Raw genomic sequence first — 56,487 nt, 5'->3', positions numbered from 1 at the left:
AAGCGCGTTCGCAGCTTCGCTCAATCGGCCGGACGGCTCGCCAAGAATGACACGATCGATGCCGAGATGATTGCCTGGTTCGCCGAGACCTTCGACGAAGCTCCGGGCCAAGCCTATGACGCGAAGCGCGAAGAGCTTCATCAGATGGTGAATGCGCGCCAGGCACTGAAGGAGATGCAGACCAAGCTGGAAAGCCAGGGCGAGCATGCGCTGCCGGCCGCGGTGCAGCGGATTCACGCCCGGATCCTGAAGACGATCGGTGTCGAGCTGGTCAAGATCGAGGCCGCGATCTCGGCCAAGATCCAGGCGACGCCGCATTTTACCGAACTCGCCGAGATCATCGAAAGCGTTCCGGGCCTCGCCCGCACCACCTCTGCTGCGCTCATCGCCGCCATGCCGGAACTGGGGCAAGCCAACAACAGGATCGTTGCGGCCTTGTTGGGTGTCGCCCCTTACGATGACGACAGTGGCCGACGTCGAGGCGAGCGGCACATCAAGGGCGGGCGCCGTCGGATCCGCAACGTGTTCTATATGGCCTGCCTTGGGGCGGCGACACAGCACAATCCGGTCCTCAAGGCCTTTTACGATCGCCTGGTTGCCAAGGGAAAAGAAAAGAAGGTGGCGCTGACCGCCTGCATGCGCAAGCTGATCAGCATTCTCAACATCATGATCGAGCGGCGCCAAAAGTGGGATGCCAATCGGTACGCATTGAGCTGATCGAGCGCCTCCTCTGCGCTCGGTCTGCGACCGAGCGCCTGCCAAGCCAAAGGACCGGTGAGCGGACGGGCTCAAGGCCGAAGCCGCCGGAGGCGGTGGCGCTTGCCAGCCTTGAACCCGGCCGATCACTGGTCCAATTCATCACAGTTGCTCCCCGGTGAACGGCTTTCTTGCCACCGTCATCCGCAGAAGCTTGCTTCCGCGAACTTGACGCCAGCACCGCGGCGTCAGGACCACACGACTTCGCCGTACGCGATAGGCCACGCTCGTCAGTCGTAGCTCCCGCGTCCACCGCATCCCACCGCACGTTCGTGACGATCGCGACCCGCCCCTCTCTTGGGTGAGACGCGCGGAGTTATGCCCTTGATTTGCCCGTCGGGGTGAAGCGAAATATTTTTGCACGGGGGGCTGGACAAGGAATTTTGACAATCGACAAGTGATTTGCCCGTCGGGCAATCGCCGGGTTTTCAAGCGCTCAATCACGCACGCTGTAGGAATGCCCGCGTTGTCGGGCACCGTCCGCTGGCATAAGACACGAGATCATATGACCATCCGACCGATTGTCAGATATCCCGACCCTCGGCTTGCGCTCCCGGCGCAGCCCGTGACCGTGTTCGACGGCGCGCTGCGCGATCTGGCGAGAGACTTGCTCGAGACCATGCACGCCGCGCCAGGGATCGGAATCACCGCGCCGCACATCGGCATCTCCCTGCGGGTGGTGGTGCTCGATCTCGACCCCATCGTTGGTGCGCGGACCTATGTCAATCCCGAGATCATCTGGGCATCGCCCGAAACAATCATGCATCAGGAAGGCAGTGTTTCGATGCCCGGGGTCAACGACGACATCCAGCGTCATGCGCGCGTCCGGATCAGCTATCACGACGTCCACGGCAACCTACAAACCGAGGAGTCTGCGGGCCTGCGCGCTGTTTGCCACCAGCATGAGATCGATCAGCTGAACGGCCTGTTCTGGATTCAGCGACTGTCCCGCCTGAAGCGCGAGCGGCTGATCAAGCGATTTGAGAAGGTCTCGCGGGGGTGAGACGGATTTGACGGGATACGCTCCGCTATTCCGCCCGGCCCTTCTTCACTGGTTGAGGCCGCGACCGCTTGCAAAAAACCCGCTCATCGATTATGTATATCCCAATTGGATATACGCGAGATGACACCATGACCAGCTCCACCGTCTTCACCAGCAATCGCAGCCAGGCGGTCCGGCTGCCCAAGGCCGTCGCCTTTCCGGAAGACGTGCATCAGGTCGATATTTTGAAGATCGGCCGCAGCCGCGTGATCGTGCCGCAAGGCAAGCGGTGGGACGATCTGTTCCAGAACGGTCCGCGCGCAAGCGAGGACTTCATGGTCGAACGTGCGCAGCCGCCGGCCGAGGAGCGTGAGCCGCTCTGATGCTCACCTACATGCTCGACACCAATATCTGCATCTATGTCATAAAGAACTATCCGCAGGCTTTGCGCGCGAAGTTCAACTCGCTGGCCGAACAACTCTGCATTTCCAGCATCACGCTCGGCGAGTTGCACTACGGCGCAGAGAAGTCGGCGCGCCGCGCCGACAACCTACTGGCGATCGAAAATTTCGTGGCGCGTCTCGACGTGCTGCCGTTCGGGCCCAAGGCGGCGGCGCATTACGGTCAGGTCCGCTCCGAGCTGGAGCGGGCGGGAACGCCCTGCGGTCCGCATGACATGCAGATCGGCGGTCATGCCCGCAGCGAAGGATTGATCATAGTCACCAACAACATGCGCGAGTTCAGCCGCATGCAGGGGATCAGGGTCGAGAACTGGGTTTGAAACAATCTGAGGATCGTTGATGGGAGCCGAAATGCGGTTGAGCAGACTAAGATACGCGTCAAACCGCTTTGCGCAGGAAGCCCAAGAATCCGTAGCCATGGTTCAATTGCAACAATAATGCGCAGCAGTTCGCAAAGGAAATCCGTCGAAAGCTCCGACGGCTTTGTCATCTTTATGCCTTGGGTCACGCTTCCTAGGAGTGTACGGGTCGGTCGCTATCGTTTTTGTCCGTTGCGTTTGGACGATGTAAAGACACTCGTCGACCGCGACATGGTAGCGACAGTAGAGAGCGCCTTGAAATGTTATGTTCAAAAAAACGGAAAACCCATTGAGAGCTGCACGATTGTTCTTCGAGCTCGCCATCCCCAGGCTTGGAATATCCCTCGCGAGCATTGGAATCATGCGAGTAGTGCGGCCAAAACGCTCGCGTTAGCGTGCTTGTCCGAACAGCGTTTCTTAGAGGGACATTTTAGCCCGCATCTAAATGCAACAATGTTTCATCTGGTTGGGCAAGGCGTCATTGCCGGATCGGACCAGATCGCCCCCTATTTCCCAAGGCGCGGAGGCGGACTCCAAATTGGAGGGTTGCGCTTTAAGGACGTCATGTTTCAAAGGCCGCCTCAAATCGAAGGCACCGACTGTAATATAATCAACGACCAACTCATAGGAGCTCTGGAAAAAGCCAGGCGATCAAAAACCTTCACCGCTAGTGCGATCGATTCTTCGCTTGAAGCCTTTCTGCTTGCCAACGCCGAAACACCGGAGCTGGATTGGAGCAGTTGCATCATGCTCTCGGCGATTGCTTTCGAGCGGCTTCTCGAGCCTTCCAACGGTAGCGCACAAGCATTGGCGACAGCTTTCGCGAACTATTGGGCACCATTTTCAAGACTAACGATCGCCGACGCAAAGCGAATTAAGCCAGATCAAAGATTTGCAGCCGAACAGAAAGGATGGCCGGCACACCGAAAATGGATGAAAGAATTATATGAAGCCCGCAGCGCGGTGGCACATCGAGGTCGCCGCTCCGAGTTCAGTCAGAATTGGCTGGAGTGGCAGCACCTGGTCATAGCTGCTTTCGCATTCCCTCTGATTGTCAAGTTGCGGCTTGCGGAGGATGGACTTTACTCACCGAGTGATCGGGAACTTGGCGCCTACGAGGCATTCGATCAGCTCCTCGATAGCAATTGGGGAAAGGGTTGGAGCAAACCCGCGGAGTGGTCGAGCATCTTGTCGATGGCTGAATCGACCCGCGCGCTACGTAAGATAATAGTCCGAGCTATCGAAAAAACAGGAAAAACAAAGCCGGATGGAGCATAAGGCTTAACGTGCCTGTTTTGGAATCTGGCTATTGTCGCGCGTGATCTAAGACCTTTGCCCTCACTCCCACTCAATCGTCCCCGGCGGTTTTGACGTCACGTCATACACCACCCGGTTGACACCCTTGACCTCGTTGATGATCCGCGTCGCGGTCTCGCCCAAAAACTTCATGTCGAAGGGATAGAAATCCGCGGTCATGCCGTCGGTGGAGGTCACCGCGCGCAGGCCGACGACGAAATCATAGGTGCGGCCGTCGCCCATGACGCCGACGGTCTTCACCGGCAGCAGCACGGCAAAGGCCTGCCAGATGGTGTCGTAGAGGCCGGCCTTGCGGATCTGGTCGATATAGACAGCGTCGGCCTTGCGCAGGATGTCGAGTTTTTCCTTCGTGATCTCGCCGGGGCAGCGGATCGCGAGGCCGGGGCCGGGGAATGGATGGCGGCCGACGAAAATTTCGGGCAGGCCGAGTTCGCGGCCCAGCACGCGGACCTCGTCCTTGAACAATTCGCGCAAGGGTTCGACCAGCTTCATGTTCATGCGCGCCGGAAGGCCGCCGACATTGTGGTGCGACTTGATGGTCACCGAGGGGCCGCCGGTGAAGGAGACGCTTTCGATCACGTCGGGATAGAGCGTGCCCTGCGCCAAAAAGTCCGCGCCGCCGATCTTTTTTGCCTCGACATCGAACACGTCGATGAACAGGCGGCCGATGGTCTTGCGCTTCACTTCGGGGTCGGTGACGCCTTCCAGTTCGCCCAAAAATTGCTTCGACGCATCAACGTGGACCAGCGGGATGTTGTAGTGGTGCCGGAACAGGTCGACGACGGTCTTGGCCTCGTCGAGCCGCAGCATGCCGTGGTCGACGAACACGCAGGTGAGCTGGTCGCCGATCGCCTCGTGGATCAGCACCGCGGCCACGGCCGAATCGACGCCGCCGGAGAGGCCGCAGATCACCCTTCCCTTGCCGACTTGCGCGCGGATCTTTTCGATCGCTTCCTCGCGGAAGGCGCGCATGGTCCAGTCGCCCGTGAGGCCTGCGACCTTGCGGACGAAATTGCGCAGCAGCTTTGCGCCGTCGGGCGTGTGCACCACTTCGGGGTGGAACATCAGGCCGTAATATCGGCGCTTCTCGTCCTGGATCACCGCGAACGGAGCGTTCGGCGACACGCCGGCCACCGTAAAGCCCGGCGGCATCTTGGTGATGCGGTCGCCATGGCTCATCCAGACCTGATGGCGTTCGCCCATCGACCACGCGGATTCGAACAGCTTGCTTTGGGCTTTGACCTCGACATCGGCGCGGCCGAACTCGCGATGATGCCCGCCCTCGACCTCGCCGCCGAGCTGGGCGGCCATGGTCATCTGGCCGTAGCAGATGCCGAGCACGGGAACGCCGGAATCGAAGATGGCTTGCGGCGCGCGCGGCGAGCCTGCCTCGTGCACGGACTCAGGACCGCCGGAGAGGATCACCGCCTTCGGCTTCATCTCCTTGAAGGCCGCTTCGGCCTTCTGGAATGGCACGATTTCGGAATAGACGCCCTCCTCGCGCACCCGGCGCGCGATCAGTTGCGTCACCTGACTGCCGAAATCGACGATCAGAATCTTGTCATGCGCCGAGGCCACTGTTGGCGTCGACTCGCGGGCGGGCGTAGCTGCTGTCATAGCAAGCAGATACGCGACGGGGGGCTGGCTCGCAACCGCGGCAAAGCACTGGCCCACATGCTTCTGCGGGCATGGACATGGCGTATTTAGGTCAGTATCATTGACCTAATTTGTCCAACGGGAAACTCACCCGGAATTTTGGGAGGAAACCATGCCGACGGCTCACAACGCCACGCAGTTCGCCGCCCTCGGGCGCGAATGGATCGCCGCCTGGAATTCCCGCGACCTGGAGCGGGTGCTGGCACTCTATTCCGAGGGCGCCGAAATGACCTCGGACAAGATCCAGGCCCTCGGCTTCGATCCCACCGGAACATTAGCGGGCAAGGCCAAGATCCGGATCTATTGGGGAAAAGCGCTGACGCTGCTGCCCGATCTGCACTTCAGCTTGATCGATCTGTTCATCAGCCCCGACAGCATCGTCGTGTTCTACGCGAACGAGCGCGGCGCCAGGATTTGCGAATATCTGCGGCTGGATGCTGCGGGCAAGATCGTGCAGGGCTCGGCCAACCATCTGGCGCATTGAGGCCGTCATTGCGAGCGATAGCGAAGCAATCCATCTCGCGGCGCAAAGGAAGAATGGATTGCTTCGTCGCGTTGCTCCTCGCAATGACGTTGATGGAGTCGGATTCTCAAGAGGACGCCACACCGACACAAAACAGGACGCTCCCGCATGAAAATTCCCCCACTGCCGTTCACCGTCACGGACTGGAGCAAGGTTGCAGCCACGACGCACCCCGGCGAGACCGGTCAGGCGCACTGGCGCGAACTGAATATCGGCGATCTCCGAGTCCGGATGGTCGAGTACACGCCGGGCTATCTGGCCGATCACTGGTGCAACCGCGGCCACGTGCTGTACGTCGTCGAGGGCGAACTCGATACCGAATTGCGCGACGGCCGGACGTTCAGGCTGTTGCCGGGCATGAGCTACCAGGTGTCCGACCTCGGCGACGCCGCGCATCGCTCGTCGACCAAAACCGGCGCGAAGATTTTTATCGTGGATTAACTCGTCATTGCGAGCGATAGCGAAGCAATCCATCTCGCAGCGTAAAGGAAGAATGGATTGCTTCGTCGCTTCGCTCCTCGCAATGACGGGGATGGAATCGACGCCCGCGCTTTGTCGTCCGTCACCCTGAGGAGCACGCGTAAGCGTGCGTCTCGAAGGGCGACGGCCCGGCTGCTTCTATCCTTCGAGGCTCGCCGAAGACGGCGAGCACCTCGCGGGTGAACGCAATTGCGTTCATCCCGGGGATGACGAACGTTTCAGCACCGACACAAAAAACCCGTCCGTGCCAGTCCGCCGCGGGGTCATCAGCCAGCCTTCCGGCGATTGCAGCGCCGCGTTGGCAAAATCCTCGGCCTTGTCCCACAGCACTGCCGCGGTCTGCTCCGGCGGCACCACCGAAAACTCTGGATGGCGCGCGAGAAAGTTTTTGATCTGGTCGCCGTTCTCCGGCGGCAGCACCGAGCAGGTGATGTAGGCGATCCGCCCGCCCGGCTTGACCAGGGCGCTCGCGCGATCGAGCACCGCGACCTGGTCCTTCAGCCGCACTTCGAGCGCGCCCGGGCGCATCCGCCATTTGGCGTCGGGGTTGCGCCGCCAGGTGCCGGTCCCGGTGCAGGGCGCGTCGATCAGCACCAGGTCGGCCGAGGCGTGGATGTCAAGAAGCGTATCGTTCGGTCCCTTCGGCGTGCGGACATCGGCGTTGTGGACGCCGGCGCGCGACAGCCGTTCGTAGATCGGCGCCAGCTGCCGCTTGTCGTGGTCGGTCGCGATCAGCCGGCCCTTGCCCTGCATCATCGCCGCCAGCGCCAACGTCTTGCCGCCGGCGCCGGCGCAGAGATCGATCACCTGCTCGCCGGGCTTTGCCGCCGACAACAGTGCTGCGAGCTGCGAGCCCTCGTCCTGCACTTCGATGGCGCCCTTGATGAAATCCTCCTCGGCATGGACGCCGGGATTGCGCGCGTCGGCGCCGAGTTCGATGCGGAGCCCAATCGGCGACCACGGCGTCTCCCGGGCGCCGAGATGGGCCAGCGACGGCAGAATTTTTTCGCGTTTTGCCTTCAGCGTGTTGACGCGCAGATCGAGCGGCGCCCGGCTCGCCATCGCGGTCGCCTCGGCGACGCGGTCGTCGCCGAACACCTGCGCCAGATAAGGATCGAGCCATTCCGGGTAATCGCCGGCGATGTGGGCCGGTGCGCCCTCAAGCGATCGCAAGCTCAGCGCCGCGCGCTCGGCCTCGCTCAGCGGCTCCGGCGCAAAGCGTCCGCCGTCGCACAGCGCCGAGATGGCATCGACGTCCATGCCGCGCTCGAGCTTGAGCATGCCGAGCGCCCGGGCGCGCGGCGTGTCGGCGTCCATCAGCCACGCGCTCGAGGCGCGCCGGCGCAGCACGTCCCAGAGCAGGCCGGAGATCGCGGCGCGGTCGCCGGAGCCGGCATAGCGGTGCGCAGTGCCCCACTCCTTCAGCGCTTTCGCCGCGGGAACGCGCTGGGCGTCGATGGTTTCGATCAGTTCAATGGCTGCGGACAGCCGGGCAGCGGGAGTCATCTAGGGCTTTCGGTTGGAGAAAGGCGCGCTTTAGATCAGCAGCAAAATCTTCAGCGCGAAATAGATCCACATCGCCAGCAGCACCAGCACGCCGGCGAACCAGGCCAGCGAACGCGTGCGGACGTCGTTCGAGGTCACAAAGATACCGGCGTGGGCAAAGCGCGTCACCACGAACACCCACGACATCAGCACGATGAAGAGATCGGCGTGGCGCAGCGGCAGCGCCAGCGCGATCAGGGCATAGAACAGCAGCGGAACCTCGAACTGGTTCCTGAAGCTGATCAGGGCATAGAACAGCAGCGGAACCTCGAACTGGTTCCTGAAGCAATTGGCGATCTGGGTGGCGCGTTCCGGCCAGTTCGGCTGGCCGAGCGCAATGTCCTTGAGGCTGATTTCCCGGCCCGTGATCGCGCGGGAGCGCGCCGACGCCATCCAAAGCAGCAGGGCGAAGGTGAGCCCGACCAGCACGAAGACCGGCAGCAAAACCATTTGAACCGACATGAGAATCTCCCCCAGGGCAAGCGAGGTTTAAGCAATAGCGGCCGCGCACCCCCCTGACAATGAACCCGGTCCGGCCGGCTTGAACCACAACCGGCGCTCCGGTGACCAACTATCCAGAGTTCCAGTGATTTCAGCTTTGACGCGACCCCGCGAGATTGCGCGATGAACATCACCTCCCCGATCCTGGCCGGCGCGGCCCATATCGCCGAATTGCCCGGCGATTCCGTGACCGCGCAGGCCGAGGCCAACGACGCCTTTGCGATCCGCTATCGCGTGCTCTGAGCATCAACGCGCAGGCTGCGGCTTCTCGATTCTAACAATTTTTCAAACAACCCTTCAAACAACCTTCACTGCAATTCCGATCGCGCCAACAATGACGGCTGGAATTTCATCAATCCGTCGCCGACAAATATATAATCGGCGCCGGAAGGAATAACGCATGCCCGAATTCCGCCTGACACAGATTTCCGACACCCATCTCGCCCGCCGCCTGACAACCCTGACCGAGAATTTCCATCGCGTCAGCGAACATATCGACGCGACGCGCCCCGATCTCGTCGTCAATTCAGGCGATCTCGCGTTCGACGCCCCGACCCATCCCGACGATCTCGAATTCGCCAGGACGCTGCACGCAGCACTGCCCGTGCCCTGCCGCCATTTGCCGGGCAATCACGACATCGGCGACAACCCGACGGCGGTGGGGCCTGTTCCCACCCATCCGACGACGGAACAACGCCTGCAGACGTTTCGCTCGGTCATCGGCGAGGACCGCTGGCGCTTCGAGGAAGCCGGCTGGTGCTTTATCGGCCTCAATTCGCTGGTCATGAACACCGGGCTCGATAGCGAGGCCGAGCAGTTCGACTGGCTGGCCTCGCGGCTGGCGCACGTCAACGGCAAGCCGGTGGCGCTGTTCGTGCACAAGCCGCTTTTTCTCAACACGCCCGGCGATCCCGAACTTGCCGAGTCGGCGATACGCTACGTTCCCGAGCCCGCACGCCGCCGGCTGATCGACATGCTGGGCAAGGTCGATCTGCGGCTCGTCGCCTCGGGCCACGTCCATCAGCGCCGCGATTTCACTTTTCGCCATGTCCGCCATGTCTGGGCGCCGTCCGCCGGCTTTGTCATCTCCGATGCGCAGCAGGAACTGATCGGCATCAAGCAAACCGGGATGGTCGAATACCGCTTTGCGCCCGACAGCTTTGAGGTGCGTTACGTCAGAGCGCCGGGCCAGGTAGATATCGATCTCGACTCCTTGTTGAAGCGATAGCCCAGCGCCTCGCGTCATGCCTTGTCCGGCCCGGCGCACAGGTGCCGCCGGTTCGGCACTGGCACGGCCGGAGGGGCCGGCCTCATTTCTGGCCTTCGGTGACGTGATTGATTCATTCCGGCGGATGAGGTCGAATACGGTTGGCAATGCCGTATTGGCACGAAAATGCCTGGGCGCCGTTGCCGGTGATAAGGGGATAAAGATGGCAAAGTCGAACGCGGTTCGCTGGATCGTCGGACTGGTGGTCCTGGGAGCGTTCGGCGTCGCCGTCTGGCTGGCGACGCGCCCGCCGCCACTGACCATTCAGGGCGAAGTTTCGGCCGATCGCGTCGACATCAGCCCGCGCGTCGGGGGCCGCATCGGCAAGCTCGGGGCGAATGTCGGCGACATGGTCGAGCGCGGAACGACGATCGCGGAACTCGACAGCCCTCAACTTGTGGCCGCTCTGGTTGCCGCCCGCGCCGCGCTCAGCGTCGCCAATGCCGACCTCGCCCGCATCAACAGCACGCGGCCCGAAACGATCGCCGCCCGCCGTGCCGATTCCGCCGCCGCGCAAGCCGACGTAACGCTCGCCAAGGAAACCTTCGACCGGCAGAATCAGCTGGCAAGTACCGGCAATGCGCCGCAGGCGCGGGTCGACGAAGCCACCCGCAATCTCGAAATGGCGGCGCGGAAGAAAGACGCGGCCGACGCGGCGCTGCAGCTCGCGGTCGCCGGTGCCAGCCCCGAGGAGCGCGCGCTTGCCGCGGCTCAGGTCAAGCAGGCCGAGGCAGCCCTGAGCCAGCGCGAAGTCGACGTCGCAGAACTCGTCATTCGCTCCCCGATCGCGGGCCAGGTCACGACCCGGATTGCCGAACTCGGCGAAAATTTCAGCGCCGGCGCGCCGCTGTTTTCGATGGTCGACATCCGCAACGTCTGGTTCACGTTCAATCTGCGCGAGGATCTGCTTGGCGGCCTCAAGGTCGGCGACACCTTCGAGGTGACGGTTCCGGCGCTGCAGTCGGAGCGCATTCCGGTACGCGTCACCGTGATCAACGTGCAGGGACAGTATGCGACCTGGCGGGCGACGCGCGCCACCGGCGAATTCGACCTGCGCACCTTCGAGGTCCGCGCCGCGCCGGTCCAGCCAAGAGAGGGATTGCGGCCGGGCATGAGCGCGATTGCGTCCTGGGCCGAACGAGGACGCTGAAATGCGATCGCGCGCTGGCCTTCGGTTTGGCTTCCGCCTGGTGTTCTGGCGGGAGCTGCGCTGGCTTCGCCGGCGTTATTTCCTGCTCGCCCTGACGACGCTGGTGCCGCTCGGTCTGATGGCGTTGCTGATCGCGATTTTCAGCGCGGGACTGGCGACGCGGCTGCCAATCGGCGTCCTTGATCTGGATCATTCCGACCTGTCGCGCACCGTCGTCCGGATGGTCGACGCGACGCCGGATGCTGCCGTCGACGTCCATGTCGGCGAACTCGCAGCGGGGCGGCAGCTGATTCAGTCGGGCCAGATATACGGCCTGCTGATGCTGCCGAAAGACCTGCAGCGCGACGTCTTCGCCGGCCGCCGGCCGGAGGTGGTGTTCTTCTACAACACCCAGAAGATGACCTCCGGAAACATCGTTCTGCGCGGCGTCAGCAATGCGGTGCCGACGGCAGCCGCCGGCATTCGCCTGTCGCTGCGGACCGAACAGGGCCAGCCCGCCGATGTTGCGCAGGCCGACCTCACGCCGATTCCAGTGCAAACCAACGCGCTGTTCAATCCGACGCTGAACTACGTGCATTTTCTGCTCGCCGCGCTGCTGCCCAGCCTGCTGCAGATCGTGATCGTGACGACATCGTCGTATTCGGCCGGAATGGATATCGAGACCAATCACCGGCTGCGGATATTGCGGCGCCTGGGCGGCGGGCTGTGGCCCGCGGTCGCCGGTAAGCTGCTGCCCTACACCATCCTCTATCTGGTGATCCTGCTGGTTTCGGACAGCATTCTTTTTCACTTCTTCGATTTGCCGCTACGCGGCAGCGGAACGCTGCTGCTGTTCGCGGGCATTCTCTTCATCCTCGCCTGCCAGCTGATCGGCACCGTGCTGGCCCTCGTCCTCAAGCCGATGGCCAGCGCCGTCAGCATCGGATCGCTGCTGACGGCGCCCGCTTTCGGCTACATGGGCGTGAGTTTTCCGCGGCATGGCATGAACGCCTTCGCCTATGAGTGGGGCGAGATCCTGCCCGGCACCTGGTACCTGATGGCGCGGATCGACCAAACCATCCGGGGAACACCACTCGACCTGTCCTGGAAACCGGTGTTCGTTCTCTGCGCCATCGTGACCGGCCTTGCAGCTCTCCTCGGCCTGTTGCTCGAGACGCGGCGCAAGCAGACCGACTCCGGCAAGCGCCCTGCATTGGATACCGCCCGGGAGACCGTGCCATGAAAGCGACGCTGGCCGTGCTGCGAAACGAACTGCATCGGATCCTCGCGCTGCGGCCGGCCTTTTCCGTGCTCGTCGTTGCCACCATCCTCTATGCCGCGTTTTACCCTCAACCCTATGTCAACGAGGCGCTGCGCGACCTCCCGATCGCCATCGTCGACCGCGACAACACGCTCGGCAGCCGCGAACTGGCGCGCCGCGTCGATGCCACGCCCGATGTCGCGATCACCATGGCGCTGCCGGACCTCGCGACCGCCGAGCGCGAAGTCTATGCGCGGCGAATCTCCGGCATCCTGCTGATTCCCCAGTACTTCGAGCGCGACCTCTTGCACGGCCGGCCCTCGCCGGTCGCACTCTACGCCGACGCCAGTTACTTCCTCACCTATCAGCGCATATCGGGCGGCGTCAGCGCGGCTGCGCGAACGCTGGGGACCGAGGTCGAAACCGCGCGGCTGATCGCGGCCGGCGTCGAACCCGCGCTCGCGGGCGCCGCAGCCGATCCGATGCCGTTGACCGCTGTCGCGCTGTTCAACCCGCAAGCCGGCTATGCGACATATCTGCTGCCGGCCGCGTTCGTGTTGCTGCTGCAGCAGACGCTGCTGATCGGCGTGGGGCTGCTCGGCACGCTGCCCGGCGGCCGGTTCGGCTCGCGCGACGGCGCCGCAGCCAATGCCGGGCCGCTCGCGAGCGTCGCCGGAAAGCTTCTGGCCTACCTCGTGCTCGAAGCAGTGGTGCTGCCATTTTATCTGATCGTCCTGCCGTATCTCTACGGCCTGCCGCGGCTCGGGTCGGCGGTCGAGATTCTGATCCTCGCGCTTCCCTTTGTGCTCGCCGTCAGCGGGCTCGGCATGGTGATCGCCGCGATCTTCCGCTCGCCGCTGGCGGTCCAGCTTGCTTTTGCGGCGATCGGCTTGCCGTTCTTCTTCCTGGCCGGCTTCGCCTGGCCCCCGGAAGCCATTCCTCACGCTATCAGGATCGCATCAATTCTGGTGCCGAGCAGTGCCGCGATCGACGGCTTCGTCAAACTCAGCCAGCTCGGCGCGCCGCTGTTCGACGCGCGAAGCGAATTCCTGACGCTGTGGGCGCTTGCGATCCTCTACGGCGGCACAGCGCTGGCGCTTGAGATCAGGGATCGCCGCGCATCGCCCATCGCGCCTGCCTGACCAAGCAGGCAAGATCGGTGTCATTTCAGGGTCCGCCGCCCGGCGCGGCGGACCGGTGCCGATGATCCGGACGCCCGCTTGAACAGCGAAGCGCCACAAGGGCCCGTCAGTATCCCTGTACGGAATAGGCCGGGGAAGCTAGCAAGGCGGTGCCGTATCCCACGGGGCCGTCGCGAACGCGCCCACGCGCGGCCCCGGATTGCAGGACTGCCCCCTGAGATAGACCGGGGGAGGCGCGGTGCCGACGTCGGAGTCCACCGCATAATGCCGCGTCACGTGATGCTCACGAGCCGCGACAGGCGTTGCCAGCATGGCGACCGCGATCAAGCCGGCCGATAGAACGGTAAGGTTGGTCATTGATCTTCTCCAGGAATGAGAGAGGCCAACGATGAACGGCCTCCCAATGCGACACATGGGAAGTCAACGGCCCGCTTGAATGCAAAATCCTCTCACCTTGTTTCAAGGTGGCGTGAGGCGGCCGCGCGCCAACATCACGAATTGCGGCGTCGCGGTTGATCCACGATGCGGCGGTTACGTTCGGTCAGGCCCGACGCGCACGAGCTGCTTGCCGAAATTGGCGCCCTTCAAGAGGCCCATAAAGGCGGCGGGCGCGCTGTCGAGCCCTTCGGTGACGAACTCCTTGTGCTTGACCTTGCCCTCGCGCACCCAGGTCGACATGTCGCGCAGGAAATCGCCGTGACGCGCGGCAAAATCGCTGACGATGAAGCCGCGGATGGTGAGGCGCTTGGTCAGCACGTTGCGCATCATCGCCGACGCCCATTTCGGCGCTGATGCCTCGGTGTCGTTGTAATGCGCGATCAGGCCGCAGACGGGCACGCGCGCGAACGCGTTGAGCAACGGGAACACCGCCTCGAACACCGCGCCGCCGACGTTCTCGAAATAGACGTCGATACCTTTCGGGCAGGCCTCTTTCAGCTTCGCCGCAAGCTGCGGGTCGCGGTGATCGAGGCAATCGTCAAAGCCGAGTTCCTTTTTGACGTAGTCGCATTTGTCCTTGCCGCCGGCGATACCGACCGCGCGTGCGCCCTTGATCCGCGCGATCTGTCCGACCGCCGAGCCGACCGCGCCGGAGGCGGCCGCGACCACCACGGTCTCGCCGGCCTGCGGCTTGCCGATATCGAGCAGGCCGGTATAGGCGGTCATGCCGGGCATGCCGAGCACGCCGACCGCGGTCGAGATCGGCGCGATCTTCGGATCGATCTTTGCCAGTCCCTTGCCGTCGGAGATGGCATGGGTCTGCCAGCCGGCGCGCGACAGCACGATGTCGCCCTTGGCAAAACCGGGATTGTTGGATGCCGCGACCTCGCTGACCGTGCCGCCCTCCATCACGCCGCCGACCGGCACCGGCGCCGCATAGGACGGCCCCTCGCTCATGCGTCCGCGCATATAGGGATCGAGCGACAGCCAGATGGTGCGCAACAGCACCTCGCCCGCGCCCGGCGCGGGAGCGGTGTATTCCTCAAGGCGGAAATCGGAAGCCTTGGGCTCGCCGACGGGGCGAGCGGCGAGAACGACGCGTTTTGCTTGTTGCGACATGATTGTTTCCTCCGGTTTTATTGTTTTTCGTCATTGCGAGGAGCGAAGCGACGAAGCAATCCAGCCTTTGATATGGAACTCGTCGCTATGGATTGCTTCGCTGCGCTCGCAATGACGGTTTTCGAATTCCTCAATACCACCTGTATTCTAAAATATCAGGCCGCGATTTTGGCGAGTGCCGCTTCGAACGCGGCAGCGGCGCTCGGCAGATCCGTGAAGGCAAGCCCGCTATCCGCGGTCTGCTTCTGCGCTTCGGTCGCGGTGGGACAAATTTCCGCGATCGGCTTTCCGCCGTCGAGCAGGGCTAGCGGCGCGATCACGTGAAACTCGTGGGCTTCGACCGGCTGGTCCTTCAAGAGAAAGACGCCGAGCGAGACGATGTCCTTGCCGCGCCGGTATGAAATATAGCGGTCGACCGCAACCGAGCCGTCGCGCTGCATGCCGCCCAGTTTCGCGTAGCCTTTGGAATCCAGCAGTTTGTGGGCCTTGAAGCCCTTGACGCCCGCAGACCTTGCTTTCGCGGTCTCCTCCGACAGGTCGTATTTGGCGGCCATCGCCTTGCCGATTTCGGCGAGTTGCTCCGACATGGCGTGCTCGAGTTCTTTCACCTCGGTACGCGGCTTCGACGGGTTGCGCGGCCTGGACGTATCGCGCTTCTCCATCTCGGCCTTGCATCGCGCGACGATCTCGGCGGCGGATTTCCGCTCGGCATTGGCGAGCAGGTTCTTCAAATCCTGTTTTGAAAGCGCGGCAATTCGTTCGTCCGACCAATCGACCATATTCAACTAAACCCCGCCCGGGTAATTCGGGCTCTCGCGCGTGATGGTGACGTCGTGGACGTGGCTCTCGCGCAAGCCGGCGCCGGTGATGCGCACGAACTGCGCCTTGTCGTGGAATTCGGCGAGGTTTCGCGCCCCGATATACCCCATCGCGGCGCGCAGGCCGCCGGCGAGCTGATGCATGACATTGCCGACCGGGCCCTTGTATGGCACCTGGCCCTCGATGCCCTCCGGCACCAGTTTCAGCGTGTCCTTGATGTCCTGCTGGAAATAGCGGTCGGCCGAGCCGCGCGCCATCGCGCCGACCGAGCCCATGCCGCGATAGGCCTTGTAGGAGCGGCCCTGCCACAGGAACACATCGCCCGGCGTCTCGTCGGTACCGGCCAGCAGCGAGCCGACCATCGCGATGTCGGCGCCGGCGGCGAGCGCCTTGGCCAGATCGCCGGAATATTTTATGCCGCCGTCGGCGATCACGGGGATATCAGCCCTCTTCGCGGCTTCCACCGCGTCCATGATCGCGGTGAGCTGCGGCACGCCGACGCCGGCGACGATGCGCGTGGTGCAGATCGAGCCCGGCCCAATGCCGACCTTGATCGAATCCGCGCCGGCATCGATCAGCGCCTGCGCGCCCTCTTTGGTCGCGATATTGCCGGCGATGACCTGCACCGCGTTGGAGAGCCGCTTGATGCGGTTGACGGCCTCCAGAACCCGCGAGGAATGGCCATGCGCGGTGTCGACCACGATCAGGTCGACGCCGGCATCGATCAGCCGCTCGGTACGCTCGTAGCCGCCCTCACCGACGGTGGTCGCCGCGGCCACACGCAAGCGGCCTTGCGCGTCCTTGCAGGCCAGCGGATGCGCGACCGCCTTTTCCATGTCCTTGACGGTAATCAGGCCGACGCAGCGATATTGATCGTCGACCACGAGCAGTTTTTCGATGCGGTGCTTGTGCAGCATCCGCTTGGCCTCGTCCTGGCTGACGCCTTCGCGCACCGTGACCAGGTTTTCGTGCGTCATCAGTTCGGAAATCTTCTGGCGCGGATCGGTCGCAAAGCGCACATCGCGGTTGGTGAGAATGCCGACCAGTTTTCCGGGCACACCCTTGGTCGCGCCAGTCACCACGGGAATGCCGGAGAATCCGTGGTCGTTCATCAGCGCCAACGCGTCCGACAGCATCGCGTCGGGACCGATCGTCAGCGGATTGACCACCATGCCGGATTCGTACTTCTTGACCTGCCGCACCTGGGCGGCCTGGCCCTCGACATCGAAATTGCGATGGATGACGCCGACGCCGCCGGCCTGCGCCATCGCGATCGCCATGCGTGCTTCGGTCACCGTGTCCATCGCGGAGGCGATGATCGGAATATTGAGCGGGATCGCGCGGGTGACGTGGGAGCGGATATCGGCCTCGGAGGGCAGGATGTCCGAGAGACCGGGTTTTAGAAGCACATCGTCGAACGTATAGGCTTCGCGGATTGCCTGAAGTCCCTGCGCCATTGCCAACTCCTTTTGGCGGCCATCCGCCGCGATATGATTTACGGATGAACGTCGCCTTCGGCGATGCTACCGGCATCGCCGTCGAATCGAAGCCCATCGGTGGGGTTGACGGCGGTCGATAGCATGGCGGGACGCCGAATCAAAGCGTTTGCCAGCCATGCACAGGCTTTTTGCGAAGCCGGCCGCGTTGGAGGCTAGCGAGGATAACCCCGCGGCTGGCCGTGCCGGCGGATCGCCTCCACCACCTCCCGGTGCCGGCGGTCTTCCCGCTTCATGTGGATCGCGATCACCGCGTGCGCCGAGGGCACCAGCAGCAGGACGTGGAAAACCAGCCCGAAAAGCGCGCAAAACACCATCAGGACCAGGTTGAAGATCGCCGAAAACGGCTGCCCGTTCAGGAGCAGGCCGAGCGGCGGCAGCAAAGCGGCCAGCACGTAGATCATCGCAAGCCTCTCATTATCGGAAGATTCGGGCACCTGGCTCGGTGCATACCAGCGTCACGCAGGATTTAGGTGGTTTGGCCGGTTCCGCAATAGCGTGGGTGACGGGGGGATGATACAGCCCCTCGCCTGCCTCATTTCGGCCTTCCGATTTCGATGAACAAACAACGCCTGATCCCGCTCATCGTAGCCACCGCCCTGTTCATGGAGAACATGGACTCGACGGTGATCGCGACCTCGCTGCCGGCGATCGCGGCCGATATCGGCACCAGCCCGCTGACGCTGAAGCTTGCGATCACGTCCTATCTGCTGTCGCTGGCGGTGTTCATTCCAGCGAGCGGCTGGACCGCCGACCGGTTCGGCGCGCGGATGGTGTTTTCCATCGCCATCGGCGTCTTCATGCTGGGATCGATAGGCTGCGCGCTGTCGACCTCGGTCACGCACTTCGTGATCGCGCGCATCCTGCAGGGTCTCGGCGGCGCCATGATGACACCGGTCGGGCGGCTGGTGCTGCTGCGCTCGATCGACAAGAGCGCGCTGGTCAATGCGATGGCGTGGGTGACGGTGCCGGCGCTGATCGGCCCGGTGATCGGTCCGCCGCTCGGCGGCTTCATCACCACCTATTTCTCCTGGCACTGGATCTTCCTGATCAACATCCCGATCGGGCTGCTCGGCGTCTACATGGCAATGAAATACATCGACCCGATCCGCAGCGAGGATCCCGAGCGCTTCGACCTCAAGGGGCTGCTGCTGGCAGGCATCGGGCTGGCCGGCATTGCCTTCGGCCTCTCGGTCGCCGGCCTCAACCTCTTGCCATGGACGATCGTCGCCGGCCTCGTTGCCATCGGCTCGATCTCGATGACGCTTTACGTCGTGCATGCGCGGAAGACGAGATCGCCGGTGCTGGACTTTGCGATGCTGCGGCTGCCGACGCTGCGCGCCGCGATCATCGGCGGCTTCCTGTTCCGGCTCGGCATCGGCGCGTTGCCGTTTTTGCTGCCGCTGTTGATGCAGGTCGGCTTCGGCCTTTCCCCGTTCCAGTCCGGCCTCGTGACCTTCTCCTCCGCGGTCGGCGCCATGGGCATGAAGACGCTGGCGGCGCGCATCATCCGCACCTTCGGCTTTCGCAACATGATGACGATCAATGCCGTCGTCAGTTCGGTCTTGCTGGGGGCCTGCGCGCTGTTCACGGTAACGACGCCGCTGCTGCTGATCTTCCTTATCCTCGTGGTCGGCGGCTTCTTCCGCTCGCTGCAATTCACTGCGATCAACACCGTCGCCTATGCCGAGGTCGAACCGGCGCAGATGAGCCGCGCCACCACGCTGGTCAGCGTCAACCAGCAATTGGCGGTTTCCGCCGGCGTCGCGGTCGGCGCGTTCTCGGTGGAAACCAACCTCGCCCTGCATCACGCCACCGAACTGACGGCCGGCGTATTCGGGCCGGCCTTCATCGTTGTCGCGATCATTTCGGCGGTGTCGTCGTATTTCTTCTGGCAGATGCCCGACGATGCCGGCCACGAGATTTCGGGGCGCCAGGCGGTCGAGATTTCCAGCCGCAAGGGCGCGGCAAGCGCCGCGGTGAAGGCTGCCACCGAAGATAGCCAGGACGCACGGGACCAGCGATTGGGGTAGAATGATCCCCAGCGTCGTACCCGGAGGACGTTCGCGCAAAATGCCGAAAGAGACGATGACACCCCCTTTCATTCCCCAAATCTCGCTTTACCGCCGTTGGCTCGCCGATCAACGCGGCCTCATCTTCCAGGATTACGAGGCGATGCGGCGATGGTCGGTTACCGACCTCGACGCCTTCTGGCAAAGCATCTGGGACTATTTTGACCTGCAATCGCCGACGCCGCACCGCGCGGTGCTGGCGCAGCGCAAGATGCCGGGCGCGGTCTGGTTTCCGGGGGCGCAGGTCAATTACGCACGCCAGGTCATGCGGCATGTCGCGGCGGCGGATGCCGCAGGCCAGCCTGCGATCGTCAGTAGCGGCGAAGACGGCGTGCTGACGGAGACAAGCTGGCCCGAATTGCGCCGCACGGTCGCAGCGCTCGCCCTTCATCTGAAGGCCCAAGGCGTCGGCGCCGGCGATCGGGTCGCCGCCTACCTTCCGAACATCCCCGAGACCATCATCGCCTTCCTCGCCACCGCGAGCATCGGCGCGATCTGGAGCGTCTGTGCGCCCGACATGGGCGCGCCCGCGGTGATCGATCGCTTCAAGCAGATCGAGCCGAAGGTGCTGATTGCCACCGACAGCGTCATTTATGCCGGACGCCGGCATGACCGGCGTCCGGTCGTCGAGGAATTGCGCCGGTCGCTTCCGACCGTTAAGCATTTCATTTTGCATGGCGACGCCGCCGACGGCGCGCCGGCTTCCGGGCCTCTGCTGTCAAATATCCTCGCAGGCAAAGGCCGCGAGATCGACGCCTTCGAACCGGTGTGGCTGCCGTTCGATCATCCGCTCTGGATCGTTTACTCCAGCGGCACCACCGGGCTTCCGAAACCGATCGTTCACGGCCACGGCGGCGTCATGGTCGTGGTGCTGCCGCTCAACGTGCTGCACAACGATATCGGTTGCAGCTACCAGCCGAATTCGCTCGGTGAACGCTTCCACTGGTACAGCTCGACCGGCTGGATCATGTGGAACTGCCAGGTCAATGCCCTGCTCGCCGGCACGACGTGCTGCATCTTCGACGGCAGCCCCGGCGGATCGAAGGAAAAGCCGGACTGGACCACGCTGTGGCGTTTCGTATCCGACACCAAGACGACGTTCTTCGGCGCCGGCGCGGCCTTCTTCGCCAGTTGCGCCAAAGCCGAAATCGACCTCGCCGCCGTCGGCGATCTCTCACGATTGCGCGCGCTCGGATCGACCGGCTCGCCGCTCGCCAGGGATACCCAGGATTGGTTCAGTGAGCGCTTCGCCGCGCTGTCGTCGGTCAACGGCAACCCGGCGCAGGCCGAAATGCGCTGGGCGAACATGTCGGGCGGCACCGACTTCGCCGGCGCCTTCATCGGCGCCAATCCCGAATTGCCGCAGGCCGCCGGCACCATGCAGTGCCGGCTGCTCGGGTGCGCCGTCGAAGCCTTCGACGAACAGGGCCGCGCCGTCATCGACGAGGTCGGCGAACTCGTCTGCACCGAACCGTTGCCCTCGATGCCGCTGCGCTTCTGGAACGACGACGGCGACGTCCGCTACCGCGGCAGCTATTTCGAGACCTATCCCGACAATTTCGACGGCACCGGCCGGGGCGCGGTCTGGCGTCATGGCGACTGGCTCAAGATCGGCGCCGACGGCACCTGCACGATCTACGGCCGCAGCGACGCGACCATCAACCGGCACGGCCTGCGGATGGGAACGAGCGAACTCTATTCCGCGATCGAAGCCCTGCCGGAAGTACTGGATTCGATGGTCGTCGACCTCGAATATCTCGGCCGCGAAAGCTACATGCCGCTGTTCGTGATGTTGCGCGACGGCGTGACGCTGGACCGCGCGATGCAGGCGCGGATCAATGCTGCGATCGAGGCGAGCCTGTCGCGCCGGTTCCTTCCCAACGAAATCATCGCCGTTCCCGAGATTCCACGAACGCTGTCGGGAAAGAAGCAGGAATTGCCGATCAAGAAATTGCTGCTCGGCCAGCCGCTTGAGAAGGTCATCAACAAGGACGCGATGGCCAATCCAGGATGCCTGGATTGGTATCTGGCGTTTGCCAACGATCGCTTCAAGGAGACGCGAGCGCGATCGGACACAGGCTGAATCCAGTCGTGCCCCTTACCTCGCTCACCCGAACTGGGATAGCTTCGGCGCCCACGAGGGAACGCATCATGAAACTTCACCGCCGTAAATTCCTTGAACTCGCAGGCGCCGTTGCCGCTGCGCCGGCCTTTGCGCAGTTCGCCTCGGCGGATGATTATCCGGCGCGGCCGGTGCGCATCGTCGCCGGTTTTGCCGCCGGCGGCGGGGTCGACATCACCGCACGCCTGATCGGCCAGTGGTTGACCGAGCATCTCGGCCAATCCTTTGTCACGGAGAACAGGGCTGGCGCCGGCGGCAATATCGGCACCGAGGCCGTCGTGACCGCGGCGCCCGACGGCTATACGCTGCTGCTGGCCACCGTCCCGAACGCGGTCAACGCCTCGCTGTACGAAAAACTCAACTTCAATTTCATCCGCGACATCGTGCCGGTCGCCGGCATCATCCGCGTGCCGATGGTCATCCTGCTAAATCCATCGGTGCCGGCCACCAATGTTCCCGAGTTCATCAGCTATGCAAAAGCCAATCCGGGCAAGGTGAACATGGCCTCGGCCGGCAATGGCAGCGCACCGCACATGGCCGGCGAGTTGTTCAAGATGATGGCAGGCGTCAATTTGGTGCACGTCCCCTATCGCGGCCAGGGGCCGGCGCTGACCGATCTGCTAGGCGGCGAGGTGCAGGTGCTGTTCGCGACCGCGCCCGGCACCACGGATTACATCAGGACCGGCAAGCTGCGGGCACTCGCGGTGACGTCGGCCGCGCGCGCGGAAGTGTTGCCGGAATTGCCGCCGGTCGGGGATTTCGTGCCGGGCTACGAAACCAGCCAATGGTACGGCATGTGCGCGCCGAAAAAGACGCCGCAGGACATCGTCGACAGGCTCAACAAGGAAATCAATACCGCGATCGCCGAGCCCGCGATGAAGGCCCGGCTGGCCGCGCTTGGCGGCGAGCCGCTGCCGGGCTCGCCCGCCGAGTTCGGCAAACTGATCGCGGAGGAAACCGAAAAATGGGCCAGGGTGGTCCGCGCCGCCGGCATCAAGCCGGAGTAAAACGGAAGGCCTACACCCACCGGGCGGCCCGGCGCCGCGATCACCGCACGATCCGGCCGGGGATACGCGCGGCGCGGTCGATCTCCTTTTCTTTCCACGCGGTGAAACCGAGAAAGCCGTCGCTGTTTGCGGCCATGGCGCTGATCATCGGCGGCATCACGCTCGGCATCGTGGCCGACGGCCGCCTGATCCAAGCAGCCGCGCCCGTCAGACCGTAATCGCTGGGGCTGCGCCTACGCTCCGGGCCCAGGCACCGGATGCGACGGCCCGCCGCCAAACATCCGGCGATAAAAAATCCACCTGAGAGTCAGAAAGCGAACGGAAGCGCCAACGCTGGTAGGCCATACCTTTTGGCAGGCCGGGCGCGCGAGGGAACGCACCGGCCCATTGTCGAAATAGGGGATCGTTCCCGGCTCCGTCCCAGGCCACCAAGTGCCTCGGAACGGTTCGGAATGCAAATCGGACTGCCGTGCTTTGATTCAGTTTCGTTTGAAAGGATGAAAACCCGTGAATGACGCCAATACGAATGCCGAAGTGAAAGCCGACCCGTCGAACCCGAAACCCGGCTTTCAGCTGCCGCTTTTCCCGATGCCCGGGATATTCGGTGGGATCGCCCAGCAGAACGCGGCGCGGGCGAAGGAACACTACGAGAAGATGAAGGCTGCCTCGGGAGAGATCGCCGACATTCTCCGGGAAGCCTATTCGACCAACACCAAGGGAGCTGCGGACTACGGGGCCAAGGTCATCGAGATCTCGTCCGTCAACACCAGCTCCGCTTTCGATTTCCTGACCCTCCTCATGGGCACCAAGTCGCTGTCGGAAATCGTCCAGCTATCAGCCACGCACAGCCGCAAGAACTACGAAACCACGTCCGCGCAGAGTAAGGAGCTTTGGGAACTCGCCCGAAAAGTCGCGACCGAGACCGCCGAGCCGGTCAAGAAGAGCCTTACCAGGGTCTTGCAGAAGGCCTCGTAATCGTACTTTTGCAGGCTGCCGGGATCGGCTGGACCAAGCACCTCCCGCGAGAAGAGGTGCAATCCAGTCGATTGCGACCGGACATGGGATGGAAACAAGCCGGGAGGAGTCCAAGGTGGGTATCGTCATGATCAAATGTCCGCAAACGGGACGCGCAATTCCGACGGGCATGAAAGCGGACCGCGAGAAGTTTCGATGCAGCACGGTGTTCTTTGCGCGCACCTATTGTTCGATCTGCCAGGCCAATCACGAATGGTTCGCCAGGGAGGCCTGGGTTTACGAGCCGGTCAAGGTCGCGCAAAGGCGCATGCTGCTGACAGGTTAAATGAGCGTCCGGCGATCCACCGGGGGCGTTGAGCCCGTGCGGCATTTAATCAGTGGCCCCTTGGCCGTTCGCTGGTCGCCCCGTGCGGCCGCGTGCCCCGCGGCGCTTCACCCGCCTTGGCCAACAGGGGATCGCGGATAAGGGGAGTTTTGGGCACCGGCGCGCCGTGAACGGGAGGCTTCATTTCTTCCGGTGAAACAATACGCTCGATTCTGCGCCGCATGACCTCGTAGCACTCGCATGCCACGGCCTCGAGCCGCGGCCGGTCGATCTCGATCAAGCCCCGCCGATTGGATCGGATAGCACGCAAGGTCCGGAGCTTGTGCACGGCATGCGTCACCGTTGTTCGTCGCACGCCAAGCAATTCGGAAAGCGCCTCCTGGGTCAACGGCAGGAAGTTGCCGTCGGTTTGATCGTGGATGTGGAGCAACCACCGGGCCATGCGGGCCTCGACCGAGTGCAGCGCATTGCAGGCGGCGACGTGCTGGAATTGTGCCAACAGCGCCCAGGCGTGGGTCTGAACCGCGTTTTTGAGGGCGCTGCTGCGGCTGAGCGCCGCCTGAAATCGCGTCGGAGAAATATGCAATGCGGTCCCGGCTATGCGTACGACCGCCGTCATCGGAGAGAGAGAGGAATCCAGCGCTGACAGCATGCCGACGGCTCCCTCATTCCCGACGACCGCGGTTGCGACCGTTTGTCCGTTCGGCATGTCCATGATGAACGCGATCGTCCCGCTGCGGGGGAAATAAATCTGTTCGATCGGATCTCCCGATCGCACCAGCACGGCGTCGCGTTCAAGCGATACTTTCCGCAAATGAGGCGCAAGCAAATCGAAATCTGCCGGCGGCAACGCAGCTAACAGTCGATTACCAACCCTGGACCTCTGCTCCATCACGGGAATCTCCTTCCCTCGACGGACGCGCGGCTCCACTATCCCTGCCTGGCGCCAGGTCATGCGGATATGACGGACCGCGCCTGAGATTTGAAATGCGCCGCGCGGCATAAAGTTCCAATGGAAAGATTGCGGCTCGCCAGCCGACCGTTTTCACCCGCCGGACGACCCCGACTGCCAGACGCCGCCCATGACGCCGGCGAAACTGGCGCTCAGGCTCGATTGGCCTGCCCGCGAAATCCCATCGCCAGCACGTAGCGTTCCGAAGAGTCCTGCCGGCTCGATGCCGGTTTGACATGCTTGACGGTGGCAAAATCGCGCTTGAGCTCGGTCATCAGCGTCGCATCGGCGCCGCTTTGAAACACCTTGGCCAGGAACGTGCCGCCGGGATTGAGCACATCGGCGGCAAAGGCGGCCGCGCCTTCGACGAGGCCAATAATGCGAAGCTGATCGGTCTTGCGATGCCCGGTGGTGTTGCCGGCCATGTCGGACATCACGACGTCGGCGCGGCCGCCCATCATCGCCAGCAATTTCCCGGGCGCGTCCTCGGCCAGGAAATCGAGCTGCGCAAAGCTGACGCCTGGGATCTCCGGCATTTCCAAGAGATCGATCGCGACCACCTTGCCCTTGCCATTGGCCGCGCCGACGCGCTTGGCCGCGATCTGGCTCCAGCCGCCGGGCGCGGCGCCGAGGTCGACCACAGCGATGCCCTGCTTGAGAAAGTGGTATTTGTCGTCGATCTCGATCAGCTTGTAGGCCGCGCGCGAGCGCAGGCCGTCACGCTTGGCCTGCGCCACATAGGGATCGTTGAGTTGCCGCTCCAGCCAGAGTTTTGACGACAGCTTGCGCTTGCCACCGCTCTTGACCGTGACGTGCAACCGGCCGGTGGTATCTTTCGCCATATCGGTTCTTGCTTGACTGGATGATGTTGTCACGAACGGGGCCTCATGGTTCGAGACGCACGGCTTCGCCGCGCTCCTCACCATGAGGGTGTGGGAGACCTCATCCTGAGGAGCGGCGTAAGCCGCGTCTCGAAGGATGAAGCCACCGAACTTGAAGACGCTCTAGCACGCCCTGAGCGCGCCGTCCTCGCGCATCATCTCGACCAGCATGCCCTCGCGCAGGCCGCGGTCGGCGACGCGCAGGCGCGGCATCGGGAACGCGTCGCGGACGGCGTCGAGAATGGCGCAGCCGGCCAGCACCAGATCGGCGCGCTCGACGCTGATGCAATTGTTGTTGGCGCGTTCCCGGTAGCTCATGGCGAGCAGCCGCGCGATGACCGCGGTCACGTCGGCATCGTTCATCCAGATGCCGTCGATGCGGCGGCGGTCGTAGCGCATCAGGTTCAGATGGACGCCGGCCAGCGTCGTGACCGTGCCGGACGTGCCCAGCATGTGCATGTCGCGCAAATCGGCGCCGTGTTCGGCCGCGAACGGCACCACGTATTGCGCGACCTCCTCGACCATGCGCGCATAGGATTCCGGCGTCACGTCCTTGCCGCCGAAATGCTCGGCCAGCGTGACGACGCCGTGCGGGATCGACATCCACGCCTTGATGCGCGGCGCCGCGTCGTGCGCGTCCGGATCGCGCTCGATCCGGACCAGTTCGGTCGATCCGCCGCCGATATCGAACAAAATCGCGCCGCGGCCCTTTTGGTCGAGCAGCGGCGAGCAGCCGATCACGGCCAGCGTTGCTTCGGTCTCGCGATCGATCACTTCCAGCTTGATGCCGGTTTCGCTCTCCACCCGCTCCCGAAAATGGTCGGCATTGTCGGCCGCACGGCAGGCTTCGGTGGCGATCAGCCGCAGCCGGCGCGCCCTGCGGTAGCGGATCTTGTCGCTGCAGATACTCAAAGCCGCGATCGCGCGTTCGATCGCGGCTTCGCTGATGGAACCGGTCGCGGAAATGCCCTCGCCCAAGCGGATGATCCGCGAAAACGAATCGACCACGCGGAACCCGTCCCCGGAGGGACTGGCGATCAGCAGCCGGCAGTTATTGGTGCCAAGGTCGAGCGCGGCGTAAACGCCGTTCTCAACCCCCGCCGCAGTCAGCCCTGACGGGCTTTCGCGGGCCGAAAGGCCGTCGCGAAGCCGCGTGTCATCCTTCATCAAAACTGTCTTTCCGCTGGCCTCAAGGCGGCCCGCCGAAGAATTAGTGTTCACGGAAACTTTAGCAGCGCCAAGGGCCTAAGCAACAACCCATCACATAGGACTATGCCCAATCAGGCGTTGTCGTGGGGGTATCGGTGCGTTATCTGGTCGGAAGCCCACGGAACCCCGCGCAAATCAGGGCATTTCAGGTAATTTTCCATGCAAGATCATACGTCTCCCGCCTCCCTCGAAAACGCTATCGCACTGCAAAAATACGGTGTGGGACAGCCGGTCCGCCGCAAGGAGGACGACACGCTGGTGCGCGGCAAGGGCAAATATACCGACGATTTCGTGGCTCCCGGACAGGCCTATTGCTGGATGGTGCGCTCCAGCCATGCCCACGGCCTCATCAAGGGTATCGACACCACGGCGGCCAAGGCGATGCCTGGCGTGCTCGGCGTCTACACCGGCAAGGACCTTGCGGCCGCCAATTACAACCCCTTCACCTGCGGTCTGCCGCTGAAGAGCCGCGACGGCTCGCCGCTGTTGCAGACCAATCGCTTCGCGCTATCGACCGACAAGGTGCGCTTCGTCGGCGATCCCGTTGCTTTTGTCGTGGCGGAAACGCTGGCGCAGGCGCGCGACGCCGCCGAAGCGGTCGAACTCGACATCGAGCCGCTTCCCGCCGTGACCAACGCGGCGGAGGCCGCCAAACCCGGCGCGCCGCTGCTTTACGATCACATCCCCGGCAACGTCGCGCTCGATTACCACTATGGCGACACCGCCAAGATCGACGCCGCCTTTGCCGCCGCCGCGCATGTCACAAAACTCGATATCGTCAACACTCGCGTCGCCGTGGTGTCGATGGAACCGCGCGTGGCACTGGCGGCCTATGACAAGGCCGGCGAACGCTACACGCTGCAGGTCCCGACCCAAGGCGTCTCCGGCAACAAGGTGACGCTGGCGAAGATTTTGAACGTGCCGAACGACAAGGTCCGCATCCTCACCGCCAATGTCGGCGGCTCCTTCGGCATGAAGAACGTCAACTACCCCGAATATACCTGCATCCTGCACGCGGCGAAGGTGCTGGGCCGTCCGGTGAAGTGGACCGACGAGCGCTCTACCAGTTTTCTCTCCGACAGTCAGGGCCGTGCCCAGATCATCCACGCCGAACTGGCGCTGGATGCGGAAGGAAAATTCCTCGCCGTCCGTCTCAAGGGTTACGGCAATCTCGGCGCCTACATCACCGGCGTGGCGCCGGGACCGCTGTCGCTCAACACCGCAAAAAATCTCGCCAGCGTCTACCGCACGCCGCTGCTCGGCGTCGACATCAAGACGGTGTTGACCAACACCACGCTGATGGGCGCCTATCGCGGCGCCGGACGGCCCGAGGCCAATTACTACATGGAGCGGCTGATCGATCGCGCCGCCGACGAGATGGGCATCAACCGCCTGACCTTGCGCAAGCGCAACTTCATCAAGCCGACGCAGTTTCCGTTCCCGGCGTCGTCGGGCGTCACCTATGACAGCGGCGATTTCGCCGGCGTGTTCAACAAAGCGCTGGAGATTTCCGATCACGCCAACTTTGCCAAACGCAAAAAGGAAAGCCGCAAGAACGGCAAGCTGCGCGGCATTGCGGTCGGTTCCTATCTCGAAGTCACCGCACCGCCGAGTGGCGAACTCGGCAAGATCAATTTCGAGCCGGATGGTTCGGTCAAGCTGACCACCGGCACGCTGGATTACGGCCAGGGTCACGCCACGCCGTTCGCGCAGGTGCTATCCGCGCAACTCGGCGTTCCCTTCGAAAAGATCACGATCGAGCAGAACGACAGCGATCTCGTTCGTTTCGGCAACGGCACCGGCGGCTCGCGCTCGATCACGGCGACGGGTCAGGCGATCGTCGAGGCTTCGGCGCTGGTGGTCGCCAAGGGCAAGCAGGCGGCCTCGCATCTTTTGGAGGCCTCCGAAGGCGATATCGAATTCTCGGGCGGCCGGTTCACCATTGCCGGCACCGACCGGTCGATCGGCATCATGGAACTGGCGCAGCGGCTGCGCGACGGCAAGGTACCCGAGGGCGTGCCGCCGTCGCTCGACGTCGATCACGCGACCAAGGACACGCCGTCGACGTTCCCCAATGGCTGCCATGTAGCGGAAGTCGAGATCGATCCCGATACCGGCGTGACGCGGATCGTGCGCTACACCGGCGTCAACGACTTCGGCACCATCGTCAATCCGTTGATCGTCGCCGGCCAGTTGCATGGCGGCGTCGCCCAGGGCATCGGCCAGGCGCTGATGGAAGAAGTCAGCTACGACGACAGCGGCCAGCCCATCACCGGCTCGTTCATGGATTACGCGATGCCGCGCGCGGAAGACATTCCGCTGATGGAAGTCGACGACCACCCCTCGCCGGCGAAATCCAATCCCTTGGGCACCAAGGGCTGCGGCGAAGCCGGCTGCGCCGGTAGCCTCGTATGCATCGTCAACGCGGTGATCGACGCGCTGTCCGAATACGGCATCACGCACATCAACATGCCGCTGACGCCGGAACGGGTCTGGCGCGCGATCGAGGATGCGAAGAAGGCGAAGGCGGCCTGACGTTTGCCCGTCACCGGCTTCGAGTAGCGCGAACCCTCTCCACGTCATGGCCAGGCTTGTCCCTGGCATGACGAACAACAAGCAGTCGTCGCGTTTCTACCCCTACGCCGCCGCCTGCTCTCTTGGCTGGTAGATCGCAATGTGCTGGCAATGCGCCAGCGGGGTGTTGCCGTTGCCGACCACCAGCGCATCGAGTTCGACGAAGCGGTGGCCCTTCTTGTCGTAATTGCCGGTAACCCGCGCACGCGCCGTGAGTTCGTCGCCGATCCCGGCTGCGGAGAGCAGTCGCATCCGCGTTCCCACGTGAATCCAGGGCCCGAGAACGGCGTTATCGACCAGCACCATGTTCATCACCCGCGGCAACAGACCGGGATGGCCGAGCCCTTCCCGCGCATAGATGGTTTCGGTCTCGCGAATGTCGGTGCGATATTCCGTTGCAGCGTCACCCGCCCAGGTGCGCGGCACCGCCCCCAGCCACTTGCCCACCTCGTAGGAGTTGGCGTCGACCGGTTTGCGCTCCGCGACGGCCGCGACGGCCTCGAAATCCGTCAGCGAAAACGAAGGCTGCGATGCCGGCAGCGACGCACTGCCGGTGGCGCAGAGCTCGCCACAGCTGTGCACCTCGATCGACAGCACGCCGTTACTCTCCTCACCGGCGAGCTCGGCGATCTCGCCGTCATAGACCGGCTTGACGAAGCGGGCCTCGATCAGGCCGCGCTCGAGGAAGGCGCGGCCCCATTTTTCGACCGGCAGGTGCATCATATAGGCCATGACGTCGACGCCGGGGACCAGCCCGCCGCTGAAACCGAAGCGCCGTGCGACGGTATCGTCGTGGATCTTGTTTTCGGACTGTTTTGAGGTGTTGTAGGCCAAGACGCGGTAGGTTTGCCGGCTGCCCATATGCCTGTTTCCCCTTATTTCGGTGGCTTTTCTGACCACAATGGTACGCGAACAATGAACCGTGGCAAGGCCCTGCGTTTTCCTCGCAATTTTCCGTCCGATGGAGTACACGCGGGCCTCTGAACGAGCCTCCGGAACTGATGACATCAAGCCCACCGATCACCCGCATCTATATCGACGCCGACGCCTGCCCGGTGAAGGAAGAGATCTACCGCGTCGCTGAACGGCATGGCCTGCCGGTCAGCGTGGTGGCGGGGAATTTCATTCGCGTGCCGCAGGATCCGTCGATCGAGCGCATCGCGGCCGGTTCCGGCATGGACGCCGCCGATGACTGGATCGCCGAGCGCGCCGGCAAGGGCGATATCGTCATTACCTCGGATATCCCGCTCGCGAGCCGCTGCGTCAAAGCCGGCGCCGAAGTGATCGCGCCGAATGGCAAACCGTTCTCGGAGGAATCGATCGGCATGACACTGGCGGTGCGCAACCTGATGACGGACTTGCGTTCATCCGGTGAGGTGACGGGCGGCCCGAAGGCGTTCGCACCGCGCGACCGCTCGACCTTCCTGTCGGCGCTCGACCAGACCATCCGCCGCATCCAGCGCCAGCGGGCGCAACAGCCCGCGCCGAACCAGAATTGAGTTAAGACCATGGCGCCGCCCCTGATCCAGTTGAAAGATATCAAGCTGACCTTTGGCGGCACGCCGCTGTTGTCCGGCGTCGAATTGTCGGTCTCGTCCGGCGAGCGCGTCTGCCTGATCGGCCGCAACGGCTCCGGCAAGTCGACGCTGCTCAAGATCGCGGCCGGTCTGGTCGAACCCGACAGCGGCAGCCGCTTCGTGCAGCCCGGCGCCACCGTCCGTTATCTGCCGCAGGAGCCGGATTTTTCCGGTTTCGCCACCACGCTGGCCTATGTCGAGGCCGGGCTCAATCCGGGCGACGATCATTATCAGGCGCGATATCTGGTGGAACAGCTTGGGCTCACCGGCAACGAAGATCCCGCGCACATCTCCGGCGGCGAGGCCCGCCGCACGGCGCTGGCGCGGGTGCTGGCGCCCTCGCCCGACATCCTGCTGCTGGACGAGCCGACCAACCATCTCGATCTCACGACCATCGAGTGGCTGGAAGGCGAACTGGAAAGCCGCCGCTGTGCGCTTGTCATCATCAGCCATGACCGCCGCTTCCTCTCGAACCTGTCGCGCTCCACCGCCTGGCTCGATCGCGGCCAGATCAAGCAGATCGACCGCGGCTTCAGCGCCTTCGAATCCTGGCGCGACGAGGTGCTGGCCGAGGAAGAACGCGACCAGCACAAGCTCGACCGCAAGATCGTCAACGAGGAGCACTGGCTGCGCTACGGCGTCTCCGGCCGCCGCAAGCGCAACGTCAAGCGGCTCGGCAATCTCTATGCGCTGCGCGACCAGCGCCGGGATTATCGCAGCGCGACCGGCAACGCCAATCTTGCGGCGGCCGAGGCCGACAAGTCCGGCAAACTGGTGATCGAGGCCAAGAACATCAGCAGGTCCTATGGCGATCGCAAGATCGTCGACGGCTTCTCGATCCGCGTCCAGCGCGGCGACCGCATCGGCATCGTCGGTCCCAACGGCGCCGGCAAGACCACGCTGATCGACATGCTGACCGGCGGCAGCCCGCCCGACAGCGGCATGATTCGGCTTGGCGCCAATATCGAGATGGCGACGCTGGACCAGCACCGCGAAAGCCTCGATCCCAAATCGACGCTGGCGGATGCCCTGACCGGTGGCGGCAGCGATCACGTCATGATCGGCGGCAAGCCGAAGCACGTGGTCAGCTACATGAAGGACTTTCTGTTCGCGCAGGAACAGATGCGCACGCCGCTGGAGGTGCTGTCCGGCGGCGAGCGCGGCCGGCTGATGCTGGCGCGGTCGCTGGCAAAGGCTTCCAACCTGCTGGTACTGGACGAGCCGACCAACGATCTCGATCTCGAAACCCTCGACGTGCTCGAGGAAATGCTCGGCGACTACGACGGCACCGTGATCCTGATCAGCCACGACCGCGATTTCCTCGATCGCGTCGTGACCTCGGTGATCGCCCCCGAAGGCGACGGCCGCTGGGTCGAATATGCCGGGGGCTACACCGACATGCTGGCGCAGCGCGGCGCGGACTTGAAACGCGAGGCGGTGAAAGTCGCCGAGGAAAAACGAGAATTGAAGACCGGAGCGCCCTCGACTGCATCGAAACGACGGCTGAATTTTAACGAAAAGCACGCGCTGGAAACGCTGCCGAAGGCGATCGCGAAATTGCAGGCCGAAATTGCAAAACAGCACCGCCTTCTCGACGATCCCGACCTCTACAAGAAGAATCGCAAGAAATTCGACCAGGCTTCCGATGCGCTGACGAAGGCGCAGAAGGAACTGGCCGAGGCCGAAGACAAATGGCTGGAGCTCGAAGTGCTCCGCGAAGAAATAGAGCAGGCTTAACCCATGACCACACCCCTCGCCGCCAAAATCGCCCGGGAATACGGCACCCCCTGCGCCGTCATCGACATGGACCGCGTCGAGGCCAATATCGCGCGCATCCAGGCCGCCTGCGATGCCGCTGGTGTCGCCAATCGCCCGCATATCAAGACCCACAAGAGTCCGCTGCTCGCGACCATGCAGATTGCGGCCGGCGCCAAGGGCATCACCTGCCAGAAACTCGGCGAGGCCGAGGTGATGGCCGACGCCGGGATCAACGACATCCTGATCAGCTACAATCTGCTGGGCGACGAGAAGATGGCCCGGCTCGGCGCGCTGCAGGCCAAGGCCAACATGACGGTGGCCGCCGACAATTCGGTCGTGGTCGGATATCTGCCGAAAGCCGCCGCCGCATCGGGCCGTCCGCTATCGGTCGTGGTCGAATGCGACACCGGCCGCAAACGCGCCGGCGTCGAGACGCCGGCGGAAGCCATCGCGCTCGCGCGCGAAATCGCGGCCTCAAAAGGACTGACTTTCGCGGGCTTCATGCTGTACCCGACCGAAACCGGCTGGGCGGACGCGCAGAAATTCTTCGATGAGGCGCTGGCTGGCGTCCGCGCGCATGGGCTCGATGCCGCGATGGTTTCGACCGGCGGCACGCCGAACCTGAAAAACGTCGGCAAGCTCAAGGGCGCCACCGAGCACCGGCCCGGCACCTACATCTACAACGACCGCATGCAGGTCGCCGCCGGCGTCGCGTCGTGGGACGATTGCGCGCTGAACATCTATTCCACCGTCGTCAGCCGCGCCGGTCCCGATCGCGGCATCCTGGACGCCGGCTCCAAGACGCTGACCTCGGATACCGGCGGCGGGCTCGAGGGCCACGGCCTGATCCTCGAGCATCCCGAAGCGAAGATCGCGCGCTTTGCCGAGGAGCATGGTTTTCTCGATCTCGCGCGCAGCAATACCCGCCCGAATATCGGCGACGTCGTCCGCATCGTGCCCAACCATGTCTGCGTCGTCGTCAACATGATGGACGAAGTGGTGATGGTGCGCGGCGACGAGATCGTTGGCACGCTGCCGGTGGCGGCAAGAGGGAAGTTGCGGTAGGTGCGGTAGCTTTCTGCCGTCATTGCGAGGAGCCAACGGGTCGCGCGAATGCGCGCCCGACGACAGGCTCCGCGACGAAGAAATCCATAATTGCTTCCTTTACCGCGCGATGGATTGCTTCGCTTCGCTCGCAATGACGGGGTTAGATTTTTCGCGGAAGCCACTTCAGCGCGCCCCTGCCCGCCGCAGCCCCCGTGGCAAAGGATGCTTGCAGCAGATAGCCGCCGGTCGGGGCTTCCCAGTCGAGCATTTCGCCGGCCGCAAAGATGCCGGGCAAGCGGCGGATCATGAAATCGGTGTCGAGTTCGTCGAAGGATATACCGCCAGCGGTGGAGATCGCACGCGCAATGGGTGCGACGCCGTTGAGTTCGATCGGTACGGCGTTGATCAGGCGCGCGAGATCGGCCGGTGACAGCGAGGCGAGCGACAGGCCGGACGATATCGCCGTTTCCTGCAACAGGCCTATGGCGACAGGTGACAGATGCGCGGCCTTGCGCAGGAAATTGGAGAGCGATTGCTTGCCTTTCGGCGCGGAGAGCCGTGCGATCAGGTCGCTTGGCTCGAGATCGGGACGTAGCGCGATATGCAGCGTGGCCCGCCCCGCCTTCAAGATCGCCTCGCGCAACTCGGCCGACAACGCATAGACCGCGCCGCCTTCAATGCCGGTGCGGGTGACAATCGCCTCGCCGCGCACGGTGTGCATTCCGAACGTCAGCGCGCCCCCCTTAAGTGGCTGGCCTTCAAAACGATCGCGAAAAATGTCGGACCAGGCGACGGTGACGCCGGAATTGGCCGGCCGTAGCGGCGATACACGCACACCCTTCGCGGTCAGTATCTCGACCCAGGATCCGTCCGATCCGAGCCGCGGCCAGCTGGCGCCGCCGAGCGCCAGTACGGTCGCGGTGGCATCGATGACGCGCGGTCCATCCGGCGTTTGAAACAGCAGCCGGCCGCTCTCGTCCCAGCCGGTCCAGCGGTGACGCAGCGCGAACTGCACGCCTGCCGAATCCAGCCGCCGCAGCCACGCCCGCAGCAAGGGCGAAGCCTTGAACGCCTTTGGAAACACCCGGCCGCTGGAGCCGACGAAAGTCGGCTGCCCCAGCGCCTCGCTCCAGTCGCGCAAAGCTTGCGGCGGAAACGCCTCGACCGCGGCCTTGAGATGGGGCGTCGCTTCGGGGTACCGCGCGAGAAATTGCGGCAGGGGCTCGCTATGCGTGAGATTGAGCCCGCCGCGCCCGGCCATCAGGAATTTGCGACCGGCCGACGGCATCGAATCATAGACGGTGACGCGCGCGCCGCCTTGCGCCAAGACTTCGGCGGCCATCAGCCCCGCGGGGCCAGCGCCGATGACGGTGACCTGTGAACTTGTCACGCTCCCGGTCAAGAAGAACTCCCTCGCAGCATACGAGACCTCATCCTGAGGAGCGGCCACTTGGCCGCGTCTCGAAGGATGGACCGTCCACCCTCATGGTTCGAGACGCGCGAAGACGCGCTCCTCACCATGAGGTCACCACTGATCCGCCTGCGCCTACAGCTTGATCCCCGCCCGCGCCGCCGCCTGCCCGACATATTTCTGGGTCTGCTCGAACGCGCCCTGCAGCGCCTTGGCGGTCGACATGTCGCCGATGGCGGCAAAATTCGCCGCGATCGCGTCGGGGGTCCAGTCGGACTGGGCCAGATTGATGCCCTCGGTCTCGACCACCTTGATCACCGCGAACGAGCCGGCGCCCGCGCCCATGATGGTGCGGGTCGGCGCGTCCTCGCTGAGCAGAAATTCCACCGCCGGCGTGATCGCCTCGGGGCGCATCAGCGCCAGCGCCTGCGGCGGCAGCAGTTCCTCGGTCATGCGGGTCGCGGCGGTCGGCGAGATGGTGTTGACGCGGATGTTGTTCTTGCGGCCTTCCTCGGCCAGCACGTTCATCAGGCCGATCATGCCGGCTTTGGCGGCTCCGTAATTGGCCTGGCCGAAATTGCCGAACAGCCCCGACGACGAGGTGGTCAGCACGATGCGCCCATAGTTGCGCTCGCGCATGCCATCCCACACCGCCTTGCAACAGTAAAACGTGCCGACGAGATGGACATCGAGCACCTTGGCAAAGTCGGCGATGTCCATTTTCGCAAACGACTTGTCGCGGAGAATGCCGGCATTGGCACATAGGAGATCGACGCTGCCCCACTCCTTCGTAGCCCGCTCGACCATCGCCGTGACTTGTCCGAACTTCGAGACGTCGGCGCCGTCGGCCATCGCCGTGCCGCCGGCTTTGCGGATTTCCTCGACCACGGTTTCGGCCGGCGTCAGCGAGCCGCCGGTGCCGTCACGCGCACCGCCGAAATCGTTGACCACGACCTTGGCGCCGCGGCTGGCGAGCCCCAGCGCATGCGCCCGTCCAAGACCATTGCCCGCGCCGGTGACGATGGCGACGCGTCCGTCAAACCTGATTGTCATCTGTCAAATTCCTGGATTTGGGTTCTTTCGTCATGCCCGGCCTTGTGCCGGGCATCCACGTCTTTTTGATTGCGGCATCAAACAAGACGTCGATGGCCGGGACAAGCCCGGCCATGACGGGTGTGTGTGTTAAGCAAAATAAATCAGCCCGATCCAGTCGGCGACCAAAGCGGGCTTGTCCTCGCCCTCGATCTCGACGGTGACATGGGTGCGCGACTGCAATTCCCTAGGCTTGCGCAACGTAGCTTCCGTCAGCCTAAAGCGGCCGCGGACGCGCGAGCCGGCCCTGACCGGGGAGATGAAGCGCAGCTTGTCGAAACCGTAGTTGACGCCCATCGCCGTGCCCTCGATCACCGGCATCACCTCATAGGACATGATGGACATCAGCGACATCGTCAGAAAGCCGTGGGCGATCGTGGTGCCGAACGCGGTTTCCTTGCTCGCCCGCTCGGGATCGACGTGGATGAACTGATGGTCCTCGATCACGTCGGCATAGACGTTGATCCGGTTCTGATCGACCAGATGCCACGACGAGACGCCGATCTCCTTGCCGACCATGTTCTGATAGGCCTCAAACGAGACCGGCGGTTTCTTCCAGACTTCATTCATTATTCAAGTCTCCGACCCGGCGGTGCGCACTTTCTGCAGCTCCGGGAATTGTTCCTCGCGGAACTCCTGTCCGCGCAACGCATCGCTTCTGACATCGTCATGTTCGAGCCGGCGCAACTGCACGCGGCGGATTTTTCCGGAAATCGTCTTCGGCAGCTCGGTGACGAGTTCGATTTTTCGGATCCGCTTGAACGGCGCCAGCCGGGTGTGCAAATGCCTGAAGATCGACAGCGCCGTTTCCGGCGTCCGCTCGACACCGGCAACCAAAAGCACATAGGCCTTGGGGATAGCAAGCCGGATCGGATCGGGGCTCGGCACAACCGCGGCTTCCGCGACCGATTCATGCTCGAGCAGCACGCTTTCCAGCTCGAACGGGCTGATGCGGTAGTCGGAGGATTTGAAGACGTCGTCGGAGCGGCCGACGAAAGTCAGGTAGCCCTCGTCGTCAGCGAACACGACGTCGCCGCTGCGATAGAGGTCGCCGTCGGCGCCGGATAACTTGCCGTCCTCGCCCTGGTAACCCTGCATCAGGCCGGCGGGCCTGTCCGCGCCGAGCACCAGCGTGACCTCGCCCTCTTTGGTCACATGGCCATCATGGTCGGTGATCTGGACGCAATAGCCCGGCAACGGCCGGCCCATCGATCCGACCTTGACCTTCTGTCCCGGCGAATTGCCGGCCAGCGCGGTGGTTTCGGTCTGGCCGTAACCGTCGCGGATGGTCAGGCCCCAGGCGCTGCGCACCTGATCGATCACTTCGGGGTTGAGCGGCTCGCCGGCGCCGCAGACTTCACGCAGAGCGACCTTGAAAGTCGCGAGCTTCTCCTGAATGAACAGCCGCCACACCGTCGGCGGCGCGCACAGCGTGGTGACGCCGCAGCGGCCGATGGTCGCAAGCAACGCCTTGGCGTCGAAGCGCAACTGGTTGACCACGAACACGGTGGCACCGGCATTCCACGGCGCGAAGAAGCAGCTCCAGGCATGCTTGGCCCAGCCCGGCGAGGAAATGTTGAGATGCACGTCGCCGGGCTGCAGCCCGAGCCAGAACATCGTCGACAGCCCGCCGACGGGATAACTGCGTTGGCTGTGCCGCACCAGTTTTGGTTTTGCCGTGGTGCCCGAGGTGAAATACAGCAGCATCGGATCTTCGGCCTGGGTCGGGCCATCCGGCGTAAAGGTCGCGGAAGCGCTTGCCGCCGCTTCGAACGGCAACCAGCCTTCATGCTTCGACGTTGCGCCGACCACGATACGAACCAGATGGTCGCCGCCGAGGCCGGCGAATTTCGCGACCTGGTCCTGGCTCGCCACCACCACCTTCGCCCGGCCGCGATCGAGCCGGTCGCGTAGTTCGTCCGGCGTCAGCAGCGTGGTGGCGGGGATCACGACGACGCCGAGCTTAATCGCCGCCAGCATGGTCTCCCACAGCGGCACGACATTGCCCAGCAACAGCAGCAGATGATCGCCGCGCTTCAACCCCTGCGCGCGCAGGAAATTCGCCACCTGATTGGAACGGCGCGACAACGCCGAAAACGAGAGTTTTGTTTCCTTGTCGTTGCCGGCATCGACGATCCACAGCGCCGGGCGATCCCGGCTGTCCGCGTTGTGCGCCAGCTCGGCATCGAACCAGTCCAGCGCCCAGTTGAACGGCACCGGATCGGGCCAGCGGAATCCCTTTACCGCGGCATCGTAGTCGGCGCGGTGTTTGAGCAGAAAGGCACGCGCTTCCTGGAAAGTCGTCATGTTAAGCCCTGAACGGTCGCTCCGCGTTTACAGCCGTCATCCTGAGGAGCCGCGTCTACGCGGCGTCTCGAAGGATGGACCACATACACCCAACCCTGTCATCCTTCGAGGCTCGCAAGCGCTCGCACCTCAGAATGACGCCGGAAAATCACTTTCCGGCGAGGCTCCGAACGTGCTGGATAATTCCGGAAAAGTCGACCCCGCCGTTTCCGGCGGCATCGAACGCCTTGTAGATCTCCTGCGCGTGCTTGCCGAGCGGCGTTGCCGCCCCGACCGCCTTGGCCGCATCCTGCGCCAGCGTCAAGTCCTTCACCATCAGCGCCGAGGCGAAACCGGGCTTGTAGCCGTTATTGGCGGGCGACGTCGGCACCGGACCGGGAACCGGACAGTAAGACGTCAGCGCCCAGCACTGCCCTGACGAGGTCGAGGCGACGTCGAACAGCGCCTGGTGCGACAGGCCGAGCTTCTCCGCGAGCGAAAATGCTTCGCCGACCCCGATCATGGAAATGGCAAGGATCATGTTGTTGCAGATTTTCGCCGCCTGACCTGCGCCGGCGGCGCCGCAATGCACGAGTTTCTTGCCAATGTTTTCCAGCACGGGTTTTGCCGCCGCGAAAGCCTTGTCCTCGCCGCCGCACATAAAGGTCAGCGTCGCGCCCTTGGCGCCGCCAGTGCCGCCGGACACCGGGGCGTCGACCGACGCCATGCCGTGCTTGGCGGCGAGCGCATGCGCCGCTTTGGCGCTTTCAACGTCGATGGTCGAGCAATCGATGATCAGCGCCCCCTTCGCCATGGACGGAACGACATCGGTCCAGACCGAAATCACGTGCTTGCCTGCGGGCAGCATCGTGATCACGGTGTCGGCGCCCTTCACGGCCGCCGCCGCGCTGTCGGCGATCGCAGCGCCATCGCTGCTGGCCTGATTTTTGGAGGCTTCGACCAGATCGAACGCGGTCACCTTGTGGCCGGCCTTGACCAGATTGGCCGCCATCGGGCCGCCCATATTGCCGAGGCCAATGAATGCGATATTTGCCATCTCGATTTCCTCCGGGACGTTTCTGGTTTGATTTAGCCGAATTTCAGTTCGTCGGCGCCGATCTCGGCGAAATAGGGTGCGACCATTTCCGGCGTCACATCCTCAATCCGCGGCGGCGACCATTTTGGACTGCGGTCCTTGTCGATCACGGCGGCGCGCACCCCTTCGCGAAAGTCGTCGCTGGCAAAAACTTCCAGCGCCGCGCGATATTCCCGCACCAGGCACTCTTCCAGCGACGACGACGCCCGCGCCAGCCGCAGCAGTTTGAGCGTTACCACCATGCCGCGCGGCGATTTCTCGTTCAGCGTCTTCAATGTGGATTGTGCCAGCTCGGAGCCGTCGCGCTGGAGTGCTGCGACGATATCTTCCATCCGGTCATGCCCGAACCAGGCATCGATCTTCGCCTGGTTGGCAGCGACAGGACCCGAGGCCGCACCGGTCGCAAAAACGTCGATGAGGGTTTTGACGTCGCTGGAGGTTGTCCCCGGCCGCACTTTGGTGAGCGCCTCGCGCAACGCCGCCAACGTGCCCGACGGCACCACAGCATCGGCGAACCGCGCATAGATCGCGTCGGGGCCATTCATGGTCTGCCCGGTCAACCCAAAATAAGTGCCGATCTCGCCCGGCGAATGCGACAGCAGCCAGGTGCCGCCGACATCGGGAAAGAAGCCGAGGCCGACTTCCGGCATCGCCAGTTTTGTCTTCTCGGTCACGACGCGATGGGCACTATGGGCTGACAGGCCAACGCCGCCGCCCATTACGATGCCGTCCATGAAGGCCACATAGGGCTTTGGAAACCTGGCGATGCGGTCGTTGAGGATGTATTCCTCGCGCCAAAGGATCTTGCCGAGATCGCCCTTGACCTTCGAGCTTTCCCAGAGCGCGCGGATATCGCCGCCGGCGCAGAGGCCGCGTTCGCCGGCGCCTTCGAGCACGATCACGGCCACCTCGGGATCGGCCTCGAAACGATCGAGCGCCTTGTCGATGTCACGGAACATCTCCAGCGTCACCGCATTGATCGTCTTCGGTCGATTCAGCCGGATGATACCGGCAGAACCTTCGCGCCGCGCGATCAGGTCGCCTTCGGATTCGGTGATGGCAGCAGCGGCGATCATCGCGTTCCCTCGATCAGTTTTCGCGAGACGATCAGCCGCATGATTTCGTTGGTCCCTTCCAGGATCTGGTGCACGCGCAAATCGCGGACGATCTTTTCGATGCCGTATTCGCTGAGATAGCCATAGCCGCCGTGCAATTGCAGCGCCTGATTGGCGACTTCAAAGCCGACATCTGTACCGAAACGCTTGGCCATCGCGCACAGCATGGTCGCATCCGCGTCCTTGCGGTCGAGCGCGGCAGCCGCGCGCCACACAAAGGTGCGCGCCGCCTCCAGCTCGGTCGCCATGTCGGCCAGGCGAAACTGCAGCGCCTGGAATTCGTCGAGGCGTTTTCCGAACGCCTTGCGCTCTTTCATGTAGGCGAGCGATTTGTCGAGCGCGTTTTGCGCGCCGCCGAGCGAGCACGCCGCGATATTGATGCGGCCGCCGTCGAGGCCGGCCATCGCGATCTTGAAGCCAATGCCCTCCTCGCCGAGTCTGTTTTCAACGGGGACGCGGGCATTCTCAAAAATCACCGCGCGGGTCGGCTGCGCATTCCAGCCCATCTTGCGTTCGTTGGCGCCAAACGAGAGGCCGGGCGTGTCGCCGTCGATTACCAGCGTCGAGATGCCGCCGGGGCCGTCGGCGCCGGTCCGCACCATCACGACATAGACGTCGCCCTTGCCGGCGCCGGAGATGAACTGTTTTTGGCCGTTGAGCACGTAATGATCGCCGTCGCGCACCGCGCGGGTGCGCAGCGCCGCGGCGTCCGAGCCGGAGCCCGGCTCGGTCAGGCAGTAGCTGGCCAACAGCTCCATGGTGCAGAGCTTCGGCAACCACTTTTGGCGCTGGGTGTCATTGCCATAGGCGTCGATCATCCACGACGCCATGTTGTGGATCGAGATGAACGCCGACACCGTCGGACAACCCTGCGCCAGCGCCTCGAAGATCAACGCCGCGTCGAACCGCGTCAGCGCCGAACCGCCGACGTCATCCCTGATATAGACGCCGCCCATGCCGAGCTTGGCGGCCTCTCGCATCACGTCGACCGGAAAATGCTTCTCCTCGTCCCAGCGGACCGCATGCGGCGCGATTTTTTCCGCGGCGAATTCCCGCGCCATATCGCGAACCGCAATCTGGTCCTCGTTGAGAGCGAATTGCATTTGTTATCCGCGCCTACCTGATACAGCGTTTCCCTGGTTTCGCATCATATCGATACCATTTCTCAACCTCATCCTGAGGAGCATCGCGTAGCGATGCGTCTCGAAGGATGGCCACAGGCAACGACCGTGCAAGCCGCCATCCTTCGAGACGCGCGCAAAAGCGCGCTCCTCAGGATGAGGTCTGTGAGTGGAATCGATCCACCAGAGACCACGCGCGGGTCAATTCATCGTCGGAATCGAGAACTCCGCGCCCTCCTTGACGCCGGACGGCCAGCGCGAGGTGATGGTCTTGGTCTTGGTGTAGAAGCGGATCGAATCCGGACCGTGCTGGTTGAGATCGCCGAAACCGGACTTCTTCCAGCCGCCAAAAGTGTAATAGGCGATCGGCACCGGGATCGGCACGTTGATGCCGACCATGCCGACGTTGACCTTGGCGGCGAAATCGCGCGCGGCGTCGCCGTCGCGGGTGAAGATCGCAACCCCGTTGCCGTAATCATGGTCCGACGGCAGCGCCAGCGCCTCGTTGTAGTCGTGGGCGCGCACCACCGACAGCACCGGTCCAAAGATCTCTTCCTTGTAGATCCGCATGTCCTTGGTGACGTTGTCGAACAGGCAGCCGCCCATGTAGAAGCCGTTTTCATAGCCTTGCATCTTGAAGCCGCGGCCGTCGACCGCCAGTGTGGCGCCTTCCTTGATGCCGATGTCGACGTAATTCCGGACGCGGTTGAGCGCTTCCTTGGTCACCAGCGGGCCGTAATCCGCCGACGGATCGATCGAGGTACCGATCTTCAGGGATTCCACGCGCGGAACCAATTTCTCCATCAGGCGGTCAGCGGTGGTCTTGCCGACGGGCACCGCAACCGAGATCGCCATGCAGCGTTCGCCGGCCGAGCCGTAGCCCGCGCCGATCAGGGCGTCGACGGTCTGCTCCATGTCGGCATCCGGCATCACGATGGCGTGATTCTTGGCGCCGCCAAAACACTGCGCGCGTTTGCCGGTGGCGGCGGCGCGCTCATAGATATATTGCGCGATCGGCGAGGAGCCGACGAAGCCGACCGCCCTGATATCGGGATCGTCCAAAATGGCATCGACCGCTTCCTTGTCGCCGTTGACGACGTTGAGGATGCCGGGCGGCAGGCCGGCCTCGATCATCAAGGCCGCCAGCATCATCGGCACGCCGGGATCGCGCTCCGAGGGTTTGAGGATGAACGCGTTGCCGCAGGCGATCGCGGGCGCGAATTTCCACATCGGAATCATGGCCGGGAAATTGAACGGCGTGATGCCAGCGACGACGCCAAGCGGCTGCCGCATCGAATAGATGTCGATGCCGGGGCCGGCGCCTTCGGTGTATTCGCCCTTCATCAGATGCGGAATGCCGCAGGCGAATTCGACCACTTCGAGCCCACGCTGGATATCGCCCTTGGCATCGGGAACGGTCTTGCCGTGCTCGCGCGCCAGCAAATCGGCGAGCTTGTCGTAATCGCGTTGCGCGAGTTCGAGGAACTTCATCATGATGCGGGCGCGGCGCTGCGGATTGGTATTAGCCCAGTCCACCTGCGCGGCCTTGGCGTTCTCCACCGCCGCACGAACCTCGGCCTTGGACGCCAGCGCCACCTTGGCCTGGACGTCGCCGGTCATTGGCTCAAACACGTCGGCCGTCCGTCCGGACGTGCCCTTGACCTCTTTGCCACCGATGAAATGTCCGATTGAACGCATGAATTTTCTCCCTGAGGCCCTGGCTGGTTCGCTTTAAAGCCTTTTTGACCCGCATTTCTTGGGATACAAGTCCGATATATTGCACCATAGATGTGCGGAAATGCTGGATCAAGGCGGCGGAACGATCGATTGGGACGACTTCCGCTTCGTGCTGGCGATTGTCCGCGGCGGATCGGTTTCGGCTGCCTCAAAACAGCTCGGCGTCGATCATGCCACAGTGATCCGGCGTGTCGACCGGCTGGAACGGCATCTCTCGGCAAAACTGTTTGATCGCCGCAAGACCGGATATTTGCTGACCGAGGCTGGCCAGCGCGTCGCCGACAGCGCGGAAGCGCTGGAATCGACCATCGTCGCCAACCAGGAGGCCGTCGGCGGCTCGCGGGCGCATCTGACCGGCACGGTGCGGATCGGCGCGCCCGACGGCTTTGGCAGCCACTTCCTGGCCTCGCGGCTGGTGCAATTCACCGAGCGTTATCCCGATCTCGATCTGCAGCTCGTCGCCACCGCCCGGCTGTTCAGCCTGTCGAAGCGGGAGGCCGATATCGCGATCAGCCTGTCGATGCCGAAGGAAGGCCGCATCGTCGGGCGCAAGCTGCTGGATTACAGCCTCGGGCTTTATGCCGCGCCCGCCTATCTCGACCGCGCGCCTGACATCACCGCCCGCAGCGACCTGCCCGGGCATCGCTTCGTCGGCTACATCGAGGAACTATTGTTCACGCCGGAACTGGATTATCTCCCGCAGGTCTCGCCGAAGATTTCCGCAAAGTTCCGCAGCGCCAATCTGATCGCGCAGCTCAACGCCACCATTGCCGGCTTCGGGATCGCGGTGCTGCCGCATTTCATGGCGACGTCGCACCCCGAGCTGCGCGCGGTGCTGCCGAACGAGGTCAGGATCACGCGCACCTTCTGGCTATTGATGCACGCCGACAGCAAGGATCTGGCGCGGATCCGTGCGGTGGCCGATTACATCTACGAGACCGTGGAAGCCGAGCGCGCGCTGTTCAGCGGGCCGTAAACCCACCACGCCGTCCCGGCGAACGTCGGGACAACGCGCATAGGGCTGCCGTCCTTAATTCGCCCGTGGCTTCTTCGCCACCGACTTTGCCGCTGCGGCACGGCCGAGCACCGCCTCACGACCGGCGCCGAGGACCTCTTCGGAAAACTCGCCGCTGCCGGCGATGCGGGCCAGCACCAGCGTCCCCATCATGGTCGCAAGCGCCGCTATCGCGCGCCTGCGCGCGGTCTTGCGCGGAACATCTGATATCTGATCGGCCATCATGTCGATCATCTGTTCCAGCTTGGCGGCAAACGCCCGGCGGGTCTTCGGGCTTTCGCGGGCGATTTCCGCGCCCAGCGACGGCACTGCGCAGCCGTTACCGGGATCGTCGCGATGCACCGGGTTTAGATAGGTTTCGACGATGGTGGCCAGACGTTTGTTCGGCGGCGTCGTTTCGGCGATCTTGCGCCAGCGCTCGGTCGAGCGGTCCATCGCATAGGCAAAGGCCTCGATCACCAGCGCTTCGCGCGAGTCGAAATGCGCGTAGAAGCCGCCATGGGTCAGGCCGGCCTCCTTCATCAGGTCGGCGACGCCGATGCCGTGCGCGCCCTTCTCGCGAAGCCGGACCGAGGCCTTCTTCACGATCCGCGCGTGGGTTTCCTGCTTGTGTTCCCTGGAATATCGCATGGGGGTCTCATTGGATGTTTGCAGTCATATAATAGCAGTTGTGTCCAGAAAAAGCTGCATCTATTTCGCGTTTTCCCCCGCGCCGATCATGGAAAACTTCGCGGTTGAGTGCACCGCAAGATGACCCGCGCCGTCGCGGACGAAACCCTCGGCGTAGCTGGTCTGGCGACCGAGTTTTACGACTTTTCCTTCGGCCTGAATTGTCCCAGAACGAACCGACAGCGGCCGCAAATATGTCAGTTTCAGGTCGAGGGTGACCGAGGTCTGTCCCGCCGGCAGCATGGTCGAGATCGCGCAGCCCATGGCGGTGTCCAGCAACGCCGCGGCGGTAGCACCATGCAGCAGGCCAATCGTGTTCTCCAGGCTCTCATGGGGCGCCAATTCCATCACGATCCGCCCCGGTTCGGCCACGGTCATGCGAAAGCCGATCAGCCGCGCCATCGGCGGCGGTGGCAGGATGCCGTCCCGGATCGCACCCATCACCTCCAGCCCGGACATGGCAGCCGCGGCCTTCGCCACCGGCCCCGGCGCCTGCCACTCCACCACGCGCTCCCGGCGTGGCGGGCGAAAACAGGTCGGCGGTATCGGTGATCGTCATGACGGCTCCATTGAATGATGCATGCCATATTAAAGCAGCCGCCGCGCCTTCGCAACGCCGCCGCCTCCCGGTCCCTTGACAAGGCCATGCTTTGTCCGGGAAGTAGCGCGATCCCCCCCAGTTGCCGAGATTTTCCATGGACATGCTCAATCCCCATTGCGGCGTCGACCGCGATCCGCGCGGCGTCGTTCGCCTGACCATCTGCAACGCCGGTTCCCTCAATATCCTCGGTTCCGCCGTCACCGACGGCGTGCGCGAGGGATTTGAGAAGCTCGCCGGTGACAAGGACATCCGCGCGGTGATTCTGGCCGGCCAGAGCGAAAAAAGCATGATCGGCGGCGCCGACATCAAGGAAATGGCCAAACTCGAGCAGAAGTCCGCGGAAGCCTTCATCACGCGGCTGCGCGACCTATGCGAAGCCGTGCGAAACTTTCCGGCGCCGGTGATCGCGCGGCTGCCCGGCTGGTGCCTCGGCGGCGGGCTAGAGGTGGCCGCCGCCTGCGATTTCCGGATTGCCGCCCATGACGCCATGTTCGGCATGCCCGAGGTGCGCGTCGGCATCCCCTCGGTGATCCACGCGGCGCTGCTGCCGCGGCTGATCGGCTGGGGCCGCGCCCGCTGGCTGGTGATGACGGCCGAAAACATCGACGCGCCGACCGCGCTCGGCTGGGGCCTCGTCGACGTGGTTGCGCCGCAAGGCGGCCTTGACGCCGCGGTGGAGCACACGGTGAAGGCCTTGCTCGAATGCGGCCCCGAGGCGCTGCGCACGCAAAAGGCCCTGCTGCGGCAATGGGAAGAGTTGCCGCTGACGGAATCCGTCAACTTGAGCGTCGGTGTGTTCGGACAATCGTTCCTGACCGGCGAACCGCAGCGGCTGATGCAGGGCTTTCTGGATCGCAAGCGCTAGCGACGTATAAACGCGTCATCGCCCTTTCACCGCACATTCGCCGGCGCGTGCACCGGCCAGAGATCGGCGCGCCAATGCAGCGCGATCGCCGTCATCGCGATAAACCCCGCGGACGCATAGAGCGTGCCGGTCGCGGAATAGCCGATCAGATCAATCAAGCTGCCCGCCGCAAGCAACCCGAGCGGCAGGCCGTAGATCACCATCATGCGCACCCCCATTACGCGGCCACGGAGATGTGCGCTGGCGTGGCGCATCAGCATTACGGCGGCCGAAATCATCGACATGCTCTGCGCCATGCCGGCAAGGACAAGGCAGGCCATCGCCACCGGCATTGTCCTGATCTCGACGAACACCAACAGCATCGCGTACCAGGCAAGCGTCGCGCCGATCAAAAGCCGGGCGATGCGCACGCCGCCGGCCAAACTGAGCGTGATCGAACCGATCAGCGAGCCCACCGCGAAGCTCGCCGATAGATAGCCCAGACCGGTCTGGTCGGTATGAAAGATGTCGCGCGCCACGTAAGGCAGCAATCCGTTTGTCAGGGGAAATGCGGTGAGATTGGCCAGGAACGCGACGCAAAGCGCCGCGCGCATTCCCGGACCACTCCAGGCATAAACGATGCCCTCCTTCAGGTCCCGCAGCAGGGTCGAGCTCGGCGTATCATTCGCCGGGTGATCGACTGCGCCGAGAGATTTTGCCGGACGGGTCAGGCAAAGCATCAAGACGGCGGCCGCGAGATAGAAACAGGCGATCGCCACATACACAAAACCGATGCCGAGAGCGGCGAACAATGCGGCACCGGTCAGTGCGCCGGCGATGCGCGCGCTATCCTGCGTCGTGCGCGCCAGACTGATGGCACCAACCAGCAGCCCTGATGGCATGATGTCCGCGAGCAGTGCGCCGCGCACACCGAGGTCCGAAGGGCGGATCAGGCCCATGATCGAGACGATGATCATGACATTCAGCGGAGCCAAATGTCCGGTCAGCGCCAGCGTCATGATGGTCGCAGAGAGCACGGTATAGGCAAGGCGCATCGCGGCCAGAAGATCCCGATGCCCCATGCGGTCCCCGACCATACCGAGTACCGGCGCGATCAATGTCCCGACATATTGCAACGATGCGAGCACGGTCAGCAGCAGCACCGAACCGGTCTCGACCATGATGTACCAGCCGAGCACCAGCGTCTCGACCTCGAACGCCCAGGAGGTGAGCAGATCGGACGGCCATTGGAAGCGATAGTTGCGGATACGGAATGGCGCGAGCGCGGAAGTTCGCCCGGCTCCGCTCAAGACGCGATGACGCGTTTCACGGCGTTCCCCTGCCCTTTTCTTGATTCTTTGGGAAAACTTCCCTGTTTGGGCAGCGTAGCGCCGACGATGCCCGTGTCAATCGGCAGTACCGCATGCGGCCATGCTCGAATTCATCCGAACACGACAATTTGTCATGACGGGCTCGGTTGCAATTTTTGCGGCGCATCATATGATGATCGTAATCTTAACGATCTGACATCCCAGGAGACCCGCCATGGCCGCCACCTCCGATCCCGTCGTCATCCTTTCCGCCGCCCGCACCCCGCTCGGCCGCTTTATGGGCGATCTGTCGCCGTTTTCGGCGCACAAACTCGGCTCGCATGTGATCGGCGCGGCGCTGGAGCGGGCCAAACTGGCCCCCGAGCGGATCGACGAGGTGTTCATGGGAAATGTGCTGCCGGCCGGACAGGGCCAGGCACCAGCCCGGCAGGCCGCGCGCGGCGCCAAACTGCCGGACGCCACCGGTGCCACCACCATCAACAAGGTCTGCGGCTCCGGCATGAAGGCAACCATGCTGGCGCACGACATCATCAATGCCGGTTCCGCCGGGATCGTGCTGTCGGGCGGCATGGAGAGCATGAGCAATGCGCCGTATCTCCTGGCAAAGGCCCGCTCCGGCTATCGCGCCGGACATGACCGGCTGATCGACCACATGATGATGGACGGGCTGGAAGACGCCTACGAGACCGGCCGCTCGATGGGCGATTTCGGCGAAGCCACCGCGGAAGCCTATCAGTTTACCCGCAAGGACCAGGACGCCTACGCCATGGAAACGCTGACCCGCGCCCGCAAGGCGGTCGAAGGCGGCGCGTTCAGGGCCGAGATCGCGCCGATCACCCTGACGGAAAAGGCTGGCCCGCGCATCATCGCCAATGACGAGCATCCGCTTAAAGTGGATCCCGCCAAAATTCCGGGGCTGAAGCCGGCGTTCCGCGCCAACGGCACCATCACGCCGGCCGCCTCCTCCGCCAATGCCGACGGCGCCGCAGCGCTCATCCTCACCAAACGCTCGCTCGCCGATCGCGAAGGCCTCCCCATGCTGGCCGAGATCAAGGGCCACGCCACCCACAGCCAGGAGCCGCAGTGGTTTACCACCGCGCCGATCCCGGCGATCCGCAAGCTGCTCGACAAGGTCGGCTGGAGCGTCGGCGATGTCGATCTGTTCGAGATCAACGAAGCCTTTGCCGTCGTGGCAATGGCCGCCCAGCGCGATCTCGGCATTCCCAGAGACAAGCTCAACATCAATGGCGGCGCCTGCGCGCTCGGTCATCCCATCGGCGCCACCGGCGCGCGGCTGATCGTGACGCTGTTGCATGCGCTCGAAGCGCAGAATTTAAAGCGCGGTGTCGCCGCCCTCTGCATCGGCGGCGGCGAAGCCACCGCGATTGCGGTGGAGCGCATCATCCACTAGGGCCTGTGGTGCATGTCCTGAAATGAGGGAAGTACGCCATTTCAGTCAAATGGCTTTTACGTCAGGATGCGCAGGTCAAGCAAATCAGACGGAATTTCCAGGAAAACCCCAAGTGAACCTGGAGTGAACCTCCAAGCAACTTCCCGGAAAACCCTGCATAAGACGTCCTGGTAGCTCTCCCAATCAAACCCTCTGAGGCTCAATGATCTCGAACTGGCTGTCGGCCGCCCTCGCTCGCCGCAATATCCATTACGGCTGGGCGATGGTCGGCGTGACCTTCCTCACCGCGCTGATCACCGCCGGCACCGTCGGCGCGCCCGGCGTGTTCATCGTGCCGCTGCAAAAGGAGTTCGGCTGGTCCCCCGCCGAGATTTCCTCGGCGTTGTCGATCCGGTTCATCCTGTTCGGGTTGATGGCGCCGTTCGCCGCCGCACTGTTGAACCGCTACGGCCTGCGCAACGTGACGCTGTCGGCCTTGCTGGTGGTGGCCTCCGGTCTTATGGCCTCGCTGGCCATGACAAAGGTCTGGCACCTGGTGCTGCTGTGGGGCGTGGTGATCGGCGTCGGCACCGGCATGACCGCGCTGGTGCTGGGCGCAACCGTTGCCGCGCGCTGGTTTGCGGCGCGGCGCGGGCTGGTGGTCGGCATTCTCACCGCCAGCGTGGCCACGGGCCAGCTCGTCTTCCTGCCGCTGCTGGCAACACTGACCGATCGCTACGGCTGGCGCGTCGCGCTGGGGCTGGTCTGCGTGATGCTGGGCGTCGCGGCGTTTGCCGTGCTGATGATCATGCGCGATCGGCCAAGCGATTTGGGTCTGAGGCCATTTGGCGATGAGGGCACCGAGCCATTGCCGGCGCCGCCTCCCAACAATGCGCCGATCATGGCGGCGGCGCTCGGCACGCTGCGCGACGCCTCGAAATCGCGGGCCTTCTGGATCCTGTTCGCGACCTTCTTCATCTGCGGCGCCTCCACCAACGGCCTGATCCAGGTGCATCTGATTCCGATGTGCCTCGATTTCGGGATTCCGCAGGTTCAGGCCGCGAGCCTGCTCGCCGCCATGGGCATCTTCGACTTCTTCGGCACCATCGTCTCGGGCTGGCTGTCGGACCGCTACGACAACAGGTATCTGCTGTTCTGGTATTACGGGCTGCGGGGCCTGTCGCTGCTGTTCCTGCCCTTCACCAACTTCTCGTTCTACGGGCTGTCGCTGTTTGCGATGTTCTACGGCCTCGACTGGATCGCCACCGTGCCGCCGACGGTACGTCTCACCGCACAACGGTTCGGGCCGGAACGCGCCAATCTGGTGTTCGGCTGGATCTTTGCCGGCCACCAGCTCGGCGCTGCCTCAGCAGCGTTCGGCGCCGGCCTGTCGCGGACGGTCTATGCGACCTACCTGCCGGCGTTCTTCGTCGCCGGCGCGCTCTGCGTCGTCGCGTCGGTGATCGTGCTGGCGATCTCGCGGCCGGCGCCGAAGGTGGTGGCGGCAGCGGCGGTGGCGGCCGCTGCGTGATCGTCGAACAAGCGGCGCGGGTAATCGTCAGGTTGAAGTGACCTCTCTCCGCGTCATGCCGGCCTTGTGCCGGGCATCCACGTCTTACTTTCGAGGAGGCGAAGACGTGGATGGCCGGGCGTAGGCGAGCGGAAGCGACGCCGTCCTTCGGACGGCTATGCCCGGCCATGACGATGAACACTACGGCCTGATCGTCATACTGGTCGCCGGGCCCGGCGTGCGGATCGGTTCGGCGAGGCGCGCGAACTCGCACAGCAGCGAGCGCGTCTTGCGGGGATCGATGACTTCCTCGACCCAGAATTTTTCGGCCGAGCGGAACGGCGAGCGCAGCTTGTTGAGACGGTCCTCGATCTCTTTCAGTTTCGCCGCCGGATCCTCCGCCGCGTCGATGTCGGCGCGATAGGCGGCTTCGATGCCGCCTTCCAGCGGCAGCGAGCCCCAATAGGCTGACGGCCAGGCGTAGCGCATGGAATAGCGGTTGGCCGGCTGATGCACGACGCCGGCCACGCCGAAGGCGTTGCGCACGATGATGGTGCACCAGGGCACGGTCGACTGGTTGACGGCGGCCATCGCCCGCACGCCGTGGCGGATGGTGGCCGACTTCTCCGCCTCGAGCCCGATCATGAAACCCGGACAATCCATCAGATAGACCACCGGCAGATGGAAGGTCTCGGCGAAATCGACCCAGCGCACCACCTTCTGGCACGCGTCCGCCGTCCACGACCCGCCATAGTGAAAGGGATCGCTGGCCAGCACAAACACCGCGCGGCCTTCGAGCCGCGCAAGCCCGGTGATGACCGGGCGGCCGAAATTCGCAGCCACTTCGAAGAACGAACCCTTGTCGACGACGGCATCGATGATCGGGCGCATCTTGTAGACCTGACGGCGATTGCGCGGCACCGCCTTCATCAGGGATTCCTCGGCGCGCTCCGGATCGTCGGTGCAAGGCGTCGTCGGCGGCAGGCTATAAACCGACGACGGCAGATAGGACAGGAAGCGCCGGGCGCATTCAAAGGCTTCTTCCTCGGTATCGACGGCATGATCGATACCGCCGGCCCGGGTCTGGATCTCGGCCCCGCCGAGCTCCTGTTTGGTCAAATCCTGACCGAGGCGCTTCACCACCGGCGGCCCGGCGACGAACATCGCGGAATTCTTCGTCATCACGGAGTAATGGGTGGCCGCCAGTCGCGCCGCCCCCAGACCTGCGACCGAGCCGAGCCCCAGGCCGACCACCGGCACCTGCGCCATGTTCGCGGTCGTGAACCAGTAGGCGCGCGTGCCGCCGACGCCGCCGGGCAGATTGGCCGCGCCCCTGGTTTCGATGGTCTTTACCGAACCGCCGCCGCCCGAGCCTTCGATCACGCGGATGATCGGCAGCCGGAAATCATGCGCCATCTCTTCCGCCATCAGCGGCTTGGTCGAGATCGACGCATCCGCCGAGCCGCCGCGCACGGTAAAATCGTCGCCGACCACGACCACCGGACGGCCGTCGATCTTGCCGCGGCCGAACACGCAGTTCGCCGGCGTCAGATGCTTGAGCTCGCTTTTCTCGTCGTATTCGGCCACGCCGGAAATCGCGCCGACCTCGTGGAAGCTGTTCTGGTCGACCAGCTTGTCGATGCGCTCGCGAACGGTGAGCCGGCCCTGGTCATGCTGTCGCTTGACCTTGTCAACGCCTCCCATCTCCCGCGCGAACGCTTCGCGCCGGGCGAGGTCGTCGAGTTCCGGCTTCCAGTTCATTCGTATCCTCCGTCCTGATTATTTTATTGTTGTTATGGGTTGGCACCGGGATAGCTTTCCTCTCCAGCCTTGAGGCGAAGATGTCGCCATCGGCGCCTTCGAGCAGGCTGCCGACCGCCGCACCAAGATCAAGCATCCTGGGCGCCACATCCTTGTGCAGCCGTTTTTCATCAAACATCACGGAGAGAAGGCCGATCGTCACCACGACATAGGTTTGATATTGCGGCGACCACAGCGGCACCGCGAGCCCGTTGATATGCGGGCTCCAGAGGCCGCAGGCGACGACGTAACCATGCTCGCGCAGATGGCGGCGATTACTCTCGATGCGCGGCTTCAATATCCTCGAACTTTCCGGAACCTCGCGCTCCATCTCCGCAATCAGCGCGTCGCCGACATCGACATCGAGGGCTGCGGTATAGGCATGGCCCGCCGCCGTGCTCGCCATCGCGATGCGGCTTCCAGTGGTCTCATGCAGGCCAAGCGCATTCGCCGCGCGCGCGAATTCGAGATAGACGAGATGAAAGCGATCGGGGATGACGAAGCCGACGGTGCCCGGCAATTGCTCGGCGACGTCCTGCAATCGCAGCCGGATCAGATTGCGAAGCTGCAAGCCCTTCATCATCGAAGTGCTCATCGCCACCGCGCTCGGGCCGATGCGGTATTTCTGGTCGCGCGGCAGATAAACGAGCTGGCCCATTCGCGTCAGCGTGTGCGTGAGCCGCGATACCGTCGATCGCGGCAATCCGCAGCGGTTGGATATTTCGAGATTGCCGAGCCGGGCTTCGTGACCCTCGAAGCAGCGCAGCACATCGAAGGCCCGCGACACCACCTGAATCACATCGCCCTCGCCCGCCAGATCGCTGGCGAGCATTCCCTGTTTGCTAAGCCGCTCCGAGCGTCGTCCCATGATCTGGCTCCATTCCGTTGCACGGAATAAAATTCCACTTGCAGATCAAGCTACCTCAGGCAATCTGCGGCCACAACTAAAAGCCGTTCACGGGACGAAATTGTCACGTCACGCGGTCCCGGAGATTGGCATGCCAGATATCAAGATCGTCACCGAAGTTGCCGGCCGCGTGTGCGCGCTTCCCGTTGATGCCGGAAGCAACGTCGGCGATGGCGATGAGATCGCGTTCGTCGAAGCCATGAAGATGGAAATACCGGTGACAACGACCGCAGCCGGGAAAATCAAGGCGATACTGGTCAGAATCGACGAAATGATTGCCGAAGGCCAGGCCGTCGCCATCGTCGAAACCTAACCTGCTCGGCGCATAACTCATCTGCGATAATCTGTCCGGTGACGCAGGCGTCACGACGGCTGGCCACAGATGTGCGCCGGCACGACCGGCGACATTCCGCAACGAGGGGATCCGCCAAGGAAAAAGTTTCGCATGGCGAAACAAACGAGAATCCGCCAGCTGGCGCCTTCACGGCCGCCGCATTCCCGCGCAATTGGCGCGCACCCATGGGATCGAGTTGCGCGCGCGGTGATTGCGCGGCAGAACGGGAACGATGAAAGTATCGCGCACCGGCGCTCCGGCCTGGACCAGCTCGAAACCGCCCTTGCTGCGGTTCCTGAACGCCTGTCATGAGGAATACGCTGCGGATACCAGCGGCGCCGTCGCCGATTACATCCCTGAGCTCGGCAAGGCCGACCCTGACCATTTTGGCGTCAGCCTCGCGACCCTCGACGGCCACGTCTATGAGGTCGGCGACACAAAGGTGCCATTCACCATCCAGTCGATGTCAAAACCTTTCATGTTCGCTCTGGCCCTGGATACGCTTGGCGCGGGGCGCGTCGAAAGCGCGATCGGTGTCGAGCCGTCGGGCGATCCCTTCAATTCGATCCGTCTCAACGCCGACAATCACCCGTTCAACGCGATGGTGAATGCCGGTGCGATCGCCTGTTCTGGCCTGATCCACGAAGCCAAGGGCGCGGACGCGTTCGAATGTATCCGACAGGCGCTGGGCCGGTTCGCCGGGCGCGATCTCGATGTCGATGAATCCGTCTACGCCTCCGAAAGCGCGACCGGCGACCGCAACCGCGCGATCGGCTATCTCCTGCGCACCAACGCAGTCATCACCGAGAACGTCGCCTCCGTGCTGGATGTCTATTTCCGGCAATGCGCGATCCTGGTAACGGCGCGCGACATCGCGGTGATGGCCGCAACGCTGGCCAATCGCGGCGTCAATCCGGTGACCGGCGAACAGGTGATGAGCGCTTACGCGATTTCGCGCACGCTGTCGGTGATGACCTCGTCCGGCATGTACGATTATGCCGGCGAATGGATCTACCGCATCGGCATCCCGGCCAAGAGCGGCGTCGGCGGCGGCATTCTGGCGGCGCTGCCGGCGCGGCTCGGGCTCGGCAGCTATTCGCCGAAGCTCGACAAGCACGGCAACAGCGTGCGCGGCATCAAGGTCTGCGAGGCGCTGTCGTCGCACTACGATCTGCACATGCTCAACCGCAGCGACAACGCGCGCAGCGCCATCATTGCCGATTATAATATCGGCGAAAATCCGTCACGGCGCAGCCGCCGACCGCATGAGCAGAACATCCTCGCCGCGCACCGTCAGGATGTCCGCGTCATCGAGCTGATGGGGACGCTGTCGTTATCGAATGTCGACTATGTCGCGCGCCGGATCGCGGCCGACCCGCGCCCGCAATTCGTCATTTTCGATCTTCGCCGGGTCACCTCGATGACGCGCGCGGGCGCCCGCCTGCTCGCCGAGGAATTCCGCGAACTGGCGGCCTTTCATGTCACGGTGATCGTCTCCGGCATCAAGCGGGCGTCGGAGGAATGGAGCACAATCGCGGAGTGGACCGACAGCCTCGCGAACATGCGCTACTATTTCCTGCTCGATGCCGCGATCGAATGGGCGGAAGACCAGGTGGTCTATCGTCACGGCGGGTCGATCGATTTTTTCGAAGCGACCGAACTGTCCGAGCAGCGGCTGCTGGCGGGATTGAGCGAGGAGGAACTGACCGACCTCGCCTCGCTGGCCGCGATCAGGACCTATCAGCCCGGCGAAAAGATCATCACCACCGGCGATCCCGCGGCATCGCTGTTCTTTCTCCGAAGCGGCGTGGTGCATGTCACCCTGCCCAACGGCATCCGGCTGGCAACGCTGACAGCCGGCATGCCGTTCGGCGAGATGGCGCTGCTGGAGCCGAGCCGCTCGGCGGACGTGCTCGCCGATATGGCGGCGACCGCCTACGAGATATCGCTGCGCGATTTCGAACGGTTTCGCAGGCAGCATCCGCGCGCCGGCGAACGGATCATGCGTAACCTTGCGCAACTGCTCGCCGACCGCCTGATCCTCGCCAATGCCAGGGTAAATCTGCTGACGTCGAATTAGGAGACGCGCAGCGAAGAATTGCTGCGAGTTTCAATCAGACATAGAGCATCATATCCGTTGCTGCCTGAACGTGCTGAAATTCGCCAAATCCGACGGCACAGCGGCTCTGTCGCCGGCCGGTATTAGTTTGCCCTTCTTAATTTATGACGAACTGTTTTGTGGTTTCCTCTGGCTCCACTCGCCCGGAAAGAGGCGCGATTTCACCTAACATCCCCCACCGAACACGCTGCGGACTTCCATGATGCAGGTCGAACGGATCTGGGAATTCCTGCGGCGGTTGAACCCGTCGACGCAGAGCTGCCTCCTCGCCGAGCTGGAGCGGCTGGAATTGTGCGGCATCGATATGCCGGGTTCGGCGGACATCCGGGCCAGGCTGCGCGCCGAGTTACGCAAGGATG

General features: G+C 63.6%; 51 protein-coding genes and 2 pseudogenes (2 of these 53 running past the window's edge). 28 read left to right on the top strand and 25 right to left on the bottom strand.

The window, feature by feature from the left end:
• The 5 genes from V1289_RS42455 to V1289_RS42435 all read left to right on the top strand — a co-directional run.
• Positions 1 to 717: the 3' portion of an IS110 family transposase gene (locus tag V1289_RS42455; RefSeq protein ID WP_334395129.1), read on the top strand. Its footprint begins 246 nt before the window's first position; only the last 717 of its 963 coding nucleotides appear in the window; the start codon falls outside the window, past its left edge; the stop codon is at positions 715 to 717.
• Positions 718 to 1,261: 544 nt separating this feature from the next.
• Complete coding sequence (locus V1289_RS42450) at positions 1,262 to 1,759, top strand: peptide deformylase (RefSeq protein WP_334407892.1); 498 nt, start codon at positions 1,262 to 1,264, stop codon at positions 1,757 to 1,759.
• 128 nt (positions 1,760 to 1,887) lie between these two features.
• Entirely contained in the window at positions 1,888 to 2,121 is a 234-nt protein-coding gene (gene vapB, locus V1289_RS42445) for a type II toxin-antitoxin system VapB family antitoxin (RefSeq protein WP_334405397.1), read from the top strand.
• The gene (gene vapC, locus V1289_RS42440; RefSeq protein ID WP_334405395.1) at positions 2,121 to 2,519 is read left to right on the top strand and encodes a type II toxin-antitoxin system tRNA(fMet)-specific endonuclease VapC; all 399 of its coding nucleotides are present in this window, start codon (positions 2,121 to 2,123) and stop codon (positions 2,517 to 2,519) included. Before vapB ends, vapC begins: the two co-directional genes overlap by 1 nt.
• Before the next feature lie 117 nt (positions 2,520 to 2,636).
• Entirely contained in the window at positions 2,637 to 3,836 is a 1,200-nt protein-coding gene (locus V1289_RS42435) for a hypothetical protein (protein ID WP_334405393.1), read from the top strand.
• Between the two features lie 60 nt (positions 3,837 to 3,896).
• Here the strand turns inward: V1289_RS42435 and guaA are convergent, their stop codons facing one another.
• Positions 3,897 to 5,492: a glutamine-hydrolyzing GMP synthase gene (guaA, locus tag V1289_RS42430; RefSeq protein ID WP_334405391.1), complete on the bottom strand. Its 1,596-nt coding sequence runs from the start codon at positions 5,490 to 5,492 to the stop codon at positions 3,897 to 3,899.
• Between the two features lie 151 nt (positions 5,493 to 5,643).
• Between guaA and V1289_RS42425 the strand changes: the two genes are divergently transcribed.
• Positions 5,644 to 6,015, top strand: a complete 372-nt coding sequence (locus tag V1289_RS42425) for a nuclear transport factor 2 family protein (RefSeq protein WP_334405389.1) — start codon at positions 5,644 to 5,646, stop codon at positions 6,013 to 6,015.
• A gap of 147 nt (positions 6,016 to 6,162) precedes the next feature.
• Positions 6,163 to 6,495, top strand: coding sequence for a DHCW motif cupin fold protein (locus V1289_RS42420; RefSeq protein WP_334405388.1), 333 nt, complete (start codon positions 6,163 to 6,165; stop codon positions 6,493 to 6,495).
• Positions 6,496 to 6,729: 234 nt separating this feature from the next.
• Here V1289_RS42420 and V1289_RS42415 read toward each other — a convergent pair whose 3' ends face one another.
• Positions 6,730 to 8,040, bottom strand: coding sequence for an RsmB/NOP family class I SAM-dependent RNA methyltransferase (locus V1289_RS42415; RefSeq protein WP_334405386.1), 1,311 nt, complete (start codon positions 8,038 to 8,040; stop codon positions 6,730 to 6,732).
• Between the two features lie 30 nt (positions 8,041 to 8,070).
• Complete coding sequence (locus tag V1289_RS42410) at positions 8,071 to 8,541, bottom strand: MAPEG family protein (RefSeq protein WP_334405384.1); 471 nt, start codon at positions 8,539 to 8,541, stop codon at positions 8,071 to 8,073.
• A 439-nt stretch (positions 8,542 to 8,980) separates the two neighbouring features.
• On the opposite strand from V1289_RS42410, the gene V1289_RS42405 reads away from it, so the two are divergent.
• The 4 genes from V1289_RS42405 (at position 8,981) to V1289_RS42390 (ending at position 13,379) form a co-directional block, all read left to right on the top strand.
• Entirely contained in the window at positions 8,981 to 9,808 is an 828-nt protein-coding gene (locus tag V1289_RS42405; RefSeq protein ID WP_334405383.1) for a metallophosphoesterase family protein, read from the top strand.
• Positions 9,809 to 10,010: 202 nt separating this feature from the next.
• Entirely contained in the window at positions 10,011 to 10,997 is a 987-nt protein-coding gene (locus V1289_RS42400) for an HlyD family secretion protein (protein ID WP_334405381.1), read from the top strand.
• A gap of 1 nt (position 10,998) precedes the next feature.
• Entirely contained in the window at positions 10,999 to 12,219 is a 1,221-nt protein-coding gene (locus V1289_RS42395) for an ABC transporter permease (RefSeq protein ID WP_334405379.1), read from the top strand.
• On the top strand, positions 12,216 to 13,379 hold the full coding sequence (locus V1289_RS42390) for an ABC transporter permease (RefSeq protein WP_334405377.1): 1,164 nt from the start codon (positions 12,216 to 12,218) through the stop codon (positions 13,377 to 13,379). Before V1289_RS42395 ends, V1289_RS42390 begins: the two co-directional genes overlap by 4 nt.
• A 138-nt stretch (positions 13,380 to 13,517) precedes the next feature.
• Here V1289_RS42390 and V1289_RS42385 read toward each other — a convergent pair whose 3' ends face one another.
• The 5 genes from V1289_RS42385 to V1289_RS42365 form a co-directional block, all read right to left on the bottom strand.
• Positions 13,518 to 13,736 (bottom strand): hypothetical protein, encoded by a 219-nt coding sequence (locus V1289_RS42385; protein ID WP_334405375.1) that lies wholly within the window; start codon positions 13,734 to 13,736, stop codon positions 13,518 to 13,520.
• A gap of 174 nt (positions 13,737 to 13,910) precedes the next feature.
• Positions 13,911 to 14,936 (bottom strand): NADP-dependent oxidoreductase, encoded by a 1,026-nt coding sequence (locus tag V1289_RS42380; protein ID WP_334405374.1) that lies wholly within the window; start codon positions 14,934 to 14,936, stop codon positions 13,911 to 13,913.
• Positions 14,937 to 15,091: 155 nt separating this feature from the next.
• Positions 15,092 to 15,715 carry a hypothetical protein gene (locus tag V1289_RS42375; RefSeq protein ID WP_334407891.1) on the bottom strand — a complete coding sequence of 208 codons (624 nt, stop codon included), beginning with the start codon at positions 15,713 to 15,715 and terminating at the stop codon, positions 15,092 to 15,094.
• A 6-nt stretch (positions 15,716 to 15,721) separates the two neighbouring features.
• Positions 15,722 to 17,212 (bottom strand): IMP dehydrogenase, encoded by a 1,491-nt coding sequence (gene guaB / locus V1289_RS42370; RefSeq protein WP_334405372.1) that lies wholly within the window; start codon positions 17,210 to 17,212, stop codon positions 15,722 to 15,724.
• A 194-nt stretch (positions 17,213 to 17,406) separates the two neighbouring features.
• On the bottom strand, positions 17,407 to 17,655 hold the full coding sequence (locus V1289_RS42365; RefSeq protein WP_334405370.1) for a hypothetical protein: 249 nt from the start codon (positions 17,653 to 17,655) through the stop codon (positions 17,407 to 17,409).
• A gap of 153 nt (positions 17,656 to 17,808) precedes the next feature.
• Between V1289_RS42365 and V1289_RS42360 the strand changes: the two genes are divergently transcribed.
• From V1289_RS42360 to V1289_RS42335, 6 genes are all read left to right on the top strand, one after another.
• Positions 17,809 to 19,284 (top strand): DHA2 family efflux MFS transporter permease subunit, encoded by a 1,476-nt coding sequence (locus V1289_RS42360; protein WP_334405368.1) that lies wholly within the window; start codon positions 17,809 to 17,811, stop codon positions 19,282 to 19,284.
• 55 nt (positions 19,285 to 19,339) lie between these two features.
• Positions 19,340 to 21,406: an acetoacetate--CoA ligase gene (locus V1289_RS42355; protein ID WP_334405366.1), complete on the top strand. Its 2,067-nt coding sequence runs from the start codon at positions 19,340 to 19,342 to the stop codon at positions 21,404 to 21,406.
• Between the two features lie 68 nt (positions 21,407 to 21,474).
• Positions 21,475 to 22,452, top strand: a complete 978-nt coding sequence (locus V1289_RS42350) for a Bug family tripartite tricarboxylate transporter substrate binding protein (protein WP_334405364.1) — start codon at positions 21,475 to 21,477, stop codon at positions 22,450 to 22,452.
• On the top strand, positions 22,410 to 22,670 hold the full coding sequence (locus V1289_RS42345; RefSeq protein WP_334405362.1) for a hypothetical protein: 261 nt from the start codon (positions 22,410 to 22,412) through the stop codon (positions 22,668 to 22,670). Before V1289_RS42350 ends, V1289_RS42345 begins: the two co-directional genes overlap by 43 nt.
• 289 nt (positions 22,671 to 22,959) lie before the next feature.
• Entirely contained in the window at positions 22,960 to 23,427 is a 468-nt protein-coding gene (locus V1289_RS42340; RefSeq protein ID WP_334405360.1) for a phasin, read from the top strand.
• Positions 23,428 to 23,542: 115 nt separating this feature from the next.
• Positions 23,543 to 23,752, top strand: coding sequence for a hypothetical protein (locus V1289_RS42335; RefSeq protein ID WP_309184324.1), 210 nt, complete (start codon positions 23,543 to 23,545; stop codon positions 23,750 to 23,752).
• Between the two features lie 49 nt (positions 23,753 to 23,801).
• On the opposite strand, the gene V1289_RS42330 is transcribed toward V1289_RS42335, so the two are convergent.
• The 3 genes from V1289_RS42330 to V1289_RS42320 form a co-directional block, all read right to left on the bottom strand.
• Positions 23,802 to 24,647: a Crp/Fnr family transcriptional regulator gene (locus V1289_RS42330; protein WP_334405356.1), complete on the bottom strand. Its 846-nt coding sequence runs from the start codon at positions 24,645 to 24,647 to the stop codon at positions 23,802 to 23,804.
• A gap of 209 nt (positions 24,648 to 24,856) precedes the next feature.
• Entirely contained in the window at positions 24,857 to 25,546 is a 690-nt protein-coding gene (locus tag V1289_RS42325; RefSeq protein WP_334405354.1) for an RlmE family RNA methyltransferase, read from the bottom strand.
• Between the two features lie 162 nt (positions 25,547 to 25,708).
• Complete coding sequence (locus tag V1289_RS42320; protein ID WP_334405352.1) at positions 25,709 to 26,752, bottom strand: Ppx/GppA phosphatase family protein; 1,044 nt, start codon at positions 26,750 to 26,752, stop codon at positions 25,709 to 25,711.
• A 201-nt stretch (positions 26,753 to 26,953) separates the two neighbouring features.
• On the opposite strand from V1289_RS42320, the gene V1289_RS42315 reads away from it, so the two are divergent.
• Positions 26,954 to 29,329 carry a xanthine dehydrogenase family protein molybdopterin-binding subunit gene (locus V1289_RS42315; RefSeq protein ID WP_334405350.1) on the top strand — a complete coding sequence of 792 codons (2,376 nt, stop codon included), beginning with the start codon at positions 26,954 to 26,956 and terminating at the stop codon, positions 29,327 to 29,329.
• A 102-nt stretch (positions 29,330 to 29,431) separates the two neighbouring features.
• On the opposite strand, the gene V1289_RS42310 is transcribed toward V1289_RS42315, so the two are convergent.
• Positions 29,432 to 30,229 carry a hypothetical protein gene (locus V1289_RS42310; RefSeq protein WP_334405349.1) on the bottom strand — a complete coding sequence of 266 codons (798 nt, stop codon included), beginning with the start codon at positions 30,227 to 30,229 and terminating at the stop codon, positions 29,432 to 29,434.
• 140 nt (positions 30,230 to 30,369) lie between these two features.
• On the opposite strand from V1289_RS42310, the gene V1289_RS42305 reads away from it, so the two are divergent.
• The 3 genes from V1289_RS42305 to V1289_RS42295 are packed head-to-tail and all read left to right on the top strand — an operon-like array spanning position 30,370 to position 33,768.
• Complete coding sequence (locus V1289_RS42305) at positions 30,370 to 30,867, top strand: YaiI/YqxD family protein (RefSeq protein WP_334405347.1); 498 nt, start codon at positions 30,370 to 30,372, stop codon at positions 30,865 to 30,867.
• Positions 30,868 to 30,876: 9 nt separating this feature from the next.
• The gene (locus tag V1289_RS42300; RefSeq protein WP_334405345.1) at positions 30,877 to 32,682 is read left to right on the top strand and encodes an ABC-F family ATP-binding cassette domain-containing protein; all 1,806 of its coding nucleotides are present in this window, start codon (positions 30,877 to 30,879) and stop codon (positions 32,680 to 32,682) included.
• 3 nt (positions 32,683 to 32,685) lie between these two features.
• Positions 32,686 to 33,768 carry a D-TA family PLP-dependent enzyme gene (locus V1289_RS42295; protein WP_334405343.1) on the top strand — a complete coding sequence of 361 codons (1,083 nt, stop codon included), beginning with the start codon at positions 32,686 to 32,688 and terminating at the stop codon, positions 33,766 to 33,768.
• 142 nt (positions 33,769 to 33,910) lie between these two features.
• Here V1289_RS42295 and V1289_RS42290 read toward each other — a convergent pair whose 3' ends face one another.
• The 8 genes and pseudogenes from V1289_RS42290 to V1289_RS42255 all read right to left on the bottom strand — a co-directional run bounded on the left by V1289_RS42290 (position 33,911) and on the right by V1289_RS42255 (position 43,569).
• Positions 33,911 to 35,152, bottom strand: a complete 1,242-nt coding sequence (locus V1289_RS42290; protein ID WP_334405341.1) for an NAD(P)/FAD-dependent oxidoreductase — start codon at positions 35,150 to 35,152, stop codon at positions 33,911 to 33,913.
• Positions 35,153 to 35,296: 144 nt separating this feature from the next.
• On the bottom strand, positions 35,297 to 36,214 hold the full coding sequence (locus V1289_RS42285) for an SDR family NAD(P)-dependent oxidoreductase (protein ID WP_334405339.1): 918 nt from the start codon (positions 36,212 to 36,214) through the stop codon (positions 35,297 to 35,299).
• 129 nt (positions 36,215 to 36,343) lie between these two features.
• The gene (locus V1289_RS42280) at positions 36,344 to 36,823 is read right to left on the bottom strand and encodes a MaoC family dehydratase (protein WP_334405338.1); all 480 of its coding nucleotides are present in this window, start codon (positions 36,821 to 36,823) and stop codon (positions 36,344 to 36,346) included.
• A gap of 3 nt (positions 36,824 to 36,826) precedes the next feature.
• Positions 36,827 to 38,560 (bottom strand): AMP-binding protein, encoded by a 1,734-nt coding sequence (locus tag V1289_RS42275; RefSeq protein WP_334405336.1) that lies wholly within the window; start codon positions 38,558 to 38,560, stop codon positions 36,827 to 36,829.
• A 148-nt stretch (positions 38,561 to 38,708) separates the two neighbouring features.
• A pseudogene (gene mmsB, locus V1289_RS42270) lies at positions 38,709 to 39,665 on the bottom strand (3-hydroxyisobutyrate dehydrogenase); the annotation flags it as partial.
• Complete coding sequence (locus V1289_RS42265; RefSeq protein ID WP_334405334.1) at positions 39,629 to 40,711, bottom strand: enoyl-CoA hydratase/isomerase family protein; 1,083 nt, start codon at positions 40,709 to 40,711, stop codon at positions 39,629 to 39,631. The pseudogene mmsB and the gene V1289_RS42265, both read right to left, overlap by 37 nt.
• Positions 40,708 to 41,853 carry an isobutyryl-CoA dehydrogenase gene (locus V1289_RS42260; RefSeq protein ID WP_334405332.1) on the bottom strand — a complete coding sequence of 382 codons (1,146 nt, stop codon included), beginning with the start codon at positions 41,851 to 41,853 and terminating at the stop codon, positions 40,708 to 40,710. Before V1289_RS42260 ends, V1289_RS42265 begins: the two co-directional genes overlap by 4 nt.
• Before the next feature lie 219 nt (positions 41,854 to 42,072).
• Complete coding sequence (locus V1289_RS42255; protein WP_334405330.1) at positions 42,073 to 43,569, bottom strand: CoA-acylating methylmalonate-semialdehyde dehydrogenase; 1,497 nt, start codon at positions 43,567 to 43,569, stop codon at positions 42,073 to 42,075.
• A gap of 100 nt (positions 43,570 to 43,669) precedes the next feature.
• On the opposite strand from V1289_RS42255, the gene V1289_RS42250 reads away from it, so the two are divergent.
• Positions 43,670 to 44,584 carry a LysR family transcriptional regulator gene (locus tag V1289_RS42250; protein WP_334405329.1) on the top strand — a complete coding sequence of 305 codons (915 nt, stop codon included), beginning with the start codon at positions 43,670 to 43,672 and terminating at the stop codon, positions 44,582 to 44,584.
• 54 nt (positions 44,585 to 44,638) lie between these two features.
• Here the strand turns inward: V1289_RS42250 and V1289_RS42245 are convergent, their stop codons facing one another.
• Entirely contained in the window at positions 44,639 to 45,253 is a 615-nt protein-coding gene (locus V1289_RS42245) for a TetR/AcrR family transcriptional regulator (RefSeq protein WP_334405328.1), read from the bottom strand.
• A gap of 60 nt (positions 45,254 to 45,313) precedes the next feature.
• Positions 45,314 to 45,851, bottom strand: a pseudogene (locus V1289_RS42240) (PaaI family thioesterase).
• Positions 45,852 to 45,987: 136 nt separating this feature from the next.
• On the opposite strand from V1289_RS42240, the gene V1289_RS42235 reads away from it, so the two are divergent.
• Positions 45,988 to 46,758, top strand: a complete 771-nt coding sequence (locus tag V1289_RS42235) for an enoyl-CoA hydratase (protein WP_334405326.1) — start codon at positions 45,988 to 45,990, stop codon at positions 46,756 to 46,758.
• A 26-nt stretch (positions 46,759 to 46,784) separates the two neighbouring features.
• Here the strand turns inward: V1289_RS42235 and V1289_RS42230 are convergent, their stop codons facing one another.
• Entirely contained in the window at positions 46,785 to 48,047 is a 1,263-nt protein-coding gene (locus tag V1289_RS42230) for an MFS transporter (protein ID WP_334405324.1), read from the bottom strand.
• A 235-nt stretch (positions 48,048 to 48,282) separates the two neighbouring features.
• Here V1289_RS42230 and V1289_RS42225 point away from each other — a divergent pair, with 235 nt between their 5' ends.
• On the top strand, positions 48,283 to 49,479 hold the full coding sequence (locus tag V1289_RS42225) for an acetyl-CoA C-acyltransferase (RefSeq protein WP_334405322.1): 1,197 nt from the start codon (positions 48,283 to 48,285) through the stop codon (positions 49,477 to 49,479).
• 202 nt (positions 49,480 to 49,681) lie between these two features.
• On the top strand, positions 49,682 to 50,989 hold the full coding sequence (locus tag V1289_RS42220) for an MFS transporter (RefSeq protein WP_334405320.1): 1,308 nt from the start codon (positions 49,682 to 49,684) through the stop codon (positions 50,987 to 50,989).
• Positions 50,990 to 51,169: 180 nt separating this feature from the next.
• On the opposite strand, the gene V1289_RS42215 is transcribed toward V1289_RS42220, so the two are convergent.
• Together V1289_RS42215 and V1289_RS42210 are read right to left on the bottom strand one after the other, a co-directional pair.
• A complete protein-coding gene (locus V1289_RS42215; protein ID WP_334405318.1) occupies positions 51,170 to 52,729 on the bottom strand; it encodes an acyl-CoA carboxylase subunit beta in 1,560 nt (519 codons plus the stop codon).
• A complete protein-coding gene (locus V1289_RS42210) occupies positions 52,659 to 53,636 on the bottom strand; it encodes an IclR family transcriptional regulator (RefSeq protein WP_334405316.1) in 978 nt (325 codons plus the stop codon). The genes V1289_RS42215 and V1289_RS42210 overlap by 71 nt, the downstream gene beginning before the upstream one ends.
• 130 nt (positions 53,637 to 53,766) lie before the next feature.
• Here V1289_RS42210 and V1289_RS42205 point away from each other — a divergent pair, with 130 nt between their 5' ends.
• From V1289_RS42205 to V1289_RS42195, 3 genes are all read left to right on the top strand, one after another.
• Entirely contained in the window at positions 53,767 to 53,988 is a 222-nt protein-coding gene (locus V1289_RS42205; RefSeq protein ID WP_309184977.1) for an acetyl-CoA carboxylase biotin carboxyl carrier protein subunit, read from the top strand.
• Positions 53,989 to 54,241: 253 nt separating this feature from the next.
• Positions 54,242 to 56,089: a glutaminase A gene (gene glsA, locus V1289_RS42200; RefSeq protein ID WP_334405314.1), complete on the top strand. Its 1,848-nt coding sequence runs from the start codon at positions 54,242 to 54,244 to the stop codon at positions 56,087 to 56,089.
• 238 nt (positions 56,090 to 56,327) lie between these two features.
• Positions 56,328 to 56,487, top strand: the start of a protein-coding gene (locus tag V1289_RS42195; protein ID WP_334405313.1) for a hypothetical protein. The gene runs 1,001 nt beyond the window's last position; the window shows 160 of its 1,161 coding nt (coding positions 1–160); it begins with the start codon at positions 56,328 to 56,330; its stop codon lies off the right edge, out of view.

The organism is Bradyrhizobium sp. AZCC 2289 (genome assembly GCF_036924615.1).
Taxonomy (GTDB): domain Bacteria; phylum Pseudomonadota; class Alphaproteobacteria; order Rhizobiales; family Xanthobacteraceae; genus Bradyrhizobium.
The sequence above is the reverse complement of the archived record's forward strand: the minus strand, read 5'-3'. Positions and strand labels throughout refer to the sequence as shown.

Excerpts from the sequence above, each read along its gene's own strand:
- V1289_RS42235 (WP_334405326.1), top strand. The coding sequence starts at position 45,988 with ATGGACATGCTCAATCCCCATTGCGGCGTCGACCGCGATCCGCGCGGC.
- V1289_RS42405 (WP_334405383.1), top strand. The coding sequence starts at position 8,981 with ATGCCCGAATTCCGCCTGACACAGATTTCCGACACCCATCTCGCCCGC.
- V1289_RS42320 (WP_334405352.1), bottom strand. The coding sequence starts at position 26,752 with ATGAAGGATGACACGCGGCTTCGCGACGGCCTTTCGGCCCGCGAAAGC.
- vapB (WP_334405397.1), top strand. The coding sequence starts at position 1,888 with ATGACCAGCTCCACCGTCTTCACCAGCAATCGCAGCCAGGCGGTCCGG.
- V1289_RS42315 (WP_334405350.1), top strand. The coding sequence starts at position 26,954 with ATGCAAGATCATACGTCTCCCGCCTCCCTCGAAAACGCTATCGCACTG.
- V1289_RS42410 (WP_334405384.1), bottom strand. The coding sequence starts at position 8,541 with ATGTCGGTTCAAATGGTTTTGCTGCCGGTCTTCGTGCTGGTCGGGCTC.
- V1289_RS42255 (WP_334405330.1), bottom strand. The coding sequence starts at position 43,569 with ATGCGTTCAATCGGACATTTCATCGGTGGCAAAGAGGTCAAGGGCACG.
- V1289_RS42395 (WP_334405379.1), top strand. The coding sequence starts at position 10,999 with ATGCGATCGCGCGCTGGCCTTCGGTTTGGCTTCCGCCTGGTGTTCTGG.
- V1289_RS42205 (WP_309184977.1), top strand. The coding sequence starts at position 53,767 with ATGCCAGATATCAAGATCGTCACCGAAGTTGCCGGCCGCGTGTGCGCG.
- guaB (WP_334405372.1), bottom strand. The coding sequence starts at position 17,212 with ATGGCGCAGGGACTTCAGGCAATCCGCGAAGCCTATACGTTCGACGAT.
- V1289_RS42435 (WP_334405393.1), top strand. The coding sequence starts at position 2,637 with ATGCGCAGCAGTTCGCAAAGGAAATCCGTCGAAAGCTCCGACGGCTTT.
- V1289_RS42350 (WP_334405364.1), top strand. The coding sequence starts at position 21,475 with ATGAAACTTCACCGCCGTAAATTCCTTGAACTCGCAGGCGCCGTTGCC.
- guaA (WP_334405391.1), bottom strand. The coding sequence starts at position 5,492 with ATGACAGCAGCTACGCCCGCCCGCGAGTCGACGCCAACAGTGGCCTCG.
- V1289_RS42365 (WP_334405370.1), bottom strand. The coding sequence starts at position 17,655 with ATGATCTACGTGCTGGCCGCTTTGCTGCCGCCGCTCGGCCTGCTCCTG.
- V1289_RS42425 (WP_334405389.1), top strand. The coding sequence starts at position 5,644 with ATGCCGACGGCTCACAACGCCACGCAGTTCGCCGCCCTCGGGCGCGAA.
- V1289_RS42325 (WP_334405354.1), bottom strand. The coding sequence starts at position 25,546 with ATGGCGAAAGATACCACCGGCCGGTTGCACGTCACGGTCAAGAGCGGT.
- V1289_RS42220 (WP_334405320.1), top strand. The coding sequence starts at position 49,682 with ATGATCTCGAACTGGCTGTCGGCCGCCCTCGCTCGCCGCAATATCCAT.
- V1289_RS42225 (WP_334405322.1), top strand. The coding sequence starts at position 48,283 with ATGGCCGCCACCTCCGATCCCGTCGTCATCCTTTCCGCCGCCCGCACC.
- V1289_RS42355 (WP_334405366.1), top strand. The coding sequence starts at position 19,340 with ATGACACCCCCTTTCATTCCCCAAATCTCGCTTTACCGCCGTTGGCTC.
- V1289_RS42210 (WP_334405316.1), bottom strand. The coding sequence starts at position 53,636 with ATGGGACGACGCTCGGAGCGGCTTAGCAAACAGGGAATGCTCGCCAGC.
- V1289_RS42260 (WP_334405332.1), bottom strand. The coding sequence starts at position 41,853 with ATGCAATTCGCTCTCAACGAGGACCAGATTGCGGTTCGCGATATGGCG.
- V1289_RS42390 (WP_334405377.1), top strand. The coding sequence starts at position 12,216 with ATGAAAGCGACGCTGGCCGTGCTGCGAAACGAACTGCATCGGATCCTC.
- V1289_RS42285 (WP_334405339.1), bottom strand. The coding sequence starts at position 36,214 with ATGACAATCAGGTTTGACGGACGCGTCGCCATCGTCACCGGCGCGGGC.
- glsA (WP_334405314.1), top strand. The coding sequence starts at position 54,242 with ATGAAAGTATCGCGCACCGGCGCTCCGGCCTGGACCAGCTCGAAACCG.
- V1289_RS42385 (WP_334405375.1), bottom strand. The coding sequence starts at position 13,736 with ATGACCAACCTTACCGTTCTATCGGCCGGCTTGATCGCGGTCGCCATG.
- V1289_RS42265 (WP_334405334.1), bottom strand. The coding sequence starts at position 40,711 with ATGATCGCCGCTGCTGCCATCACCGAATCCGAAGGCGACCTGATCGCG.
- V1289_RS42415 (WP_334405386.1), bottom strand. The coding sequence starts at position 8,040 with ATGACTCCCGCTGCCCGGCTGTCCGCAGCCATTGAACTGATCGAAACC.
- V1289_RS42215 (WP_334405318.1), bottom strand. The coding sequence starts at position 52,729 with ATGAACTGGAAGCCGGAACTCGACGACCTCGCCCGGCGCGAAGCGTTC.
- V1289_RS42295 (WP_334405343.1), top strand. The coding sequence starts at position 32,686 with ATGACCACACCCCTCGCCGCCAAAATCGCCCGGGAATACGGCACCCCC.
- V1289_RS42280 (WP_334405338.1), bottom strand. The coding sequence starts at position 36,823 with ATGAATGAAGTCTGGAAGAAACCGCCGGTCTCGTTTGAGGCCTATCAG.
- V1289_RS42305 (WP_334405347.1), top strand. The coding sequence starts at position 30,370 with ATGACATCAAGCCCACCGATCACCCGCATCTATATCGACGCCGACGCC.
- V1289_RS42310 (WP_334405349.1), bottom strand. The coding sequence starts at position 30,229 with ATGGGCAGCCGGCAAACCTACCGCGTCTTGGCCTACAACACCTCAAAA.
- V1289_RS42345 (WP_334405362.1), top strand. The coding sequence starts at position 22,410 with ATGGGCCAGGGTGGTCCGCGCCGCCGGCATCAAGCCGGAGTAAAACGG.
- V1289_RS42380 (WP_334405374.1), bottom strand. The coding sequence starts at position 14,936 with ATGTCGCAACAAGCAAAACGCGTCGTTCTCGCCGCTCGCCCCGTCGGC.
- V1289_RS42420 (WP_334405388.1), top strand. The coding sequence starts at position 6,163 with ATGAAAATTCCCCCACTGCCGTTCACCGTCACGGACTGGAGCAAGGTT.
- V1289_RS42375 (WP_334407891.1), bottom strand. The coding sequence starts at position 15,715 with ATGGTCGATTGGTCGGACGAACGAATTGCCGCGCTTTCAAAACAGGAT.
- V1289_RS42275 (WP_334405336.1), bottom strand. The coding sequence starts at position 38,560 with ATGACGACTTTCCAGGAAGCGCGTGCCTTTCTGCTCAAACACCGCGCC.
- vapC (WP_334405395.1), top strand. The coding sequence starts at position 2,121 with ATGCTCACCTACATGCTCGACACCAATATCTGCATCTATGTCATAAAG.
- V1289_RS42360 (WP_334405368.1), top strand. The coding sequence starts at position 17,809 with ATGAACAAACAACGCCTGATCCCGCTCATCGTAGCCACCGCCCTGTTC.
- V1289_RS42450 (WP_334407892.1), top strand. The coding sequence starts at position 1,262 with ATGACCATCCGACCGATTGTCAGATATCCCGACCCTCGGCTTGCGCTC.
- V1289_RS42400 (WP_334405381.1), top strand. The coding sequence starts at position 10,011 with ATGGCAAAGTCGAACGCGGTTCGCTGGATCGTCGGACTGGTGGTCCTG.
- V1289_RS42300 (WP_334405345.1), top strand. The coding sequence starts at position 30,877 with ATGGCGCCGCCCCTGATCCAGTTGAAAGATATCAAGCTGACCTTTGGC.
- V1289_RS42250 (WP_334405329.1), top strand. The coding sequence starts at position 43,670 with ATGCTGGATCAAGGCGGCGGAACGATCGATTGGGACGACTTCCGCTTC.
- V1289_RS42245 (WP_334405328.1), bottom strand. The coding sequence starts at position 45,253 with ATGCGATATTCCAGGGAACACAAGCAGGAAACCCACGCGCGGATCGTG.